This is a genomic window from Arthrobacter wenxiniae (genome assembly GCF_013376105.1).
GTDB lineage: Bacteria > Actinomycetota > Actinomycetes > Actinomycetales > Micrococcaceae > Specibacter > Specibacter wenxiniae.
This window is the reverse complement of sequence record NZ_JAAMFM010000011.1, coordinates 1-57671: the sequence shown is the minus strand read 5'-3', so window position 1 is coordinate 57671 and position 57671 is coordinate 1. Positions and strand designations below refer to the sequence as shown.

The window sequence follows — 57671 nt, the reverse complement described above, 5'->3', positions numbered from 1 at the left end:
TGTGGGAGGGCACCTTCCGGATCGTCACCTACATCCGGGCCGAGCTGGAACCGGACATCGGCAACGATGCCCTGCTGGGGAATGTCGCCTGGGCCTGGCTGGTTGAGGCCCTGGACGACCACGGGGCCGCATACCGTGCCGCCGGCGGCACGGCCACCCGGATCCTGTCCGAAAGCTACGGCACCCTGGCCGCACGCCCGGACGCCATCGACATTGAACTGCGGGCGTCCTGGACGCCCTGCGGCCCCGCCGTCCGGGCCCACCTGGAAGCCTGGTCCACCATGGTGTGCACGTTTGCCGGCCTGCCTCCCGTGCCCGACGGCGTGACCCTGCTGCGCCAGCGGCGCCGGCGCTGACGGCCGGCAGCCGCCCGCCGGCCCGCCAGTGCCGGAGCCGTTCGCTAGACTGGAGTCATCATGAGTGAACCTGCCACCTCAGCACACAGCCGCGTCCGGATCAAAAAGTCCACCGAGTTGAACAATCCCGGACACGCCCAACCGGCCGCCGCCTCCAGCGCACGGTCCTCTGCCGCCGGCACCTCCTCCACGGGCGGGCCGCCCGCCGCTGCCCAGCAGCAGTCCACCGACGTGGCCGAGGCGCCGCTGACCTCCGTGGTCATCGACGGCGTGCGGGTGGAGCTTGGGGACCTGCCGGACCTGGTGGAGCTGGACATGCCGCGCGAAGGCGTCCCCGAAGTCATTTCCACCCTGCCCGCGCTCAAGCGCTGCGCCGCCGCCCTTGCCGCGGGCCAGGGCCCGGCCGCGGTGGACACCGAGCGGGCCTCCGGCTTCCGCTATGGCCAGCGTGCCTTCCTGGTCCAGATCCGCCGCGACGGCGCAGGCACCTGGCTGATCGACCCCGAGGCCTTCGACGACCTGAAGATCATCGACGAGGCCCTGCGCGGCGTGGAATGGATCCTGCACGCGGCCAGCCAGGACCTGCCCTGCCTGGCGGACGCCGGCATGTGGCCGGACAAGCTCTTCGACACGGAGCTCGCCGCCCGCATCGCCGGCCTGCCGCGCGTGGGGCTCGGCGCCGTCGTCGAATCCCTGCTGGGCTACCACCTGGCCAAGGAGCACTCCGCCGCGGACTGGTCGCGCCGCCCCCTCCCCGAGCCCTGGCTGCGCTACGCCGCCCTCGATGTGGAGGTGCTGGCCGAGCTGGAGGAAGAGCTGGTGGCCAGGCTGGAGGCCGACGGCAAGCTCGACTACGCGGCCCAGGAATTCCAGCACCTCATCGACGCCGGCGTGCCGGCCCCGCGCGTGGACCCGTGGCGGCGCACCTCGGGCTCCCACGCCATCCGCAACCGGGTCCAGCTCGCGGCCGTCCGGGAACTGTGGAACACCCGGGACCGGCTGGCCGAGCACCGCGACATCGCCCCGAGCAGGCTGATCCCCGACTCCGCAATCATTGCCGCCGCCAAGGCGATGCCCACCACCGTCCCGGCGCTGCTGGAGCTTGCCGGCTTCCACGGCCGCGCCGCCAAGCGCGACGCGCCGAAGTGGCTGCATGCCCTGCACGCAGCCAAGGCCAGCACGGACCTGCCGCCGCTGCAGGTCCCCACCAATGCGCCGCCGCCCCCGCGCGTGTGGGCCGAACGCGACGCCGCCGCGGCTGAGCGCTTGGCCACTGCCCGGCCCCGACTGAACAGCCTCGCGGAGCAGCTGAACATTCCCGCCGAAAACCTGCTCACCCCGGACCACCTGCGCCGCATTTGCTGGCGGCCGCCGTCGCCCGCCACGGAAGCCTCAGTCGGAGCAGCCCTGGCCGGACTGGGTGCCCGCCCCTGGCAGGTGGAGAAGACCGCGCCGCTGTTGGCCGAGGCCCTGGCCCACCCCGAGTCCCTGGCGCCCGGGCAACACAAGAACATCGGTAACGGCGACAGCAAACCCGCTGCTGTCCAACTGTGACGCACTTGTTGCTGATTCCGGCCCCCTTTTCAACAACAACTGCGTCTCAGTTTCCGGTTTCCCCTGATGTCGTGACTGCAACTTGTTGAGCTCTTTAGTTACTGGCAAGTAACATGAGGTGTGACACAGCCGCCCGCTTCCTTGGCGTGGCGCGCGTCACATTCATGTCTTTCGCACTGAGGAGCTACAGGTGAGCCAAAATCGGCAGATCAGGGACGTTGTCTTCGTCGACGGCGTCCGCACCCCTTTTGGACGGGCAGGGGACAAGGGCATCTACGCCTCCACGCGCGCCGACGACCTGGTGGTCAAGTGCATCCGCGAACTCATGCGCCTCAACCCGCGGCTCCCCGCCGGACGCATCGACGAGGTGGCCATCGCCGCCACGACGCAGACCGGCGATCAGGGCCTGACCATCGGCCGCACCGCCGCGCTGCTGGCCGGCCTGCCGGCGTCGGTCCCCGGCTTCGCCATTGACCGCATGTGCGCCGGCGCCATGACCGCCGTGACCACCACGGCCTCCGGCATCGGCTTCGGCTCATACGACGTGGTCCTGGCCGGCGGCGTGGAGCACATGGGACACCACCCCATGGGGGCCGGGGCCGATCCCAACCCGCGCTTCATGAGCGAGCGGATCGTGGACCCCGCCGCCCTGAACATGGGCAACACGGCAGAGAACCTGCATGACCGCTTCCCCGCCATCACCAAGGACCGCACGGACGCGTACGCCGTGGCCAGCCAGGCCAAGTTCGCCGCAGCCAGCGCGAACGGCCGGATCCAGCCGGACCTGGTGCCCGTCGCCACGATGAAGCCCGGCCAGGGCTGGACCGTCAACACCGTGGACGAACCACCGCGGCCCGGGACCACCCTGAAGGACCTCGCAGGGCTGAGCACCCCGTTCCGCGCCCACGGCCGGGTCACGGCCGGCAACGCCGCAGGCCTCAACGACGGCGCCACGGTGGCCCTCCTTGCCTCCTCCGACGCCGCCGCGGAACTCGGCCTGCCGGTCAAGATGCGCCTGGTGCAGTTCGCATACGCCGGCGTCGATCCTGAGGTTATGGGGATCGGCCCGGTCCCCGCCACCGAAAAGGCGCTGAAGCTGGCCGGTCTCGGCATCGAGGACATCGGCCTGATTGAAATCAACGAGGCGTTCGCCGTCCAGGTCCTCTCCTTCCTGGACCACTTCGGAATTGCCGACGACGACGCCCGCGTCAACCGCTACGGCGGCGCCATCGCCGTGGGCCATCCCCTGGCCTCCTCGGGCGTGCGGCTCATGACCCAGCTGGCGCGTCAGTTCGAGGAAGACCCCTCCGTGCGCTTTGGGCTGACCACCATGTGCATCGGCCTGGGCATGGGCGCCACCGTCATCTGGGAAAACCCGCACTGGACCCCAACGGTTTCGCCCCCAGGCTCACCCACCGAAGACGAAGGGAGCGCCGCATGAGCGCCCGGGACTTTCAGCAGCTCACCGACCTGTTCCCCGACGAGGTGGTGACGCATTCCCATGTGCAGGACATCGCACTGCCCGGCGTGGACGGAGCCCCCGGCGCCGGCACCTTTGCCCTCATCACCCTCGACAACGGCCTGGACCACAGGCGCCCCAGCACGCTTGGCCCCAACACGCTCGTCGAACTGGGCACGGTACTTCAGGCCCAGCGGGAAAGGGCCGCCCGGGGTGAGATCGCCGGCGTCGGGGTGACCGGCAAGCCGTTCTTCCTGGCCGCCGGTGCCGACCTTTCGGCCGTCAAGGAGCTGAAGGACAAGGAAGCCGGGCGCGCGATGGCACGGCTGGGCCACGACGTCTACTCGACCCTCAACGACCTTGGCGTGCCGAGCTTTGTCTTCATCAACGGCATGGCCCTCGGCGGCGGGCTGGAGATCGCCCTGAACGCGAACTACCGCACGGTGTCCACCGGCGCCGGTGCCCTGGCCCTCCCGGAGGCGTTCCTGGGCCTGGTGCCCGGCTGGGGCGGCGTGTACCTGCTCCCGCGCCTGATCGGACCCGCCAACGCCGTGAAGGTCATGCTGGAAAACGCACTGTCCAACAACCGCACCCTCAGCGGCCCGGAAGCATTCAAGCTCGGCATGGCGGATGCACTCTTTGAACCGGCCGACTTCGTGGAGCAGTCCCTGAACTGGGCGGCCCGCGTGCTGGCCGGCGCCGAAAGCGTCAGCCGGCCCAACGCTGTCGACGAACCGCTCAGCGGGGAGAACAGCGCGGCGTGGGATGCCGCAGTCGACCATGCCAAGGCGTTCGTGGAGGCCAAGACCTCCAACGCCGCCCCGGCCCCCGCCAAGGTGATCGACCTGCTGGAGAAGGGCAGGAACTTCAGCAAGGCCGAATCCTTCGAGGCGGAGGAGGACGCCCTCGCGGAGCTGATGATGACGCCGCAGTTCCGGGACACCGTCTACGCGTTCCTGGACCTGGTGCAAAAGCGCGGCAAGCGCCCCGCCGGCGCCCCGGACGCCACGCTGGCGCGCCCGGTCACGAAGGTGGGCGTGGTGGGAGCCGGACTCATGGCCGGCCAGTTCGCACTGCTTTTTGCCCGCCAGCTCAAGGTGCCCGTGGTCCTGACGGACATCGACGCGGCCCGCGTGGACAAGGGCGTGGGCTACGTGCACGGGGAGGTGGACAAGCTGCTCGCCAAGGGCCGGATCAGCCCGGACGCCGCCAACCGCACCAAGTCCCTGGTCACCGGCTCCGTCACGAAGGACGCCTTCGCCGACGCCGACTTCGTGATCGAGGCCGTGTTTGAAGAGCTCGAGGTGAAAAAGCAGGTCTTCGCCGAGGTCGAGGCCGTCGTCTCCCCCGAGTGCATCCTCGCCACGAACACCTCCTCGCTGTCCGTGACGGCCATGGCGGAAGGCCTCGAGCACCCGGAACGGCTGGTGGGCTTCCACTTCTTCAACCCCGTGGCACTCATGCCGCTGCTGGAGATTGTGCGCGCGCCAAAGACCGGCGACGCCGTACTCGCCACGGCCTTCGCCACCGCCAGGGCGCTGCGCAAGACTGCCGTGCTGGTCAAGGACGCCCCCGCGTTTGTGGTCAACCGGGTGCTGCTGCGGCTCATGGGCGAGGTCTTCAGGGCATTCGACGAAGGCACGGACGCCCACACGGCCGACAACGCGCTGCGCCCCCTGGGCCTGCCCATGACCCCGTTCACGCTGCTCGCCATGGTGGGACTGCCGGTGGCCCAGCACGTCACGGAGTCGATGCACGCCGCGTTCGGCGACCGGATCGCCGTCTCGGCCAACCTGCAGGCGCTCATCGACGCCGGCAAAAAAGGCCTGTGGGAAAAGGCGGAGGACGGCTCACGGCACATCCCGGCCGACACCCTGGCGCTGCTTTCCTTCGGCACCACTCCGTCCACCGGGGAAGAGCTGCTGGCAAAGACGCAGGACGCGCTCGCGGAGGAGGTCGGCCTCATGCTGGCCGAGGGCGTGGTGGCCGGGCCCGAGGACATCGACCTGTGCATGATCCTCGGTGCCGGCTGGCCCATGCACCTGGGCGGCATCACCCCGTACCTGGACAGGGTCGGGGCCTCGGAGCGTGTTAACGGCAGGCGCTTCCACACCGCCTAGCGATCCCCTGCCCACGCACGACGCCGGCCGCTCACCATGGGTGCGCGGCCGGCGTCGCGCCTCTTGGCCAACGCCCAGTCTTGGCTGATAGGAATAATCCCATGACTGTCGAGCTTTCCCCGGTGCCGCCCCCTGTGACGTCCCCGGGTTCGTCCCCCAGCCGGCGCAACGTCCTCCGGGCCACCACCGCCGTCTGCGGCGGCGCTTGTGCCCTGGCGCTGGCCGGGTGCGTGCCGGCAGCTTCACCGGCTTCCCAAAAGGTGTCCGCGCCGCAACCCATCCCCACGACGGGGAAGCCGGTGCGGGTGGGAAAAATCTCCGAGCTGGCCGTCGGCGCCACCGCCGCGGGCACGGCCAACGGGGTCAACGTGGTGATCTACCGCCCCGACGCAGCCACCGTCCTGGCCTACAGCGACGTGTGCACGCACGCCGGCTGCGCGGTGGTGCCTGACGGTTCCGACTTTAAGTGCCCGTGCCACAGTTCGGTGTTCAAGGGAAGCGACGGCACCGTGGTGTCCGGCCCCGCCAGGGAGGCGCTGCCCCGGTTTGCCGCGGCCATCGACGGCGACTGGATCACCGTGAGCGTCTGACCGGCCGCCATGGGTGTCCTGACGCATGCGCCGCGAGCGGGGTAGCCTAAGGGATGCCTCGTGAAGAGCTCATCCGGGAATTACTGGCCGCGCGCGTGGAACACGCGCGCGGCCAGGTCATGAGGCTGCGCGGCGAAATCCGTGAAGTGACGCTCGCTCACCGCGATACGCCGGCGGATGACGAACACGATCCCGAAGGTTCCACCGTGACGTTGGAGCGGGAGCGGGCCGTCGCCCTGTTGGCGGGCGTTGAAGCCCAACTGGCTGAGTTGCGGGACGCGCAGGAGCGCCTGGCGCACGGAACCTTCGGCACGTGTGAACGTTGCGGGCAACCCGTTCCGGCCGAACGGCTCGAGGTCCGGCCGGAGGCCAGGCACTGCGTGACATGTGCCGGGATTCGGGCGCGCGGGCACTGAAGGCGGCATCCGCCTCGCACTGCGGAGGGAGCCGAACACCCTCACCACCCCGCATGCCGCCGACGCGTCGGGGTTTCACGACTACGCTGTTTTTAGTCTCTGAAGAACGAAAGAGCGGTGGTGTTGACGGTGGGAACCTTGGCAGTGGTTGTTGGTTTGATGCTGGCTACGGTCCTCATGGTTGGCCTCGGGGACCGCATCCGTCTGCCGTATCCAGTGCTGATGATCATTCTTTCTGCCGGTGCGGCATTCATCCCCGGGTTCCCGCAGGTCAAGATCGAGCCCGAACTGATTCTGCCGCTCTTTTTGCCGCCGCTGCTGTTCGCCACCGCGTTGAAGTCATCGTGGTCCGTGTTCCGGGTTCGCTGGCGCAGCATAGTGTTGTTGGCGGTTGCGCTGGTGGTGGTGACGACGGCAACGGTGGCGGGTGCCGCCTGGTTGTTGGTCCCCGGAATTGGCATACCGGCGGCCATTGCGCTCGGCGCCATGGTGGCCCCGCCTGACCCGGTGGCCGTGGAGTCCATTGCCGGGAAGGTCCGGATGCCCCGGCGGCTGAGCGGCGTGCTGCAGAGCGAGGGGTTGTTCAACGACGCCACCGCCATCGTCATTTTCCAGACCGCCGTCGCCGCGGCCGTGGCCGGACAGGACGTTGGGCCCGGCATCATCGTTTCATTTCTGCTCGGGGCCGTTGGCGCGGCCGCCATCGGCCTGGCCGCCGGCTGGGTCACCAAGAAGCTGACGGACTTTGTCACCAATCCCGTGGGGCACAGCGCGGTCACCCTGGTGGTCCCGTTCGCGGTGTACATAGCGGCGGATTCCGTCCACGCCTCGGGCGTCGTCGCCGTCGTCGTCACGGCCTTGGAGATCAGGCGCGGCGGCCGCGCCAATGCTGCGCAGGAGAGGGTCACCGTCAACGCCTTCTGGGACGTGGTGGAGTTGATGGTGACGGGCATCGCCTTTGGCCTGGTGGGCTTGGAAGTGCGCCAGGCAATCGAAGGCCAGGAGACGAACATTGGAGCGCTGATCTGGCCGGCGGCACTGATCTGCGTGCTCTGCTTTGCCGTCCGCGCCGCGTGGCTGGCCCTGCTGGTGCTGCCGAGCCGGCGTCGCGGAGCAGACGCGCCGCCGTCGAACGCGAAGGACGTTGCGGCGCTCACCTGGTGCGGCATGCGCGGCTTGGCAACGTTGGCGCTCGCCCTGGCCTTGCCGTCCACGTTGGCCGACGGCTCGCCGTTCCCCGGCCGCGCGCAGATAGTCCTGCTGGCCGTGGCCGTCTTGTTGAGCACGCTTGTCCTGCCGGGGTTGACCTTGCCATGGCTGATGAAACGGCTTGGCCTGTCGGAATCGCCTGAAACGCAAAAGCAGATGGAACAGGACCTCGCTTCCCGGGCGGAGGAAGCGGCCATGGCCGCCGTGCAGGCTTCCGACCTCCTCGACGGCGTGGATGAGAAGAGGATCGAATGGGTCAAGAGGCAGCTGCTGCAGCTCCACACCGAGCTGGCCGGCACGCCCACCGTCGCGGTCAAGGAGGAACGCTCCGAGTTCCGGGGCTGGGCCATCACCGTCCAGTCCCTGGCCCTCGACGCGGCCAGACAGGAAATGGTGACCGCACGCGGCGAAACGGGCTCGGACACGGTGGCTGCCGACCAGGTGCTGCGCCGCCTGGATTTGCGCACCATGCTGGTGCCGGACTGACAAATACGCCCCTGCCCATTCCCGCCGTCAACGCGTAGGCTGGCAGCAAAGCCCCCGTGCGGGCAGACGCAGAAACCTTGATCATGGGAATCGGGTGCGAATTGTGCATTTGTCAGTCGTGGGAACCACCGACCTTGTCCGCGGGACCGTTCTGGTCCCCAACTCGAAATACCACGCCCACCGCGCGCTGATCCTGGCCTCCCTGGCGCCCGGCACCAGCCGGATCCACGGCCTCAGCGACGCCCGCCATGTCCAGTACACCGTCGCCGCCCTGCGCTCCCTCGGCACACGGATTGATGTGGACGGGGACACGTTCATTGTCCACGGCGGGCCCTACCGGGCCCGCAACGGGGCCGTGTCCGCGGGCAGCTCCGGCACCACCCTGTACTTCCTGGTGGGGCTGGCCGCCCTGGCCGACAGGGATGTGACCGTCAAGGGGCAAAAGTACTTCGCGCACCGGCCCATCGGCCCCCTCCTGGCCGGGCTGCGGCAAATGGGCATTGAGGCGCATTCGCCCAACGACTGCCCGCCCCTGCAGGTGAAGGCGCGGCGGCCCACCGGCGGGCTGGTGCACATTGCCGGCACCCTCTCCCAATGGGTGTCCGGGCTGGTCATGGCCGCGCCCTTCGCGCTGGACGAGACCTCGGTGGTGGTGGACGGGCCGCTGAATGAGCGCACCTACGTGGAGCTGACAGTGCGCATGATGCGCCAGTTCGGCCTGCGGGTGGACGTCTCCGACGACTGGCAGCGGTTCACCATCCCGCCCAACCAGCAGGCCCGCCCCGTCGACCTCGTGCTGCCCCCGGACATTGGCTCGGCCGCGTTCGGCCTCGCCGTGGCTGGGCTCCACCCCGCCGACGTCCTGCTCAAGGGCCTGCGCCAGACCCGTTCCAACGGGACCGACCACCCCGAATCCGAGCTCCTTGACATAGTTGCCGCCATGGGCCTGCCCATGGCGTACGACGCCGAGACGGACTGCGTGCGCGTGCGCCACAACGGCATGCGGCTTGCCCCCGTGGAGGTGGACTGCCGCACCGTGCCGGACATGCTGCCGGTGCTGTCCGTGATGGCGGCCCTTGCCGACGGCGAAAGCGTGTTCCACCATGTGGAGCACGTGCGCCTGAAGGAGTCCGACCGTGTGGTGGCCATGCTGCAGTTGAACTCCATGGGCGCGGACCTGGACTTTGACGGCACGGACCTGCGGGTCCGCGGTGTGCCGCGCCTGGCCAGCGCGCACCTCTCGTCCTTCAACGACCACCGGGTGCTGATGTCACTCGCCGTCGCCGCCTCCGCCGCGGAGGGCCGTTCCCTGCTCACCTACCCGAATGCGTACCGCATCTCCTACCCGATGTTCCTGGACGCCATGCAGACACTGGGGCTGGACATGGAGGTGGAGGCCGGTCCGGCGCGCGAAAGCCGCACGGCGGCGCTGGCCGAGCAGGCCGCCGTCAGCGACGCCCTGGCCCGGGCAGAGTCCGCCGGGGAGCTCACCGCCTCCGACTGGATCCGCAAGTGGGCGGCGGAAAAGCCGCACGCCCTGGCCGTGGTCGACGCCCGCTGGGACACGGCCCCGCACCTGAGCTGGCAGGCGCTGGACGACGACGTGGACCGCGCCGCGGCGGTGTTCCTCTCCCTCGGCGTGGAGCCCGGGGAGCGGATCGCCGTGCAGCTGCCCAACTGGCGCCAGTTCGTGGTGATTGCCGCCGCGGCCATGCGGATCGGGGCCGTCATCTGCCCCATCATGCCGATCTTCCGGCAACGGGAAATGGCGTATGCGCTCCGGCTGTCCCGGGCGCGGATCCTGATCGTGGCCGACAACTTCCGCGGCCGGCAGCATTCGCATGAAACGGCCGCCCTGCTGGACGCGGCGGCCGCCGGCCGCGACCCGGCGCTGGAGGGCATCAAGGTGGAGCACGTTTTCGTGGTGCACGGCACGCCCGGCACGGCACGGCTGATGCCCCCCGGCACCGGCTCGCCGGGCCCGGTGCGCTGGCAGGTCTGGCACCAGGCGCGGGCCGCCGCCCGCGTGGACCGCGCCGCCATCGACGCCCGCGCGCCCCGCCCCGACGACGAGGCCCAGCTGCTGCTGACATCGGGCACGTCCGGGCCGCCCAAGGGCGTGCTCCACACCCACCGCCGCCTGTCACGGGCCGCCGCGCTACAGGCCGCCCAGCTGGGCCTGGACGGCTCCGACACCGTCTTCATCCCCTCGCCGCTGGCACACCAGACCGGCTTCCTCTACGGCATGTGGCTGGCGTTCGTGCTGGGCGCCCCGCAGATTGTCCAAAGCGTGTGGGACCCGGACCGCGCCCTGGCCGTCCTGCGGAACTGGGAGGGCAGCTTTGTCCAGGCGGCCACCCCGTTCCTGACCGACCTGGTGCACGCCGTGGAACGCGGCGGAACCGCGCCCACACGGCTGCACACCTTCGTGGTGACCGGAGCCGCCGTCCCCCGCGCCCTGGCAGAGCGCGCCACCCGCGTGCTCGGCTCGGCCGTCTGCGGCGCGTTTGGCACCACCGAAACGGGGCTCGCCACCCTGTCGGCACCCTACGACCCCCCGGCGAAGGCCTGGGGCACCGACGGCCGGGCGCTGCCGGGCGTCCGGCTGCGCATCATCGACGACGACGGCCGCCCCCTTCCCCCGGGGGCCGACGGCAACCTCGAAATCTCCAGCGACACCGTCTTCGACGGGTACCTGGACCGGCCCGGGCTCGCCGCCGAAACGTTCACCGCCGACCACTGGTACCGCACGGGCGACGTTGCCACCCTGGACGACGACGGCTACCTGCGCATCACGGGCCGCGTGAAGGACATCATCAACAGGGGCGGGGAGAAGCTGCCCGTCTACGAGATCGAACAGCTCCTGCACACCCACCCCGCCATCGCGGAGGTGGCCATCGTGGCCATGCCCGATCCGCGCCTGGGCGAGCGTGCCTGCCTCTTCGCCACGCTGGTCCCCGGCGCCAGCCTGGACTTCGCCGGGGTGCAGGGCTTCCTTGACGGGCACGGCGTCAGCAAGCACTACTGGCCCGAACGGCTCGAGATTGTCGGTGAAATCCCGCGCAACGCCGTGGGCAAGGTCCAGAAGTTCATGCTGCGCGAACGCGCCGCCCAACTGGCGCCCCATCCAGGGGCGGGACCGGCACCCGGGCAGGGGCCGGCGTCGTCCGACCCCTGGAACCCGGAAGAAGGGGACGGCAGCCATGGCGGGTGACCGGCTGGCCGGACTGGACGGGCGCGGCACGGCCGTGGACCGTGAAGAATATGCGCGGCTGCTGGCCGAGGTGACGGCCTGGGTCGAGGGGCCGGGCGAAAAATGGGCCGGCGTGATCGAGTCCACCGGCACTGTGCCGCAGACCCTCCGCACTGAGCTGCGGGAGCGCGGCTTCCTGGGCCTGGCCGCGCCACGCGCGCTGGGCGGGGCGGGACTCTCCTTCACGCAGTGGATGGGGCTCATGGAGGTGTTCTCCAGGTCGCACGCCTCCATCCGGATGATTGTCCACGTGGTCAACGGGACGTGGCGCTCCATGAACCCGCACGCCACGGAGGACCAGCGGCGGCGCTTTGTGGTGCCGTCGGTGGCCGGTGACATCACCGTGGCCTTCACGCTCACCGAACCCGACAACGGCACGGGGGCGGACATCACCTCCACGGTGCGCCGGGACGGGGACAGGTACCTTCTCAACGGCACCAAGCACCTGATCACCTTCGGCGTGGACTGCGACTACTGGCTGCTGTTTGCCCGGCTGGAAGGCAGCCGCGGCAAGGACGGGACCGTGGGGCTGCTGGTGGCAAGGGACTCCCCCGGCGCCACCGTGGAGGACACCTCGAACACCATGGGCGTGCGCGGCACCGACCACGCCCGGCTGACGTTCCGCGACACGCCCGTGCCCGTGGCCAACCGGCTGGGCCAGGAGGGCGACGGGCTCGCCATTGCCCTGGGCGGCTTCCTGACGCCGAGCCGGATCTCGGTGGGCATGAGCTGCGTCGGGCTCGCCGAGCGGGCGCAGGAACTGGCCGTGGCCTATGCCCGCCGGCGCGTCACGTTCGGCAAGCCCATTGCCGCGCGGCAGGCGATTGCCTTCATGCTCGCCGAAAACGCGGCCGACATCCAGGCCGCCAGGGCCCTGGTCATGCACGCCGCCGCGCAGTGGGAAGCGGGCGCCGGCGACGCCGCGGCCCTGTCCTCCATGGCGAAGCTGACAGCCGTGGACATGCTCACCCGCGTCACCGACAAGGCCCTGCAGGTGCACGGCGGGCTTGGCTACTGGAAGTCCGAGCCCATCGAGAGGGTGTACCGGGACGCCCGGGCCCAGCGCTTTGAGGAAGGCACCAACGAAATCCAGAAAGCAGTCATTGCAAAGGATCTCCTGGACCGGGCGGCAGCAAGGGAAGAGGCGGACGCGTGAGCGGAAAGTACAGCGGAAAAGTAGCACTGATCACCGGCTCGTCGCGCGGGATCGGCAGGCACCTGGCGCTGGCGCTCGCCGCGGAGGGGGCCGCCGTCGTCGTCAATTACCGGCGGAACGCGGAACTGGCGGACAACGTGGCTGCCGAGGCCCGCCGGCTGGGCGGGCAGGCCATTTCGGTCAAGGCCGACGTCGAGGACCCGGACGGCATCATGGGGCTGTTCGACGCCGCGGCAGCCGAGTACGGCCGCCTGGACTACTTCGTCAACAATGCCGCCGCCGCCGCGTTCAAGAAGATCGTGGACCTGAAGGTCCATCACCTGGACCGCTCCCACGCCGTGAACCTGCGCCCCTTTGTCCTGGGCGCCCAGGAGGCCGTGAAGCTCATGGACAACGGCGGGCGGATCGTGGCCGTGACCAGCTACGGCAGCATGCGCGGCTTCGCCAGCTATGCCGCGCTGGGCCCGTACAAGGCGGCCGTGGAATCGTTCATCCGCTACATGGCCGTGGAGTTTGCCGGCTACGGGATCAATGTCAACGGGGTCAACGGCGGGCTTATCCAGTCCGACTCCCTGGACTATTTTTACGGGATGCCCGGGATGGCCCCGATGGAGCGGGTGCTGGAAACCATCCCGCTGGGGCGTCCCGGCACCGTGGCCGACATGGCCAACGCCATTGAATTCCTGCTCTCCGACAAGTCCGCCTACATGACCGGACAGACCCTGGTGGTGGACGGCGGGATGACCGTGGCGGCCGCCCCCTACTACCACCAGGTCACGGAGCCGCTGACGCTGCCGGACCGGCCCACGCGCGGGTAGGCGCGTACGCTGGAAGCCATGACCGCTGCGCTTCAGGACTCCGTGTCCATCCGCCCACTGGCGCTTTCCGACGCCGCCGCCCTGGCCCGCTGCCACGCCCGCAACCGGGCCTACCTGCAGCCGTGGGAACCCGTCCGGCCGGAAAGCTTCTACACGGCGGCGGGCCAGCGGGAGCGCCTGGCCGTGTCGCTGGCCGAACAGGCCGCCGGGCGCAGCTTTTTCTGGGCCGTGGTCGACGCCGGCCGGCTGGCCGGCTGCATCTCCCTCACCGACGTGGTCCGGGGCGCGTTCCAGAACGGGCACGTCGGCTACTGGGTGGCCGAGGACCGGCAGGGGCGCGGCCTGGCAACCACCGCCGTGGGCTTCGTTGGCGCTTTCGCCACGGAGCTGGGCCTGCACCGGCTGCAGGCGGGGACCCTGGTGCACAACACGGCGTCCCGGAAGGTGCTGGCACGCAACGGCTTTGCGGAGATCGGGACCGCCCCGAACTACATCCGGATCAATGGGTCCTGGCAGGACCACGTGCTGTACCAGAAAGTCCTGCACGGCTGATGCAGGGGTCTCGACAGGCTCGACCAGCGGCCCCGGCCGGGGTCTCGACAAGCCTCACGCCGGACCATAGGATATGTAATCTGTTCGCGCCGCCCCCGCGCCCGGCTTTCCACCCTTAAGGTCCTCCATGTCACGGGACACTTCCAGCACTGTCAACCAATCCGCGGTTGATCCCACGGCCAGGCTGTCGCGCCGGTCCGTCACGATCATCGCCACGCTGCTGGCCGCCACGTTCGTCGTCATCCTGAACGAGACCATCATGAACGTGGCATTGCCGCGCCTCATGACGGACCTGGGCGTCAGCTCCAGCACCGTGCAATGGCTGGCCACCGGCTTCATGCTGACCATGGCCGTGGTCATTCCCACCACCGGCTTCATCCTGCAACGGCTCACCACCCGGCAGGCCTTCATGGCGGCTACCGGATTCTTCACGGCCGGCACGGCGATGGCCGCGTGCGCCCCGGGCTTCCCCATCCTCCTGTGGGCCCGCGTCGTCCAGGCCTGCGGCACGGCGATCATGCTCCCGCTGCTGATGACCACCATCCTGACTCTGGTGCCAGTGGCCCGGCGCGGCATGGTCATGGGCAACGTCACCATCGCAATCTCGGTCGCCCCGGCCCTTGGCCCCACGGTCTCCGGCTTCATTCTTCAGCACTTTTCCTGGCGCTTCCTGTTCATTTTTGTCCTGCCGGTGGCCTTGACGGTCATGGCCGTGGGCGCCCGGTGCCTGAGCAATGTGGGGGAAACGGAACGGCAGCGCCTCGACACCGGGTCGGTCGCCCTGACAATCCCCGCCTTCGGCGCCCTGGTGTACGGCCTGAGCCAGATCGGCGCACAGACCCCGGGCAGCGGGCCCAATGTTCCCGCCATCGCGGCGCTGGCCGTCGGCACGGCCGCCATGGCACTCTTCGTGGCCCGGCAGCTGCGGCTCCAGCGCCGCGGCGCCCCCCTGCTCGACCTGCGGGCCTTCCGGTACCGCATGTTCACCGTTTCCACGCTGCTGATGGTGGTGGCCATGATGGCACTGTTCGGCGGCATCCTGCTCCTGCCCATCTACCTGCAGTCGGTCCGCCACGTCGCCGCCCTGGCGACGGGCCTGATCCTGCTGCCAGGCGGGCTCATCATGGGACTCTCGGGGCCCTTGATCGGGCGGCTGTTCGACAAGATCGGGCCCCTGCCGCTGACGGTCTCCGGCTCCGTGCTCATGGTGCTGTGCCTGTGGCAATACTCCCAATTGGACGCCCACACGGCCGTTTGGTGGATCACCGCGGTCCAGACGGCACTCAACCTGGGCCTGGCGCTCCTGTTCACGCCAGCGTTCACCACAGGCCTGAACCCGCTGCCGCCGGCGCTGTATTCACACGGCTCGGCCATCATGAGCACGCTGCAGCAGGTGGCCGGGGCAGCCGGAACGGCCCTGCTGGTCTCCATCTACGCGCTGGTGTCCGCCCGGGGCGACCCCGTTGCAGGGATGCGCGCGGCGTTCCTGGCGGCGACGCTCATGGCGCTTGGCGCCGTCGTCCTTGCCGCCCTCATGCGCCGCACGGCGCCCGGGAACGTCTAGAACAGGGCCACCTTCGGCGCCCGGGGGAAAATGCCATCCAGGGCGGCGAGGTCCTCCGCGGCGGGCTTCCAGGAGGCCGCGGCGGCGTTTTGCCGGATCTGGTCCGGCGTCGTGGCCCCGGCAATCACGCTGGCCACCGACGGCTGGGCCGCGAGCCACGAAAACGCCACCTGCAACTCCGTGAGCCCGCGGGCGGCGGCGAAGTCGCCGAAGGCCTTCAGCTGGCCGTAGTCGGCACTGGCCATCAGCTGCTGGCGCGTGTGTGTCAGCCGGCTGCCCTCGGGCGCCTTGCCGGAGCTGTACTTGCCCGTCAACAGCCCGTTGGCGAGCGGGAAGTACGGCAGCACGCCCAGCCCGTAGGCCTCCGCGGCCGGCACCACTTCCAGCTCGGCGCGCCGGTCCAGCAGGTTGTAGTGGTTTTGACTGGAAATGAAGCGGCTTCCGCCCAGCCCGCGGGCCGTGAACTCGGCCTCGGCCACCTGCCAGCCCGCCATGTTGGAGTGGCCGATGTACCGGACCTTGCCGTCACGAATGAGGCGGTCCATGGCGCTGATGGTCTCGGCGATCGGTGTGAAGGGGTCCGGCGTGTGGAACTGGTACAGGTCGATGAAGTCGGTGCCCAGCCTCCGCAGCGAGGCTTCCACGGACTGGATGATGTACTTGCGCGAACCGCGCCTGCCCCAGTCCACGCCGTTGACGCCCGCGGCGTCCAACCCAAACTTTGTGGCCACAACGACGTTGGCCCGTTCGGCGCCCAGCGCCTTCCCGAGGATGGTTTCACTCAGCCCGGGCGTCTTGCCGTAGGTGTCCGCCACGTCAAACAGGGTGATGCCGGCGTCCAGCGCGGCATGGACGACGGCGTTGCTCCCCTCCTGTGTCTGCGTCACCGTGTCGCTGCGGCCTAGGTTGTTGCACCCCAGCCCCACGGTGGAAACGGTCAGTCCGGAGGCGCCCACTTGGCGGTAATCAGTCATGGTTCCACCCTAGCCAACAACCACGGCACCCCGCCCCACCCGGCCCGCGGCAGTTGTCAGAGGTGGAAGGCGGTGGAACCGTTCGGGGAGTGCTTCGTCCTGAGGGCCCCGAGGTCGTTGGCGGGTGCCGTGGCGATCGTCAACTTCGTGAAGTCGAGCTTCTCCTCGCGGATGCACACCTTGACGTTGGCCACGGCCCGGGCCGCGTCCGGCGCCAGGATGTGGATGTTCAGCCTGCCGGTTCCGTGCGGGCCGTCCGTGAACTCGGTCTTCTCCACGATGCCGCTGCCGCGCCAGGCCAGGTGCGCGGTCAGCGCCTCGCGGGCCTTCTCCTCCAGGTAACGGTCCCGGTCGGTGACCCGGGCGCTCTTGAGGGCGAACTGGGCCACCACGGCAAACTGTTCGTCGCGGGCCAGTTCGGCGTAGCCGTCGGCCAGGGCCTGCTCCCTAAAGGCGGCCAGGAGCCGGTATGCCTCCCCCACGGAGCCGACGGCCGACTCCTCCGAGGTGCTCTGGCGCCCCACAGGGCCGTGGTTGACCACAAACCACGTCTCGTCGCCCCCGGCCTCCCCCGCGTCTACCCACGCCTCCCGAAAAACCAGCGTGCCGTCGCCGTCCGTCCGGTAAAGGCGCACAATGTTGGGATCGGATGTGGCCTCCGCAAAGTCCTCGGTGTCGCTCATGGCAGTGTCCTTCCCAGGGTGAACCAGGCCGCGTCGCGGCCGTCGAAGGGCGCCTGTCGGGACGCGACGGCGTCCATCAGGGCGGCTGCGGCCGATTCCATGCGGGTGCACAGCTCGGCCGGGTAGTTCATTTGCACGCGGTGTTCGCCAAATTCGTCCGCGTCGTCCAGATAGAGGCCGCGTTCGCGGGTGCGGACCACGTCCAGGTCCATGTCCACCATGTGGAATTCGACCACGGCGGGCCGGATCCGGTGCCAGGACAGCTCGCAGGCCAGGTCGATGTAGAGTTCGACGCCGTCCGGATGCGTTCCGTCGTAAAACGTCGCCACCCAGTCCCCGGAGTGCGGGACAAGGAGGACGGCGTCCGATGCCGTGTAGAGCGCGGCGCCGGGGCGGGAGATGAACTCACCCGTGCCCTGGAAGATCCAGTGCCCGTGGACGTCGCTGCCCAGGCAGCGTCCCGGCACCACCCAGTGTGCCGTGCCGTTGTACTTGCGGTTGCGGGCAACCACCAGCTCGCCCGGTGCGGGCTCCCCGTCACGGCGGGCGTCCGGTCGGGCCGCGTGGTGCGGCGCGGCCGCGTGGTGCGTCGCCGTCACAGGATGGGCAGCTGTCCGGTGCGCGGGGCCGGCTGGCCGGGCAGCGGCCGGGCGAACGGCACCTTCGTGCCGAGGACCTGTTCCACCACGTCCTGCGCCACCCGTTGGGCGGTGAGGCCGGTGCGTTCAAGGACTTCCGCGCGCGTGCCGTGGTCCAGGAACTCGACCGGCAGTCCCACCTCATTCAGGGCGGTATCCACCCCCGCGCCGCGCAGTTCCTGGCGGATGCGCGAGCCCACGCCGCCGGCGCGCACGCCGTCCTCAATGACAATGACGATCCGGTGGCGCGAGGCCAGTGTCAGGATGGACCTCGGGACGGGCAGCACCCAGCGCGGGTCAACCACGGTGTAGGTGATGCCCTGTGCGCTGATGCGGGCGGCCACGTCGAGGGCCAATTCGCTCATGGCGCCGACGCTGACAATGAGCACGTCGGTGTCGTCGGCACCCCCGATCCCGGGCATGGCGTGGTCCGTGCGGGCCAGGACGTCGACGCCGTCGGCCAGGCGCTCAACGGCCTTGACCTCCGGCCCCACCTTGCCCTTGGAATAGCGCACCACCGTGGGTGCGTCCGGGATCGCGACGGCTTCGCGCAGCTCCTCCCGCAGGCGCTCGGCGTCGCGCGGGGCGGCCAGGTGCAGCCCTGGCACTATTTGCAGGATCGACAGGTCCCACATGCCGTGGTGGCTGGCGCCGTCGGGCCCGGTCACGCCGGCGCGGTCCAGGACCACCGTGACGCCGGCCTTGTGGAGCGCCACGTCCATGAGCAGCTGGTCGAAGCCGCGGTTGAGGAAGGTGGCGTACATGGCCACCACGGGGTGCAGCCCGCCAAAGGCCATGCCCGCGGCCATGGTGAGGGCGTGCTGTTCGGCGATGCCGACGTCGATCACGCGCCCCGGGTGCCGCTCCGCCATCTTCTGCAGGCCTACGGGGATCAGCATGGCGCCGGTGATGCCGACGATGTCGGGACGTTCGTCGGCGATGCGGGCGATTTCCTCGCCAAAGACGCCCGTCCACGACGTCCCGCCGGACGCCTCCACCGACACGCCGGTTTCCGGGTCGATGACGCCGACGGCATGGAATTGGTCAGCCTCGTGGGCGCGGGCGGGCGCGTAGCCGCGGCCCTTTTCGGTGAAGGCGTGGACGATGACCGGCCCGCCATAGTTCTTGGCGGCAGAGAGCGCGGCCTCCATGGCCTTTTCATCGTGGCCGTCCACGGGGCCCACGTATTTCAGCCCGAGGTCGTCAAAGAGGCCCTGCGGCGCCCACCAGTCCTTGAGGCCCTTTTTGGCGGCGTGCAGCCCCTTGTATACGAACTGGCCGGCGGCGTTGCCGGCCTGAAGCCGCTGCTTGCCCCAGTCCATGGCGGCCTCATACTTGCGGTGCGTGCGCACGTGGTCGATGGCCGGGCGCAGGGAGGCCAGGTGGTCGGCCAGGCCGCCGACGGTCGGCGCGTAGGAGCGGCCGTTGTCGTTGACCACGATCACCACGCGGCGGTCCTTGTCCGCGGCAATGTTGTTCAGGGCCTCCCAGGTCATGCCGCCGGTCAGCGCGCCGTCGCCGATGACCGCGACGACGTACCGCTCCCCTTCGCCGTTGAGCTTGCGGGCGCGGGAGATGCCGTCCGCCCAGGACAGTGACGAGGAGGCGTGGGAGGACTCGACGATGTCGTGCTCCGATTCGGCCCGGGACGGATAGCCGGACAGGCCGCCCTGCCGGCGGAGCGTGGAAAAATCGTGCCGGCCGGTGACCAGTTTGTGGACGTAGGACTGGTGGCCGGTGTCAAAGACGATGGAATCCCGGGGGGAGTCAAAGATGCGGTGGATGGCCAGGGTCAGCTCCACCACCCCCAGGTTGGGGCCCAGGTGCCCGCCGGTCTGGGAAACGTTGCTGATCAGGAAGTCCCTGATTTCCTGCGCCAGCGCGACCATTTGTTGGTCGCTGAGCTTGCTCAGATCCCGCGGATGCGCGATGGTTTCCAAAAGTCCCATTGGTACCTCCCTGGCTCAACTCTCAACGTCTAACAATATCGCGTCAAGGCACGGGCGCCCGACACGAAGCCCCGCAACGCCGCAGGGGCGGGCACCCGGAACGTCCGGGTGCCCGCCCCTGCGGGCCTGCATCTGCGGGATCTGCGCTAGTTTGCGGAGATCTGGCGCAGCACGTACTGCAGGATGCCGCCGTTGCGGTAGTAGTCCGCCTCGCCTGGCGTGTCGATGCGCAGCACGGCGTCGAAGCTGACAGCGTTGCCGTCCTCGGCGGTCGCGGTGACCTTCAGCGTCTTCGGCGTGGTGCCGTTGTTCAGCTCGGTCACGCCCTCGACGGAGAACGTCTCGGTGCCGGAGAGCCCCAGCGACTGAGCGTTTTGGCCGGCCGGGTACTGCAGCGGCAGGACGCCCATCCCGATCAGGTTGGAGCGGTGGATGCGCTCGTAGCTTTCGGCCACCACTGCCTTGACGCCCAGGAGCGCGGTGCCCTTGGCCGCCCAGTCGCGGGACGAACCGGAGCCGTACTCCTTGCCGGCCAGGACGACCAGCGGGGTGCCGGCAGCCTGGTAGTTGACGGAGGCATCGTAGACGTAGGCCTGCGGTCCGCCTTCCACAGTGAAGTCGCGGGTGAAGCCGCCCTCCACGTTGTCGAGGAGCTGGTTGCGGATGCGGATGTTCGCGAACGTGCCGCGGATCATGACCTCGTGGTTGCCGCGGCGTGAGCCGTAGGAGTTGAAGTCCTTGCGCTCCACACCGTTGGCCAGCAGGTACTGCCCGGCCGGGGTGTCGGACTTGAACGAGCCCGCGGGGCTGATGTGGTCCGTTGTGACGGAGTCGCCGAGCTTGAGCAGCACGCGGGCGCCGGCGATGTCCTGCACCGGCTCCGCCTCGGCCTTCATGCCCTCGAAGTACGGGGGCTTGCGCACGTAGGTGGACTTGGGGTCCCATTCGAAGGTGTTGCCCTCGGGGGTTTCCAGCGACTTCCAGCGGTCGTCGCCGTCGAAGATGGTGGCATAGGAGCTGGTGAACATCTCGCGGTCGATCGAGGCGTCCATGACTTCCTGGACTTCCACCGGGTTCGGCCAGATGTCCTTCAGGAAGACGTCGTTGCCGTCGGCATCCTGGCCCAGGGCGTCAACGGCAAAGTCGAAGTCCATGCTGCCGGCCAGGGCGTAGGCGATGACCAGCGGCGGGGAGGCCAGGTAGTTCATCTTGACGTCAGGGTTGATGCGGCCCTCAAAGTTGCGGTTGCCGGAGAGGACGGCCGTCACGGAGAGGTCATTTTCGGCGATGGCCGCGGAGATCTCGGTGTCCAGCGGGCCGGAGTTGCCGATGCACGTGGTGCAGCCGTAGCCCACCGTGTAGAAGCCCAGCTTCTCCAGGTACGGGACCAGGCCGGATTTCTCGTAGTAGTCGGTGACCACCTTGGAGCCGGGGGCAACGGAAGTTTTGACCCAGGGCTTGGAAACCAGGCCCTTGTTGACGGCGTTGCGGGCCAGCACGGCGGCCGCCAGCATCACTGACGGGTTGGACGTGTTGGTGCAGGAGGTGATCGAGGCGATCGAGACGGCACCGTGGTCGAGTTCAAACTCGACGCCGGATTCGTTCTTCACGTGGATCGGCGCGGACGGGCGGCCGCTGGCGCCCGCGGCGGCTGACGCCAGCACGCGCTCGGTGTCGTGCTGGTGGCTGCCCGGGTGCGTGAAGGAGGGTGCGTCGGAGGCCGGGAAGGACTCCTCCAGCGACTCGTCGACAGTGTTTCCTTCGGCGTCGACGTCCGCTGCGATGTAGTTCTGCAGGTCCGAGCGGAACTGGGACTTGGAGTTGGTCAGTTCGATCCGGTCCTGCGGGCGCTTCGGTCCGGAGATGGACGGCACCACGGTGGAGAGGTCGAGCTCGAGGTACTCGGAGAACTGGATCTCAACGGAGGGGTCGTGCCACAGGCCCTGTTCCTTGGCGTAGGCCTCCACGAGGGCGACCTGCTCATCGCTGCGGCCGGTCAGGCGCAGGTAGTCGAGCGTGACGTCGTCGATCGGGAACATGGCGGCCGTGGAGCCGAACTCCGGGCTCATGTTGCCGATGGTGGCGCGGTTGGCCAGCGGCACGGCCGCAACGCCCTCGCCGTAGAACTCCACGAACTTGCCGACGACGCCGTGCTTGCGCAGCTGCTCGGTGATGGTGAGCACCACGTCGGTGGCGGTGGCGCCGGCCGGGATGGACCCGGTCAGCTTAAAGCCCACGACGCGCGGGATGAGCATGGAGACGGGCTGGCCCAGCATGGCGGCCTCAGCCTCGATGCCGCCCACGCCCCAGCCGAGCACGCCCAGGCCGTTGACCATGGTGGTGTGCGAGTCGGTGCCGACCAGGGTGTCCGGGTAGGCGCGCAGCACGCCGTCCACCTCGCGGGTCATGACGGTGCGGGCCAGGTATTCGATGTTGACCTGGTGGACAATGCCCATGCCCGGGGGGACGACCTTGAAGTCCTCAAAGGCGCTCTGGCCCCAGCGCAGGAACTGGTAACGCTCGCCGTTGCGCTGGTATTCGATTTCCATGTTGCGCTCGATCGCGCCGGAGTTGCCGAAGACGTCGATCTGCACCGAGTGGTCGATGACCATCTCTGCAGGGGCCAGGGGGTTGACGCGGGTGGGGTCGCCGCCCAATTCCTTGACGGCTTCACGCATGGTCGCCAGGTCAACAATGCAGGGGACGCCAGTGAAGTCCTGCATGATGACGCGGGCGGGAGTGAACTGGATTTCGGTGTCGGGCTCCGCGCTTGGATCCCATCCGGCCAGGGCGCGCACGTGGCCGGCGGTGATATTTGCACCATCTTCGGTGCGCAGGAGGTTCTCCAGCAATACCTTGAGGCTGAACGGAAGGCTCTTCGCGCCTTCAACCGAGTTCAGCCGGAAAATCTCGTATTCGGTGCCGGCCACATTAAGTACGCCTTTGGAACCGAAACTGTCCACATTAGTCATGGATGGACTCCTCTCGCCACTACTTTTATCTTGGTCACGCAGGGGACCACATGCCAGTTAGGCTCCCCTTACTCGCGTTCGGAGACCGCGCCGCGCTTCTTCAGGAAGCGGTACAGCAGTTCGACGGCAAGGCACCCGCCTGCAGTTACGCCAATCGTAACCGCCAGCAGGGGCCCGGACGGGATCTCGAGTGCGAAAAAGTTCCGCGCGAACGGCAGTGCCATGATCAGCACCAGCCCGGCCACGAGCGCCGCCACGAGCAGCGAACGCCAAAAGTCGAACGGCCGGGCCAGGGCGCCGAGCACCCACAACGCGACCAGGAGCACGGTCATGGTCGTGGCTGTCTGCGCCGAGGCGGCCGCCTGCGCCGGCGCCAGGGCAGGGTCCGGGAACGCGCGGGCAAAGGCGTAGACGGCCATGATGCACGCGGCCACGATGGTCCCGGCCGGGACGGAGAACATCAGCGCGCGCCGCAGGAACCCGGGCTGGTACCTGCGCGCGTTGGGCAGCAGCGCCAGGAAGAAGGCCGGAATGCCGATCGTCATGGAGCTGACGATGGAGAGCTGGCGCGGCAGGAACGGGTAGCGCCAGAGCAGGATGCCGATGGTGATGGAGACGAGGATGGCGTAGGCGGTCTTGCTTAGGAACAGGTTGGCCACCCGCTCCACGTTGGCAATCACGCGCCGTCCCTCGGCCACCACGTTGGGAAGGTGGGAGAATTTGCCGTCCAGGAGCACCAGGCGGGAGACAGCCTTGGTGGCCGCGGCGCCGCTGCCCATGGCGATGCCAATGTCGGCGTGCTTGAGGGCCAGGGCGTCGTTGACGCCGTCCCCCGTCATGGCCACCACGTGACCGCCAGCCTGCAGGGCCAGGACAATGGCCTTCTTTTGCTCGGGCGAGACCCGACCCAGCACGCTTTCACGTTCCAGCACCGCCGCCATCGCGTCCGGATCCGCGGGAAGCTCGCGGGCGTCGTAGCCGTCGCCGTCAAACACCAGTCCCACGCTGCGGGCCACGGCGGCCACGGTGCGGGGGTTGTCGCCGGAGATGATTTTCAGGCCAACGCCCTGCTCGCGGAAATAGGCCAGTGTGGCGGCGGCGTCGGGACGGACTCGTTCCCGGAAGACCAGCAGCGCCACGGGCGCCAGCCCCGCCAGCGCAAAGTCCCCGCCCGCCGGTTCCCCGGCGTTCACGTCCGACGCCGGACGGTGCGCCAGCACAACGGCGCGCAGGCCCCGTCCGGCCGCCTCGTGGGACGCAGCCAGCGCCTCTTCCGCCGCCGGCAGGCCGCCGCTTTCGGCCAGCACCACGTCGGGGGCGCCGAAGACCCAGGTGCCGCAGGCTTCCGGGGTGCCGGCCCCAAAGGTGACGGCACTGAATTTTCGGGCGCTGCTGAAGGGGACCACCGCGCCGGGCTCCGCCCCGGGCGGGACGGCGAACTCCCCGGCCAGGGCGGCCGCGGTCGCGTTGGCGTTGGGGTGTGCGGCGCACCAGGCCAGGACGGACTCCCAGCCGGGGACGGGCGCGAGGACCGTGGTGCCGGCAAGTTCCATGCGGCCCTCCGTCAGCGTGCCGGTCTTGTCCAGGCACACCATGTCCACGCGGGCCAGGCCCTCCACCGCCGGGAGTTCCTGGACCAGTACCTGGCGCCGGGCCAGCTTCACGGCGGCCATGCCAAAGGAGATGCTGGTCAGCAGCACCAGACCTTCGGGGATCATGGCCACAATGCTGGCCACGGCGCTGATGACTGCGGTGCGCCAGCGGCCGGAGGCGAGGGATTGGGCCCATCCCCCGTTGGCGTTCATCTGCCCGTTGACCACCAACAGGATGATGGGGACCAGCGCCCAGGCGATGTACAGGATGATCCGGTTGATGGAGTTGCGGATCTCGGAGTTGACCAGGGAAAAGCGGCGGGCCTCGGCCGTCAGGGCGCTGGCATAGGATTCCGCTCCCACCCCGTGCACGCGGGCGGCGCCGTGGCCGGCCACCACGGCCGAGCCGGACAGTGCCGTGTCGCCTGCGCCCTTGATGACGGGGTCGGACTCCCCTGTGAGCAGGGACTCGTCCACTTCCAGGGACTCGGCGGAGAAGACCACGGCATCGGCGGGGATTTGGTCCCCGGTGCGCAGCAGCAGCACGTCGTCGAACAGGACCTCCGCCACCGCCACCGCCCGCTCAGCGCCGCCGCGGCGGACCAGGGCCCTCGGCGCGTGCAGCACGGCCAGCCGGTCCAGGGTCCGCTTGGCCCGGTACTCCTGCACCACGCCGATCGCCGCGTTGGCCAGGACGATGAAGCCGAACAGCGCGTCCCGGGGATCGCCCACCAGGAGCACCAGGGCCAGGGCGCTGCCCAGCACGGCGTTGAACAGGGTGAACACATTGGCGCGGACGATGGCCCACATGCTGCGGCTGCTCCCCTGCGCGACGGCGTTGCCGAGTTCGGCGTCCTGCCGCTCCCGCACCTGGGCCGCGTCCAGTCCGTTGCGTTCAAGCTCCGCCGCGTCCACCGGTGCCAGCGCGGCCCGGGCCAAGGCCATGGCTGTCCTGCGGTGCTCCTCGCGCCGTTCCGCCACGAGCGTGCCCTTGGGCCTGCTGCGCGCCAGGTCCCGCGCCAGGTCCCGCGCCGCTGCGGGCCGCGTGGCCTCCGCGGGTCCGGCGGCAGGGCGCTTAGCGCGCAAGTACGCCCCTGCCAGGTGGATTCACGGGCACCAGCAGGGCCACGGTCTCCACGTGGTGCGTGTGCGGGTAGAGGTCAAAGGCACGCAGCCTCTCCAGCTGCCAGCCGGAGCCGGCGAAGTACTTCACATCCCGGGCAAACGCCGCCGGGTCGCAGGAAACATACGCGATGGCCTGCGGGGCGGCAGCCGCCAGGGCACGCACCACTGATTTGCCGGCGCCGGCGCGTGGCGGGTCAAGCACGACGGCGTCAAAACGGCGCCGCTGCCCCCCTCCCCTGGCGCCGGCCTGGTCCCTGGCCGCGCGGGGCGCTTCGTCCCGTGCGTCCCGTGCGTCCCGGGCCCGCGCGCCCAGCACCCGCTCGACCCGGCCCTGGACGATCTCCACCTGGGCCGAGGCGTGGAGGTTCTTGCGGGCGTCGCGGCTGGTGCCGGCGGAACCCTCCACGGACAGCACCGAACCGCCCGGGCCCACGGCGTCGGCCAGCGGGGCCGTGAACAGCCCGGCCCCGGCGTAGAGGTCCGCCACGGCGGCGCCGTCGTTGAGGTGCCCGCCGGCGTTGAGAAACTCCAGGGCCGCATCGGTGAGGACCTGCGGGGCCCTGCGGTGGATCTGCCAGAAGCCGTCCCCGGTGACCCGGAAGTCATGGTCCGCGGTGGCCTCGCGCACCCAGCTGCGGCCGTGGAGGACGGTGACGGCGCCGGTTTCCGGATCCCAGCGGGCCACGGACGGCGGGACGGGGCGCCCCTGCAGGGCGCGGGAAATGCGCTTGAGGGCCAGCCCGGCGGCCTTCTCCCCCAGCCCGGGCGCGGGCGCCAGCAGCACCAGGGCCTCCGAGCCGTTGGCGGGGGCGGCCACCTCCACCCTTTCAATCCCGCTGAGGTCCAGTTCCCAAAGGCGCAGGGCGTCAACGGCCGGTACGGCCAGGGGCATCCCCTGCACGGGGAGCACCTCGTGGGAGCGGTGGGCATGCATGCCCAGCTTCCCTGCCGGGGTGACGGCAAAGCCCACCCGGGTCCGCCATCCCAGCCCGGCCTGCTGCTCGGGCGTGCCGTCCGCGTCGACGTCTTCCACGCCCGCACCGACAAGCCCGTCAACGGCCGCCGCGGGCAGCCCGCCGAGCCGCTCCAGCTGCTCCCTGACCACGTCGGTTTTCAGCGCCAGCTGCCGTGCGCGGGAAATATGGCCAAATTCGGCGCCCCCGATGGGTGCCGCGCCCCGGGAGGCGGCCTCCAGTGCGTCGGCCTCGGGCCAAAAGTGGGCCACCCTGTCGGGTGACGCCTCCACCACCTGGGTGACGTCCGCGCGCCAAAACGAGGCTCCGTCGTCGTGCTCGGTGAGGGCGATCTCCACCACCTCGCCCGGGATGGCGTGGCGGACAAAGATGACGCGCCCCTCGTGCCGGGCAACGCAGTGGCCGCCGTGCGCCGCAGGCCCCACGGTGACGGTGAGCCTGCCGGTCCCGCCCGAAAGTGTGCCGGTGGAGGTGCTGATGCGGGGCTCGCTCATGTGTGCGGGGTTCCTATTCCTGGTACTTCTTGGCTTCGGTGGAGGACTTCAGCTGCCATGGCACGCTCGCCACCACCACGCCCGGTTCAAAGTGGAGCCGCGTCTTGATGCGCAGGGCGGTCTGGTTGTGCACCAGCTGCTCCCACCACTTGCCCACCACGTATTCGGGGATGTACACCACGATCAAGTCGCGCGGGGAGTCCCGGCGCATGGCCTTGATGTGGCTGATCAGCGGCGTCAGCGTCTCCCGGTAGGGGCTTGCCAACACCGTCAACGGTACCGGGATGTCGAGCCTGTCCCAATCGGCGATGGTCTGTTCGGTCTCGGCCGCGTCCAGGTCAACCGTGATGGCTTCCAGCGTGGACGGGCGCGACGCGCGGGCGAATGCCACGGCGCGCATGACCGGCTTGCGCACGTGGGAGACCAGGATCACGGCGTGGATGCGTGCCGGCAGGGCCCGGGTGGAGGAGTCCGTCTCCACGGCGAGTTCCTTGGCGACGTTGTCGTAGTGGGAGCGGATGCTCCACATGATGGCAAACAGCACGGCCATGGCCAGCAGCGCAATCCAGGCGCCCTGTTCAAACTTGGTCACGAGCACAATGAGCAGCACCGTCAGGGTCATGCAGAAGCCCAGGGAGTTGATGGCACGGGAGCGCATCATGCGGAAGCGGATGTGCCTGTCCTTGACCACGCGCAGTTCCCGGGTCCAGTGCCGGACCATGCCCAGCTGGCTGGCGGTAAAGGAGATGAACACGCCCACGATGTAGAGCTGGATCAGCTTGGTGACGTCGGCGTCGAAGGAGATGATCAGCACCAGCGCACCGATGGCCAGCAGGATCACGCCGTTGCTGAAGGCGAGCCGGTCGCCTCGGGTGCGCAGCTGGCGGGGCAGGTAGCCGTCGCGGGCCAGGATGGAGGCGAGCACGGGGAAGCCGTTGAAGGCAGTGTTGGAGGCAAACACCAGGATCACGCCGGTGGCCGCCACAATGATGAAGAACGGGATGGACCCGGCGCCGAAGATGGTGCCCGCAATCTGGCTGATGGACGGGTTCTGCACGTACCCGGCGGGCAGCGGGTGACCGTTCTGCAAAAACTCGGTCGCCGGGTCGGCCACGATGTGCACTCCGGTGGCGTTGGCCAGAAACAGGATGCCCGCCATCATGCCCGCCGCGACAACGCCCAGCAGCAGCAGCGTGGTGGCGGCGTTCTTGCTCTTGGGCTTGCGGAAGTTGGGCACGCCGTTGCTGATGGCCTCCACGCCCGTCAGGGCTGCGGCGCCGGAGGAGAACGCACGCAGCAGCAGGAACCCGCCGGCAAGGCCCGTCAGGCCCTGGCTGAACGCCGCGTCCGGGACGATCTCAAAGCCGGCCGACGGGGCCCTGCCCAGTGTGCCGGCGGCCGCCTGGAAGAGGCCCACCGCCGTCATGGCGAAGATGCAGAACATGAAGATGTACGTGGGGACGGCAAAGACGCTGCCGGCCTCGCGGATGCCCCGCAGGTTCACCAGGGCCAGGACAATGACGCCGACGACGGCGATCACCGCCTGGGTGCCGTGCCAGCCGGGCACCGCAGTGGCCAGGTAGTTCGCGGCGGAGGACATGGACACGGCCACCGTGAGCACGTAGTCGACCATGAGCGCCGAGGCCACCGTCAGGCCGGCGGTCCTGCCCAGGTTGACGGTGGCGACCTCGTAGTCGCCGCCGCCTGACGGATACGCATGCACATTTTGCCGGTAGGACGCCACGACGGTGAGCAGCACAATGATGACAGCAAGGCCCACCCAGGGGGCGAATGAAACGGAGGCCACGCCCGCGAGGGCCAGCGTCAGCAGGACTTCATCCGGCGCATACGCCACGGAGGAGAGCGCATCGGAGGCGAAAACCGGCAGCGCAATGCGTTTGGGCAGCAGCGTGTGGGCAAGCTTGTCGTTGCGGAAGGGCCGCCCGACAAGGACCCGCTTGAACGCGTTGAAGAAATTCAGCACGCGGGTAACGCTAGTCCCTCGCGGGGCTAAAGTCATGACAGGGCACACTCATGGCAGACTTCGAGGCGGGAGGAGCCTGCCGGCCCCGACTTGACCGGCGGGCAACAAACGGGTCAGATTGATAGCCGCACTGTGTTGCAGTGCCCATCATCACCACGAGGAGCATGGATGGCACATTTTGTGATCATGGGCTGCGGGCGCGTCGGCGCCACCCTGGCGCACACGCTCGAGGACTCCGGCCACTCCGTGGCCATCATCGATCAGGATGAAAGGGCATTCCGCCGGCTGCGCACCGGATTCGGCGGGCGCAGGGTCACCGGCGTCGGCTTTGACCAGGACACCCTGAGGCAGGCGGACATCGAGAACGCCTACGCCTTTGCCGCCGTCTCCAGCGGCGACAACTCCAACATCCTTGCCACGCGCGTGGCCCGCGAAACGTTCCACGTCGAGCACGTGGTGGCCCGCATCTACGATCCCGGCCGGGCCGAAATCTACCAGCGCCTGGGCATCCCCACGGTGGCGGCCGTGCGCTGGAGCGCCGACCAGGTGCTGCGGCGGATCCTGCCCGAAACCGCCATCAAGGGCGACTTCCGTGAACCCTCCGGGCGGCTTATCCTTACCGAACTGGCCCTGAACCCGGGATGGATCGGACACCACATCGTGGACGTCGAAAAGGCCGCGCCGCTGCGTGTGGCGTACCTGACCCGCTTCGGGGAGGGAATGCTGCCCGGCGCGGACACCAGCTACCAGCAGGGCGACACCGTCCATGCCATGGTGCAGGGCACGGACACGGCCGAGGTTGCGCGCATTTTGGCCGCCGCCCCAGTAAAGGAGATCTAAGGTGCTGGTTGTCATTGTCGGGGCTGGCAGCGTCGGCTGCTCGATTGCCCGCGAACTGCTTGCCCACGGGCACGAGCTGCTGCTCATCGACCCCAAGCCGGAGGTGATCGGCAAGAGCGGCCTGCGCGGCGCCCGCTGGCTCGTGGGCGACGCCTGCGAAATCAGCACCCTGCGCGAGGCAAAACTGGAGCAGGCCGACGTGGTGGTCTCCGCCACGGGCGACGACAAGGTCAATTTGGTGGTGTCCCTGCTGGCCAAGACCGAATTTGGCGTGGGCCGCACGGTGGGCCGGGTAAACAACCCCAAGAACGACTGGATGTTCGACGACTCATGGGGTGTGGACGTTGCCGTCAACACGCCACGGCTCATGACGGCCCTGGTGGAGGAGGCCGTGGAGATTGGCGACCTGGTGCGCCTGCTGACCCTCCAGACGGGCGTGGCGTCGCTCGTGGAGTTCACGGTGCCGGCGGAATCGCACATGATTGGCCTGACCGTGGGGAAGGTGGAGTGGCCGCAGGACGCCACGCTTGTGGCGATCCTGCGCGACGAGGCGCCCATCACCCCCAGCAGCGACGACGTGCTGGAGGCTGGGGACGAACTGTTCTTCATTTCCACGATTGCCGCCGAGGACGGGCTGCGGATGTTGCTTTCCTCCGAAAGCTGACCGCACTCCGAAGGCCGACCGTCCCCCCCGGGGGGTCAGCCTGCCTTCACCGGCCGGCTCACCAGCCACGCGATCCAGAGGCCGAAGGCGTACAGCGGCACGCCCATGAGCAGGCGCATGGCGCCCAGCGCATCAATGGCCCCCGCGAAGTACAGGGGCAGTTGGACGGCGAGCCGCGCCGCCATCACGACCACAATGATCCACGTCGCCACGCTGTAGGCGCGGAGGCGTTCACGTTTCTTCCGCCACTGCACGCCTTCGTTCCGGGCGTAGCCAAACAAGAGGCCCAGCACGGGCCAGCGCACGGCAATGGAGAGCGCCATGGCCGCGATGTAGGCGGCGTTGGTGAAGAAGCCGATGGTGTAGAAATTTTCCGCCTTGCCCGTCTTCAGGGCCAGGAAGGCCGACAGGCCGACGCCGGCGATCCCGGCCAGCGCCTGGGTGAGCGGTGTCCCTTGGACCAGGCGCGCCACCAAGAAGACGGCCGCCACCGCGACGGACCCGCCCAGCGACCAGGGGAGGTTGCCCGTGAGGGTGAAGACCACCAGGAACACGAGCCCCGGAAATACGCTCTCCGCAATGCCTCGGATGCCGCCGGCCGCGGCCAGGAGGTCGATTTCGCCGTTGTCCTTGCGCGCCAGGGCGGACTTTGCGGCCATTTCCTGGGCCAGGCCGGCCAGCGCCCCTGAGGGCCCGCCGCCGTCCGCGCCGCCCGCCAGCCGGTCTTCCGCGTCAGCTGCGCCGTCGTCTTCAGCTGTGGTCCTGGCCAACTAGCCCTCCTGTGTTCCAATGATCTCGTAGCGGGGGTTGAACATGGTGGGCAGCCCGTCCCGCAGGGACACCATGCCTTCAACACGCAGCCGGGTGCCTACCTCAATGCCGGGCACGCGGCGCCGGCCCAGCCAGACCAGCCTCAGGCGGTGGCTGCCGCCGTCGTCCGGCGTCCGGTGGAATTCCCGGTCCGTGAGGATGGCGGTGAATTCCAGGGAGGACGACGCCGGCCGGATGGTCACGGCGTCGATCACCCCGCTGCAGACGGCGCGGCCGCGCCGGGGCAGTTCGTTGATGGGCACCGGCACTGGCCAGGCGCCCTGGTCGGTGGGCACGCAGCTAGCCGATCGCCGTGATTTCCGGGCCGCGGCGGAATGGTTCCCCACCCTGGGCGGGGACCGCGTGGTCACCTGCCACCGTGCCGTCGGGCCCGGTTGCGGCATCCCGGGGCAGGCGGAGCACCAGCAGGTCCCGCGGCGGCAGGGGGGTTTCCCCGCGGACCACCACGACGCCCCTGAACAGGTCTTCCAGCTCCTTGGCGGCTTCCGGGTTGACGGCCGCATCCCCGCCGAGCACACCGCGCAGGAACCAGCGGGGGCCGTCGACGCCGATGAAACGGGCCACGCGGTAGCCGCGGCTGCCATCTGCGGCCTGGGCGGGAACCTTGGCCAGCACTTCCTTGCCGAAGGTGCCGTCGAGAATTTCAATTTCGCCGCCCTGCGATCCAACTGACAGCCCGATTTGTTCGCGGATGTCACGCCAGAGCTCTTCCGAGCGGGGCGCGGCAAAGGCCTGCAGCTGCAGGCTGGAGCCATTCAGGTCCAAGGTGACGGCGATGACCCGGCTGGTGCTCTCCTCCACTTCAAGGCGCAGCGCCAGCCCCTCGCGCGGGGTGACCAGCAGCGCCCCCAGGTCCACATATCCGTCCGTGTCGGAGATCTCGTCGGCGTCGAGGGGTCCGTGGACGCCGCGCTCATAAACGGTGTCCGAGGGGTCCGGGGGCAGGGACAGCAGGCCGTTTTCGGCCGATTCCGTTCCGGCATCGCCCGGGGCGTGGCCCGCGGGCGCAGCGGCACCGGCCGTGTCATTCTTCTTTTTCTTGCCAAACCCAAAAGCCATGGGGTGGAAACTCCTTGTGAATGTTGGAACCGAACGTTTCCTAGCGTCCGGCGGCGTCGGCCCCGGCCTGCCCATGGCCGCCGGTTGAGCCAAAGCCGCCGGTGCCCCGCACCGAGTCCGGCAACTGGTCCACCAGCTCGAACGTGGCGTGTTCCACGCGCTGGAAGACCATTTGTGCAATTCTATCGCCCCTGGACAGGGTGATGGAGTGGTGCGGGTCGGTGTTGAGCAAGGTGACGGATATTTCCCCGCGGTACCCGGCGTCCACGGTGCCCGGGCTGTTGACGATGGTCAGCCCGTGCCTGGTGGCCAGGCCCGAGCGCGGGTGCACCAGGGCCACGAAACCAAAGGGCAGGGCGATGGAGACGCCGGTGGGCACAAGCGCACGCTCCCCCGGCGCCAGCACGACGTCGATCCTGGTGCGCAGGTCCGCGCCCGCGTCGCCGGGATGGGCGTAGGACGGGGCATCGATGCCGTCGTCAAGCATGTGCAACTGCACGCCCAGCGTCGCTGCGCCGTCGGAGGGGACAAAGTCGGTCTGGTTGGTCACAACTGCACACTCTATCCCGAACGGCGGCGCCGCTTCCCACCGCCGGGTGCCGGGAGAAGATGAATTACCGACCAAAAGGTGAAAAGCTATTCCCATGTCTTCCACGCCGGCCGCCAGCGCCACCCCCCTGTCCACAGCGACGTACACCGAGAAATTGTGGCCCAACCTGGGTGTTTGGATCATCGTGCTGGGTCTTTCCGCAGCGGGCATCCTCATCCTGATCCCCATCAGCCCGCTGGCAGGCTACCTCGCCTTCTTTGTCCTGCTGGTCCTGCAAACGGTGGCGCTCCTGCTGTGGACGCCCAAAATTGAGGTCACGGCCGACACCTTGCGCGTGGGCCGTGCCGTCATCGAACGCGAATACGTCGGCGAGGTCACCTACTACCTGGCCGACGAAGCCACGGCACAGCGCGGCACCCGGCTCAATGGGCTGGCCTACCTGTGCATCCGCGGCTGGATCAAGCCGGTGGTCAAGGTTGAAATCACGGACCCGCACGACACCACGCCGTACTGGCTCACCTCCACGCGCAATCCCGAGCGCCTCGCCGCGGCCCTCGGCAGGGGCCGCCAGTAGCGGCCCCTGCTAGCCCTCGCAGTCCCGGCAATACTTCAAGCCGTCCTTTTCACGGGCCAGCTGCGAGCGGTGCCTGACCAGGAAGCAGGATGAACAGGTGAATTCATCCGCCTGGGCAGGGAGGACCTCAACGGCCAGCTCCTCGCCGGACAGGTCGCCGCCGGGCAGCTCATAGCTGTCCGCCAGATCGGCCTCGTCCAGGTCGATGACCGCCCCGGACGGCCCGGACGGCCGGACCGCGAGGGATTCCAGCACGTTGCCGTCCCGGTCGTCGTCGTTCTTGCGCGGCGCGTCATAATCCGTTGCCATTGCTTCCTTCACCAATTTCTGTTTCCCATGCCTTCGCACGGGCGTTGGCAGGCCCTGTGCGGGGTTCCTGTACGCAAATGCTGCCAATCACCCTAGAGTGGGAACGTGCGGACAGGCCCGAAAAATGCCCGCGTTCGCGGTGGGCGTAGCAGCCCCGTGCGGCGGGGCGGCGGCCGGGAGGTGATTTTGTGAACCATTCACGCCACGCCTGCGCGGGTAGTAGGAAAACCGGGCGTTCGGTGGCAAAGTTTCGAAGTGAAACCAGTCAACTTTGGAGGGCAGCATGGCGGATCTACGTTTAGTGGGTGTGCATGACGATGGCAAGCACCTGCTACTCAGTGGACCCGGCGGCGAAATATACCTGCTGCCCATTGATGAAGCACTGCGCATGGCCACCACCCGCGCGCCGCGGAAGGCCTCCCCCGGAAGCTCCGGCCCGGCCAGGATGTCGCCCCGTGAAATCCAGGCGCAGATCCGCGCGGGCGCCACGGCGGCCGACGTCGCCGAGCATTCGGGCATGTCCCTGGAACAGGTCCGCCGTTACGAAGGGCCGGTGCTGGCCGAACGCGAGCACGTGGCCCAAATGGCCCGCAAGGTTGAGGTGTCCAGCCCGGCCCCCGGCAATGACGGCTACCGCTCGGCGTTTGGCGACAATCCCGCCACCCTGGACGAAATGGTCATGCACCGGCTCTCCGCCTTCGGGATCGACCCCCGCACCGTGCGCTGGGATGCCTGGCGGGTCCACGACGGCGCCTGGACAGTGACGGCGGACTTTGAGCCCGGCGGCGAATGGGCGGCAAGCAGCATCGGCGAGCCGGCCCCCGCCCGCTGGACGTTCCACCCCGGACGGAAGGCCCTGGCCAATGCCAATCGTTGGGCCCAGCAGCTCAGTGAAATGGAGCCGGTGGACGGCCCCGTGCCCGAGCGCCGGCTCAGTGCCGTGGCCGACCGCCCCTTCGACTTTGAGGCCGACGCGCCCGACAAAGACTCCCCCGAGGTGCCCGAGGCACCCGCCGAGGAGACCGGCGAGGACACGGGTTCCGGCCTGCTGGACATGCTGCGTTCGCGCCGCGGCCAGCGCCTGGGCCTCGACGAGGACGGCGACGACGAGCTCGCGTCCATGCTGGGCACCCACGTGCCGGCCGCACACCCGCGCGACGCGCAGGACCCCCTCGACGTCCCGGAGGGCGGCGGGGACGAAGTCCCCGCGGGGGCGGCCGCCGGGGACGGCCACGCGGAGGACGCCGGCAAGGACGGTGACGGCGGGGCTGCCGGCAAGGACGGTGACGGCGGGGCTGCCGGGGACGCGCATTCCGCCACGGCGCACGGCAAGAAACGCCTGCGTGCCATCCCGTTCCTCTCGCTGGCACCCAGACTGCACGGTGACGAGGACGACCATCAGGCAGTGGGGGTGGGAGAGGTCAGCACCGACACCCGCGAAATCACCCTTTCCGGCGCGCCACAGCTGCGCCGCAGCGCCGCGGACCGCGGCTCCGCCGACAGCAGCGCGGACGTTCGGGGCCTGCAGCCTGCCGCCCCGCATCCGCCGGAAACACAGGCCCCCGAGGTCGTGGAGGACGCAGACGGACCGTCGGACAGCGAAGTGGCCGCCAGGCTGGAACGCAAGGCTGCGGGCAAGCCAAAGCGTTCCAGCGTCCCCAGCTGGGACGAGATCGTGTTCGGCACCAAGGGCGACTGAGCCGCCCGGCCCGGCCACCGGCGTCGTGCTTCACGGCTGTCGGTGGGGAACCAGCAGCCCGCACGGCCGCTACCGGCGCCGTCTGCCCTTCGCGGCCGGGACCGTGACGGGGATGCGCAGCAGCGGCACCTCGCGTTCGGCCTTCGTGATGGAGCCGTGCTGGCCCACCATCTCAATGGCCGGCGGGCGCACGCGCCGCAGGTCGTAAAACGCAATGGTTTCCCGCGCCGCCACCAGGACATCGCCGATCCGTCCGGCGGCCTCGGGGCGCACCTCCCCAAACCAGCCCGCCTCCACCGCCTGTTCACGCGTGAGCACCCATGCCTTGCTTCCAAACCGCTCCAGCCACGCGGCGACGAGGTTGTCGCGGGTGCCGGGGCCGGCGTCGGGCTCCAGGTAGAGGTGGACCATGCGCGGCTCGCCGGCGGTGTGGCGCACCCCGGCCACGAGCTCGGGAAACCGGGAGTAGTCGATGCGGGCGGAACGGGGCACGTCCACCATGCCGTGGTCGGCCGTGAGCAGGATCAGGGTGTCGGCGGGGACGGCGGCGGCCAGGCGCTTCATGCCGGCGTCGAGCTCCTCGAGCTGGTGCTCCCACTGGACCGAGTCCGTCCCGTGCGCGTGCCCGGCCTTGTCCAGTTCGCTCCAGTACAGGTAGAGGAGCATCCCCGGGTGGGCGGCCAGGGTCTCGGCAGCCAGCTGGACGCGCGCCAGCGGGGTGGTCGCGCCGAGGAACGTTCCGCCGCGCAGCGCCGCCTTCGTCATGGGCGAGTGTTCAAACTTCGGCAGGCTGACGGTGGCCGTGGGCAGGTGCCCCTCCAGCCGCTCAAACACGGTGGGGAGCGGCTGCCACCGCAGCGGGTCCACGCCGGCGTCCCAGTTGCCCAGCAGGTTCACCACCTTGTCCTGATCCGGGTCCAGGACGTCGTAGCCGAGCATGCCGTGCCGGCCGGGCCCGACGCCGGTCCCCAGGCTGGCAAGGGAGGTCGCCGTGGTGCTGGGAAACGCCGCGTGGAGTGTGCGGGGGTGCTCTCCCGCGCCGTCCGCGGCCATGACGCCGCGCAGGAACGGGGCGTGGCCGGCCTTGTGTTTCAGCAGCGACTTGCCCAGGCCGTCCACCAGCACCACCACGATCCGCCGGGCGGCCGGCAGCTTGAGCGCGTTGGTGAACCGGGCGTCGCCCGCGGCCGCCGCGGCGCTGGTGAGGACGTCCGCGATCGTGTTGCTTCCATAGGCCGGCGCTGCGGGGAGGGCCGGCTGGCGCGACGGTGGCGTGGCGGTTCGGTGTGCCTGCTCCACGCCGGTCAGCGCCGGTAGTGGCTGCGGCCCATGCGCTGGCCCAGCACCGGGAACTTGGGCCCCTGCGCCGGCCCCTGCGCCGGCGCGTGCGCGGGCGTGGCGGCGCGGGTGCTGACCGCCCGCAGGGCCCGCGCGAAGGCCTTGGCGTCGGCCACGGCCTGCAGGCCCTCGGCCTCGGCGCTGATGCGCAGGGCGATGTCCTCCTGGGCGATGGTGCCCGTGTAGCCGTGGTCGGCGTCGCACTCGGGATCCCCGCACGACGCCGGCCCCATGTCCACCCGCTGTCCGCCGGACCAGGCGATGGCCACCGTCAGTTCACGGGCGGGGTCGGAGGGCTTGTAGTCCTGCGGCTGGGCGTAGATGTAGCTCAGCACCACGGAGCCGATCTGCCCCACGGGCACGGATTCGGTGGACACCTGCGCCACGACCTGTTCACCGGCGTCGTCCAGCTGCTGGTCGTCCACATGGGTGATGACCAGCATTTCCTGCGTCAGCACCAGCACCGTGATGTGGCGGTGCACCTCGGTGCGGTCAAAGTGCGTTTCCAGGTGGACCAGGTGCGCCAGGCTCTCCTGCCCGTCCAGGGCGTCGTTGACGACGTCCTGGACCAGCCGGGGATAAAAGCCGGAGCGCTGGAGTGCGGATTCAAGGTCGCGGCCGGTGGTGTTGGCCGGGGCGCCGGCTCCGAAGGTGTTCATGGCCTCCATTTTCGCACTGTGGCCCGGTGGAAAGCGAACCGGCAGGCATGCCGCCTAGGAGATCATGGCCCGCCGGGCGCTGTCGGTGCGCTGGGCGGGGTTGCCGATCCGAAGCTCAACGGCGAGCACCGTCACCTTGGTGGGCCCCACCAGCACCGGGTTGAATTCCACCCACGCAATCTCCGGGTGTTCGTCCTTCATCAGCCCCACCCGGGCCACGAGGTCCTCCAGCGCGGCCACGTTGCCGGCCGGCAGCCCGGCATAGCCAAACAGCCTGGTTGCTGCGCGCGGGGACCGGACCAGGTCCGCCGCGTCCCCGGCGGACAGCGGCGGCACCCGGTGGGCCCAGTCGTCCAGCAGGTTCACGGCGTCGCCGGAAAGGCCGAAGGACACCACGGGGCCCAGCAGCGGATCCTCGATGGCCCGCAGGGTGCAGGACTGCCCCACTTCGGCCATGCTCTGGACCTCCAGGCCGGCCGCCCCGTAGGGTTCCAGGAGCTTGCGCATTTGGGCGATGTTCCGGCGCAGCGACGCGGCGTTTTCAATGTTGATCCGCACCCCGCCCAGGTCCAGCCGGTGCCGCAGGGCCGTGTCGAGGGTCTTGATGGCAACGGGCCAGCCGAGCCGTTCGGCGGCCGCCACTGCGTCGTCTTCGGTGCTGAACGGGACGGATTCCAGCACGCGGATGCCATAGTGTCCCAGCAGCCGGCCCGTGCGGGCGGAATCCAGGGTCAGCAGGCCGTCGCCGTCGACGCCCCCCAGCCATTCCTCGAGCAGCGCTGCCGCCGCTTCCGTGTCCACCCCGGGCAGCGGGTCGAAGACAGGCGTTTCCAGGGTCAGCCACTTCGCGTAGCGCGTGACGGCCGCGAGGGCGGCTATGGCCGTGCCGGGGCTCGCAAAGCACGGGAGCCCCCCGGCCAGCTGCCGGTCGACCCGGATGCGGGTGTCAACGATGCCGCAGAACGCCGCCACTACCGGCTTGCCCGACTCCTGGGAGCAGGCCTGGAGGGTCGCGGCAATGTTCTCAACGGTGAGCCCGGGAACGGGCAGCAGCGTGACAATGGCCGAGTCCGTGCGCGGCTGGGCCAGCGCCTCCAGGACGGCCCGCCGCAGCAGGGGCAGGGCCCGGGACTGGCCAGTGTCCAGCTCCAGTCCGGCCGCGACGTGCGTGACCGTCAGGCCGCGCTGTTCCGCGGCGTCCCCGACCACGGCACCCAGGGCCAGCGAGTTGCCGAGGATGGCCAGCCCGGGCCCCTTGGGCAGGGCCTGGCCGGTGACTATCTGGGCGACGTCGGCCAGTTCCTCGATGGTGTTGACGCGGATGACGCCGGACTGGCGGAGCATGGCGTCCAGGGCGCCGGACGGCGCCTGCGTGGTGCGGACGGCATGGCCCGGGGGCAGGCGCAGCCCAATGGTGTCCGACTTCGCCACGATCACCGGCTTGGTGCGGGCCAGGCGGCGTGAGATGCGGGCGAACTTGCGCGGGTTGCCGATGGATTCCAGGTACAGCCCGCAGGAGGTGGTGTTGGGGTCGTCCTCCCAGAACTGCATGAGGTCGTTGCCGGAGACGTCGGCCCGGTTTCCGGCGGACAGCACGGTGGAGAGTCCCACCTCGCGGCGGCTCAGCGACGCGTAGAGGGAGGCGCCCAGGGCCGCGGACTGGCTAAAGACGCCCAGCCCCCCGCGCAGGGGCAGTTTCGGCGCCAGGGAGGCGTTCAGCGAGACGGCCGGGTCCGTGTTGGCCAGCCCGAGGGAGGCCGGGCCAACCAGCCGCATGCCGTTCGCCCTGGCCTGGCGCACCAGGGCCCGCTGGCGGGCGAGGCCGGCCTCGCCGTCGTCGGCAAATCCCGAGGTGGCGATGACCACACCCTTCACCCCTGCCGCCCCGCACTGGTCCACGACGGCCGCAACCTGGTCATACGGCACCGCGACCACGGCCAGGTCCACGGGGCCGGGCACCTCGGCAACGGTGGCGTAGGGCATCATGCCGGCAACCTCCAGGGCCTCCTTGTTGACGGCGTAAACCGGGCCGGCAAAGCCGCCCTCCACGACATTTTCCAGCAGCTGCCTGCCCAGGCTCCCCTGCCCCCGGCCGGCCCCGATGACGGCCACGGAGGCAGGCGTCACCAGGGCGGCGACGCTGCGGGCCTCTGCCCGGTGTTCCCGGGACGCCATGACTGCGCGGGATTTCTCCGTGGGGTCGATATCGAAGGCGAGGGAGACCACGCCGTCGTCAAATTGGCGGTGGACCTCGTAGCCGGCGTCGGAAAAGACCTGGAGCATCTTGCGGTTTTCGGGCAGGACCTCGGCGGTGAACTTGTCGATGCCGTTTTCGCGGGCCGCGGCCGCAAGGTGCTCCAGCAGGATGGAGCCCAGGCCGCGGCCCTGCTCCGAATCCGAGACGTTGAACGCCACCTCGGCCTCGGCGGGGTTGTCGAGGCGGTCGTAGCGGCCGATCCCGATGATGCGGTCGCGGTGTGTGATGACAAAGGCCACCCGGTCGCGGTAGTCCAGCTCGGTGAAGCGGCGCAGCTCCTTGGACGTCAGCTTGGACTTGTAGGTGAAGAAGCGCAGGTAGATGGAGGTCTGCGACTGTGCCATGTGGAAGGCCTGCACGGCGTCGGCGTCGGCCGGGGTCATGGGCCGCAAATGGCCGGTTGCCCCGTCGCGCAGCACGACATCGGCCTCCCAATGTGCCGGATAAACGGGTGCGTGCCCTGGCTTCACCATAGAATCACTGTACCGACATGTTTCCCTTTGCAGGGCCCTGCCGGACTGCAACACCCGCCACACTGATAGGAACCCCCGCCGCCATGGCCAAGCGCCAACCACCTGTAGACGATGACTTCACGGAAAACATTGTTGAAATTGATGTTTCCAGCGAAATGGAAGGCTCCTTCCTGGAGTACGCCTATTCGGTGATCTATTCGCGCGCCCTGCCGGACGCCCGCGACGGGCTCAAGCCGGTGCAGCGGCGCATTCTCTACATGATGAGCGAGATGGGCCTGCGCCCGGAAAAGGGCCATGTCAAGAGCGCCCGCGTGGTGGGCGAGGTCATGGGCAAGCTCCACCCGCACGGCGACACGGCCATCTACGACACCATGGTGCGCATGGCCCAGGACTTCTCCCTTCGCCTGCCGCTCATTGATGGGCACGGCAACTTTGGCTCGCTCGACGACGGCCCGGCGGCCCCCCGCTACACGGAGGCCCGGATGGCCGCCGCGGCCCTGGAGCTGACGGGCAACCTGGGCGAAGACGTGGTGGACTTTGTGCCCAGCTACGACAACGAGATGACCCAGCCCTCCGTGCTGCCTGCCGCGTTCCCCAATCTTTTGGTCAACGGCGCCAGCGGGATCGCGGTGGGCATGGCGACGAACATGGCCCCGCACAACCTTGGCGAAGTCATTGCCGCCACCCAGCACCTGATCGCCAACCCGGACGCCACACTCGAGGACATCATGGCGTACGTGCCCGGCCCCGACCTGCCGTCGGGCGGGCGCATTGTGGGGCTGGACGGCATCCGCGATGCCTATGCCACGGGTCGCGGCTCCTTCAAGACGCGGGCCAAGATCGCCGTCGAACAGCTCTCGGCGCGGCGCACCGGCCTGGTGGTCACGGAGCTGCCGTACCTGGTGGGCCCGGAAAAGCTCTTTGAAAAGATCAAGGAGGCCGTGAACGCCAAGAAGCTCGCCGGCATTGCCGACCTTGTCGACCTTTCAGACCGCAAGCACGGCATGCGCCTGGTCATCGAGATCAAGAACGGCTTCAACCCGGCCGCCGTCATGGCCCAGCTCTACCGGTACACGCCCATGGAGGATTCCTTCGGTATCAACAATGTCTGCCTGGTGGACGGTCAGCCGCAAACCCTGGGCCTGGTGGAGCTGCTGCAGGTGTTCCTCTCCCACCGCATCGACGTGGTGCGACGACGCACCGCGTTCCGTCTGGGCAAGAAGAACGACCGCCTGCACCTGGTGGAGGGCATGCTGCTGGCCATCGTGGACATCGATGAGGTCATCCAGGTCATCCGCAGCTCGGACGAGGTGGCCGCCGCCCGCGAACGTCTCATGTCCATCTACGACCTCTCCGAAATCCAGGCCAACTACATCCTTGACCTGCAGCTGCGCCGCCTCACCAAGTTTTCCGTGGTGGAACTGGAAGCCGAGCGCGACGACCTCCGCCGCGAAATTGAGTCGCTCGAGGCGGTCCTGGCCTCCAGGGAGCTGTTGCACCAGCTGGTCTCGGACGAACTGGGCGAGGTGGCCGCCAAGTACTCCACATCACGCCGCACCGTGCTTCTCGAGTCGGAGGCGATGGCGCCGTCGGTCGCCAAGGCGCTGGCCGCGGCCGGACCCGCGGGCAAGGGAAAGGTGGCACCCTTGGCCCTCGAAATTGCCGACGACCCCTGCTGGGTGCTGCTCAGCGCGTCGGGCCAGATCGCGCGGACCTCCCACGCCGAACCCCTCGCCGACACCGGGGCGCGGGGCCGGCACGACGTCTATTCGTCCGTGCTGAAGACGACGGCCCGCGCCGAAATTGGCGCACTGACGTCGCTGGGCCGGATGCTGCGCCTGCAGGTCGTGGACATGCCGGTGCTGCCCCCCACCAACGCCCTGCCCAACCTGGCCGGCGGCGTAGCGGCCAAGGAGTTCATCACCCTCAGCAAGGGGGAGAGCCTGGTGGGCTTTGTCCCGCTCAACGCCACGTTTGCCGTGGGCACCGCCCAGGGCGTGGTCAAGCGGGTTACGCCCGAATACCCGCTGAACCGGGACGAGTGGGAGTACATCTCCCTCAAGCCCAAGGACTCTGTGGTCGGCGCCGCGGTGGCCGCGGACGACGACGATCTCGTCTTCATCACGCAGGGCGCGCAGCTGCTTCGGTACAGCGCCGCCAACGTACGCCCGCAGGGCCGCACGGCCGGCGGCATGGCGGGCATCAAGCTGGGGGACGGCGACGCCGTGCTCAGCTTCACCGCGGCGTCCGGCACCGACCCCGACGCCGTGGTGGTCACGGTGGCGGGCGGCCAGGACGCGCTGCCGGGGACACCGTCGGGCAGCGCCAAGGTCACGGCCCTCTCCGAGTACCCGGTCAAGGGCCGTGCCACCGGCGGTGTCCGCGCCCACAGGTTCCTCAAGGGCGAGGACCGGCTGACGGTCGCCTGGGCGGGCCACGGCCCCGCGAAGGCGTCCACCTCCACCGGCGTGGTGCGCGCATTGCCCGTGGAGCACGGGCACCGGGACGGCTCAGGCGTGGCCCTGTCCGCGGCCATCGACCTGGTGGGCCCGAGTCTGAATCGAAGCGGCGGCGTTGCAGCCGACGCGGCATCCAACGGCGGTGGAGGGGACGGCGGGGGCGGTTCAGGGGGCGGGGCCACCGCGCCAGTTGCGACAGCAAACGCCGTATCCAGGCGCGCGCCGTCCGCTGATCCGTCCCCCATTCCGGAGGCCACCCAGGAGGCGTTCGAGCTGCCCACGGATTGAACCCCACGCCCTCCCACCAATCGCACGCCCGCACCGGGCCCCTCGGGCGCGTGGGCCCAACGCCCTCCCACCGCTCGCCAGCCCGCACCGGGCCCCTCGGGCGCGTGGACCCAAACGGCGTGGCCTTGCGCCCCGGCATAGACTGGCCCCATGGCGATAATTCCCGACGAAAAAGACTGGATCTGGGTGCTGTCCAAGCCGTGCCCCGAGTGCGGGTTCGATGCCTCAAGCGTTACACCGGCAACAGCCGCGACCACGATCCCCGCGCTGCTGCCGCGCTGGCAGCAAGCGCTCAAGCGCGCCGGGGTTGAGGACAGGCCTGATGACTCAACCTGGTCCGTCCTCGAGTACGCCGCGCACGTCCGCGACGTCTTTGACGTCTTCACCGGACGCCTTGAATTGATGTTGTCCCGGGAGAATCCAACGTTCCCCAACTGGGATCAGGACCAAGCCGCGCTGGAGGGCGGGTACCCGTCGCTGGATCCTCGGCAGGTTTCGGCGGACCTGGTTCAAAACGGCGAGGACGCGGCAGCGGCCTTCGCGGCGGTTACGCCCGAACAGTGGGGCAGGCGCGGGCTGCGCAGCAACGGCTCCGAGTTCACTGTCCTGACCCTTTCCGGCTACTTTATGCACGATGTGATCCACCACCTAAACGACGTCAGCGCCTGAGCCTGGACACGCGGGCCGCCACGAAATACCGCGCGACTGCCTGGCAGGGGGTTGTTTAGAAGGGGCAGGGTTCGTCTGTTTGGGTGGTGATGTAGGTGCGGCCGGTGGGTGTGGTGGTTTTGGTTTGGCGGGGGCCATGGGGTTCGATTGTCCAGCCGGTGTCCGGGTTGTCCTTGAGATGGTGGCAGTAGGGGTCGCGTGGGCGGAGGTTTTCGACGCTGGTTTCGCCTGGGGGCAGGGGGGTGCCGTCGGGTGCGTGGGTGGTTCGCCAGAAGGGGATGGTGTGGTCGAGGTCGCAGCTCGCGGCGGGGTGGTCGCAGCCGATGCCGGTGCAGACGGGGTCGCGGCGGCGCACTTCGGCGGCGATGTCCGCGGGCGGGCGGTAGCGTTGGCGGCCGACAGTGAGCCGGGCCCGGGTGGCGGGGTCGGTGAGGAGGCGTTCCCAGAAGGGGGAGCCGGCGGCGAGTTCGCGGGCCTGGCCCGGTGGGATGGGGCCGTAGCCTTCGAGATGGCCGGGTTCCTCGGAGCGGCCAAGGAGGGTCAGGGCGGGGACGGTGACGCAGATCGTTGCGGGGATTCGCCCTTCGTGCCAAGACTCCGGCACCGGGCCGCCACCGCAGCCTCCGCCGTTGCGGCCGCCACTTTCGCTGTCACGGTTTCCGCCCGCCCCGGTGTCGCTGCCGTTGTCACGGTTCCGGCCGCTTTCCCCGCCGTCGTGGTCATGGTTTCCGCTGCGGGCGTTTTCTTGGTTGCGGTTTCCGGCGGTGGTGGGGTTGGTGTGGTGGATGGCGTTGTGGATGAGGTCCAGGAAGGTGTCGGCGAGGTAGTTGTTCAGGGACCGGGAGGGCCGGCCGGTGGGGGTCGTGGCGGTGCTGGGCGTCCCGCCGGGGCCGGTGCCTTCGCGTTGGGCGTGGCGGGCCCAGGCCTCCAGGGAGTCGTAGAGGGATTTCGCCGGGGCGGCGTCCAGGACGGCGGTGAGTTGGGCCATGCCGTCGGGCAGGGCGGTGAACCAGACGCGGCGTTCGGCCCGGGCGCGTTCGTGGCGCTCTGCGAGGGGTTCGGGGTTGTGCAGTTGGGCAAGGCGGCGGATGCGGCGGGTGAGGGCTCGCGGGTTGGCGCGCGCGGCCCCGGGCAGAAACAGCGGTTCGATCAGGGACTGGACGGCGGCGGGGACGTTGTCCACGCCGGCGAGGATGGCCCGGATCCGGGCCGTGTCCAGCAGGCCCTGGCGGTAGAGGCTGGTGGTGGCGGGCAGGTTGCGGGCGAGGATTTCGGCGTTATCGAGCAGCTGCTGCGCGGTACCGATGCCCACTGCGTGCACGGCCATGATTTCCGCCGCCGCATACCGGGACCGGTGGGCGGCCGCGCCCGGGTTTGTCCCGCCGGCTGAGCACTCGGCCCCCTGTTCCCCGTCCAGTGTCTGGCCGGGGGGTGTGGGGATGGCGGGTGTTTCGCTGGCGAGTGGGGGCCGGCGGGTGGAGAACACGGCCAGGGCGCCGTCCTGCATGGCGCGGGCGAACGCGGCGAGCCGGTTCGCGGCGTGGATGAAGTCCAGCAGGTCGTTCTCCCCGAGCCGGTGCGGGTCCAGGTGTGCCAGGGCGTCGGCGACGGCGACCGGGGACCAGGCCACCCCGGCCGGGCTGTGGGGCCGTGGCGCCTCGGGCAGGTCCGGGACCGCGGCCCGCACGGCCCGCACCCGGCCCAGGTCCGCCGGGCCCGGCAGCAGCGACACGGCAGGGTCGCATTGGCCCGGATCCGCCCACGGCGCATCCGGCATTGGAAACGGAAACGACACGGGCCCGGTTGTGGCTGCGGTCTCGCGCGGGGCATCCCAGGGAAGGTCCTCCTCCGGCATGGATGCGATCAGCGCGGCGATGTCCGCGTCAGAGGGCCAGCCCTCCTCCGCGGCGGCGGCGAGTTGCCGGGCGCATTCGGCCCCGCCTGTGGCCGGGAACGGCTCGCCCGCGTACGGGTCTGAGACAATCAGCGCCGCCAGCGCCGTATCGGACACAACATCCCCGGCCGGCAGCCCACAGAAGGGCGGGCCGGGGGCGGGCGGGCCGCCGTGGACACCGTCCCGCCGGGCAGCGGGGCCGGCCCCCGGACCGGCCCTGCCGGGAACGGCGCTCCCAACCGGGACCGAGGAAGCAGTGCCGGGCGCCACGCCAGCCGAGGAAGCAGTGCCGGGCGCCACGCCAGCCGAGGAAGCAGTGCCGGGCGCCACGCCAGCCGAGGAAGCAGTGCCGGGCGCCACGCCAGCCGAGGAAGCAGTGCCGGGCGCCACGCCAGCCGAGGAAGCAGTGCCGGAAGCTGCCGGGGCCGACGGCACGGGGCGGGGCACCTCCGGCCGGTGGCTGGGGGTTTGATCCAAAAGAGACGGTCCGGCGGGGGTGGAATCCCCGGTGCTGCCGGGCCGGTCAATCATGCCCATGTATCAATAATAGTACAAATAACCTATCAGTGGTGGAAATTCTAGAATATATTCTCTATTTATTTACAGCCAAAAACGGGCGCCGCGTGCCGGGGTCTCGACAGGCTCGGCCGGCGGCGATTCGGGTTTGCCCCGCGGGTGTGGACGCCGGCCGGCTCACGCATCCAATGGTTTGTCCCACGCCAGCGTGCGGCGCAGCGGCCGGTACCCCATGCGCTCGTAGAGAACCAGCGCGCCTGTGGGGTTTTCCGTGTCGACGTCCAGGCAGGCGTGGTCCATGCCCGCCCTCGTGTACCGGGCCATCGCATCGGAGAGAAGTGCCGCGGCAATACCGCGGCCGCGCCAGGCCCGGCGAACGCCCAGCAGCTCTGTGTAGCCCTCCTCGCGTCCTTCCCTGGAAAAGCGTTCGGGATCGTACAGGGAAAGCTGGTACCCAGCCACGTCACCGGTTGCTGCGTCCAACGCCACTGCCGACCACGCCGGCCGGAGATCGTCGTTCGCAAGGAGCATCCCCCATTGCTGCACGCTGCGCGGTTCGGATCCCCAGTGGTCGGCAAAGGCCTCGTTGTGCGCCAGCCGCACGGCCTCGGCCAGCTGGGGCGTAAACGGCACAATGCGGATGCCTGCCGGCGCCGGCACGACGGGAGCACCGGCCAGCGGACGCAGCATCTCGGAGTAGTACCGGACTACGGCATAACCGGCTGCTCGTAGCAGCGCGGCATGCGCGGAGCCGCCCTCGTGCGTGTGGGTGCGCACCAGGGGCCCCGCCTGCCCGTCTTCGGCAAACCTGGCCCGGACCCGGGCTTCCAACCACCTCAGCAGGGACGAGCCGATGCCCCGGCGCTGCCACTGCGGGTCCACGCCACCAAACACCACCGCCTTGGCGCCCGCCGGGTTTTTCGACACCCGGGCGAATGCGCGTACAGCGCCGGTACCGTCAAATCCCGCCACGGTGTTCAGGGCTGCGGGATTGGCATCGTCCATGAAGTGCGCGGCCAATTCCGACCGGGAATCATGCCACGGCGCGTTCTCGGCGGAAGCGATCCGCTCAACCACCGCCAGCCATTCGTCGAGGTCCCCAATGCCAAGGGCACGGAAAGTCAGCCCGTCAGCGGCGGGCACCGGCACGTCGTCGGCGTTCCCCATCCCCCCAGCCTAAACGGCGGCGCCCTCGCGCACCACGGATTCCGCGCCCTCCCCCAGCGCGAGGCGGGTGTCCCCGCCCGCGGCAAGGGCGCCGTCGTGCGTGACCATGACGACAGCGGCGCCGGTGAGAGCCCTGCGCAGCTCCCGCACCAGCACCTCCGCCTCGTCGCCGCCCAGGTGAGCCGTCGGTTCGTCGAGAAGCACGACGCCGGCCCCCGCCACGAGCGTGCGGGCCACCGACACCCTGGTCCGCTGGCCGCCGGAGAGGTGATGGCCGCCCGGGCCCACGCGCGTTCCCAGGCCGTCCGGCAGGCCGCGGTACCAGGGCCCCAGCCCCACGGTATCCAGGGCGCGTTCCAGCTCAGCGTCGTCCGGGGCATCGGCGGAGGGGCGGGCCAGGGCCAGGTTGGAACGGAGCGTGGAGTTGAACAGATAGGACTCCTGCGGGCACCAGGCCACCTGCCGCAGCGCCCCGGTGCCGGCCGGCTTGTCGTTAAGCGTGTAGCTGCCGCGCTCGGGCGTGAGGAAGCCGAGCAGCACGGCGAGCAGCGTGGACTTGCCCGAGCCCGACGGCCCGCTGACGGTCCACCAGCGTCCGCGTTCGGTGCCGCCGCTGACACCCTCAAACACAGGCGCGGGTGCGTCCGGATACCGGGCCGTGACGTTCCTGAGTCGCAGCGAGGAGACAGGAAGGAAAGCCGGCGTTTCCCCGTCCTCGTTGCCGGTGGTGGTGCGGGCACGGGCGCCCTTGACGTTGCCGAGGGGGGCGTCAACGAGGGTGGAACGGCCGCCGTCAAGCAGCGGCATGGTCCTGGCCATCATGGATCCCAGCACGGGCAGCTGCTGCACCGCTTCCAGGTACTGCCCGAGCGGCTCCGCCAGGGCCAGCATGAGCAGCGCGGCAACGGCGGCGGCGCGGGGGTCGGCGCCGGAGCCAATCACGGCAGCTGACGCGGCCACTGCCGCGAGGGACGTCAGCAGCGCGACGCCCGCCTGCCCCAGCCCGCTGGTCCAGGCCAGGCGGCGCAGCGGTGCGGAAACCGTCAGGTCGCGGTTCGCGAAGTTGCGGGCCGCCGGCTCCCCCACGCCGTTGGCGTGCAGCTGGTCCGCGGCGGCCAGGAGGGTTGTCGTCCGGCTGGCCAGCCAGGAGCGGTGCACGGCGGCCGCGGCGGCTGCCCGCCGTTGGGCCGTGTAGACCGCTGCGGGCAGGACCAGCAGCGCCAGCACGCCCAGGACGGCGACGGGAAGTGCGGCCGCGGGCGCCAGCCAGATGACGGCGGCGAATATGGACAGGTAGGAAAGCACGGCCGAGGGAATCGGCACCACGGCGCGTGGAAGCGCGTCCCGGAGTTCGTCGACGTCCGCGATCAGCGTGCCGAGCGAGCCGCCCGAGCGCGTCAGCCGGCCCCAGTGCCGGACATTGGCGCCCAATGCGTCCCAGAGGTCGAGGCGCAGCCCGGCTGCCCAGCGGAACACGGAATCGTGGGTCAGGAGGCGTTCGCTGTACCGCAGCACTGAACGTCCCACCCCGAAGGCTCGGACCCCCACAATCAAGACCATGAGATACATGATGGGAGGCTGGGCGGCGGCCCACACGATGAGCCAGCCGGAGATGCCGGACAAGGCCGCCGCGCTCAGCGTGGCAAGCGCGGACACCAGCACGCCGGCGGCGAACCGGGGCGAACGCCACGGCAGACGCCGGAGCCACTGCCAGCGGAACGCCGCGGCGGCTTCCGGTACAGGTGCGGGGGCCGCGGCCGCGGCAGTGACAACGGGGTCACCCTGCCGTGCCCGCAGCGGGCCGCCCCCGTCGACGCTGCGCGCCTCGACGGGGGCGCCGTCGCCGCTCAACAGGGCTGCCAGCTTGGGGTCATGCGTGGCCACCACCAGGGCCACGGTCCCGCGCAGTGAGGCCAGTGCCTGCCGCACGGCCGCGGCGGACACGGAATCAAGGTGGGCGGTGGGTTCGTCGAGGAGGGCCAGTTCCACGGCGGGGTCGCCGGCGATCCGGGCCAGGGCGCGGGCCACGGCCGCCCTGCGCAACTCGCCGGGACTGCACTCCAGCGGCGAACGCCCGGCCAGATGGGCGGCGTTGACCCGGGCCAGTGCCGCATCCACGGCGGCGGCGGGAACGGGCAGGTCGTTGGGCCCGCCTGCGTAGAGGGCCACGTCCGCGGCCACGGTGTCCTCGGTGAAGACCGGATGCTGCGACACCCACACGGTGCTGCCCGGCGCTGGACGCTGAAGGCTGCCGGCCACGTCAGCGCCCGCCAGAGGCCCGGCCAGGGCGGCCAGTGCGGTGGTCTTGCCCGTGCCGCTGGGGCCCTGGAGCACCAGGACGCCGCCGTGCGGGACCCGCGCGGTGAACCCGGACAGCGCCGGTTCCGCGCGGCCGGGATAGGACACGGAAAGGCCGGCAGCACACACCACGAATTTTCCGGCGTCGTGCCGGGAACGGTGCGCGGCAGCGTTGCGCATGCTCCCTGCATTCCCTGCGCAGGCCGTCGGTGCCCCCTCGGGCACGTCGGCGTCCGAAGTGGCCGCCAGGCCGGTGGCACCCCCGGCTTTGAGGATTTCATTGACCCGGCGCAGGGCCTCCACGCCGTCCTCGCTGCCGTGGTGGGCGGCGCCGACGTCGCGCAGGGGGCGGAAGCACTCGGGTGCCAGCATGAGGGCGAGCAGGCCGGCCTCGAGGGTCATGTCCCCGGCCACGAGCCGCACGCCAATGAACACGGCCACGACGGCCACGGAGATGGTGCTGATCAATTCCAGGGCCATGGAGGAGAGGAATGCCGTGCGCAACGTCGCCATGGTGGACTTGCGGTACTCCTCCGAGACGTCGGCCAGTGCCTGGCGCTGCGCCCCGGCACGGCGCAGGCCCACGAGCACGGGCAGGCCGCGGGCCAGCTCCAGCAGGTGGTTGGAAAGCCTGTCAAGGCCTTGGGCGGCCCGCTCCACACGGTCCTGGGTGTGAAAGCCGATCAGGATCATGAACACGGGGACCAGTGGCAGCGTCAGGACCACAATGAGTGCGCTGACCCAGTCCGTCAGGAGGATTTGCAGCCCCACGGCGGCCGGCAGCACGGCGCAGGAAACGAGCGCGGGGAGGTAGGCGGTGAAGTAGGTGTCAAGACCGTCAAGGCCGCGGCTGGCGAGCATTGCCTCGGCTCCCGTGCCTGCGCCGGGCGCTCCGCCGCCCAGCCGGTGTGCCACGAGGCGGCCACGCAATTCCTCCTTGGTGCCAAGTGCGGCCCGCCGGGCCAGGACTTGCTGGCCCCACGCCGCGCCGGCGAGCAGTACCGCGCCCGCGATGCCCTGGACGGCCAGCCGCCCCACCCCGGGCTGCGCCCCGCCGGCCCATACTGCCAGCGCATGGGCCAGGGCGCCCATGAGCAGCACCAGGGCCACGGCCTTCAGTGCGGCCAGCCCTGCGAGCCCGGCGAGGGCGGTGCGGGTGTGCCTGCCCGGGGGAAGCGCGGGGCGGGCCATGCTAGCTGCCCCCCGCTGCGGCCGCCGCCGCGTCCCCACGTCCGACGGCGGGGGCGAAGTCGTGCGGTTCGGGCAGGTGTGCGGTGCTGATGCGCTTGCGGAAGATCCAGTAGGTCCAAGCCTGGTAGGCCAGCACAAGGGGCACGCCCACGGCGGCCACGATGGACATCAGGCCCAGCGTGTAGGGAGACGAGGACGCATTGGCGATCGTAAGGTTCCAGGCGGGGTTGAGCGTGGAAGGCAGCACCACGGGGAACACGCCGCTGAAGATTGTGGAGCTGCCCAGCAGCAGGAATGCGCCGAGGGCCAAGAAGCTCAGGCCCTCGCGGCCCCTGAGGTTGGCGGCCCAGGCCACAGCCGCGGCAGCCACGGCCACGGCCAGCAGCACCCAGCTGAACCACTTGCCGTTGGACACTGCCACGGCAATGGCCCACACGGCCAGCGGCAGCAACGCCACGGCCAGCCAGCGCCCGACCAGGCGGCGGGCGCGGAGGCGGACGTCGCCGTCGGTCTTCAGGGCCAGGAAGGCGGCGGCCTGCAGGAGGCAGAAGGCCACCACCGCCATCCCGCCCAGCACGGCATACCAGGTGAACCAGGCGAATGGCCCGCCAACGCGGTCGCCGTTGGCATCCAGGGGCAGGCCCGTGGTGGTCAGGGCCAGCATCGCGCCGATCCCGAACGCGGCCACCAGCGAGCCGATCCCGATGGCCCAGTCCCACACGCGGCGCCAGGTGTCGTGGTGCACCTTGCCACGGTATTCAAAGGCCACGGCCCGGAAGATGAGCGCCAGCAGCACGAACACCAGCGGGATGTACAGGCTGGAAAACAGCGAGGCGTACCAGAACGGAAACGCCGCAAACGTGGCGCCGCCGGCCGTGATCAGCCAGACCTCGTTGCCGTCCCAGACCGGGCCCACGGTGTTCAGCAGCAGGCGCCGCTCCTTTTCGTCACGGGCAAAGACCTTCATGAGCATTCCCACGCCAAGGTCGAATCCCTCCAGGAAGAGGTATCCGGTCCACAGCACGGCAATGAGAATAAACCACAGGGTGGGGAGGAAGTCCATCGTTCAGTCCTTAGGTCCAGGCGGGATAGGTTCGGCGGCGGGCATCAACGGCCGCAAGGCCGGCGGGCGTCAGTACGCAAAGGCGAGCACATCGTCGCCGTCCCCGTCCGGGGCGTCGCCGCGGTCGCCCTCCCCGCCGGGGGCGTGCCCCAGCTCGGGCATGGCGGAGGGCACACCGCCGCGGATGTACTTGGCGAGCAGCGCCACCTCGACCACCAGCAGGACGGCGTACACGCTGGCGAGAGCCGCCAGGGAGAAGATCATCTCCCCCGCGGAGACGCCCGGTGAGACGGCGGCGGCGGTGAACATGAACACCTGGTCGATGCCGGACATGGAGGGATTCGGTGCCACGACGAACGGCTGTCGGCCCATTTCGGTGAAAATCCAGCCGGCGGCGTTGGCACCGAAGGGGGCCAGGATGCCCAGCAGCGCCAGCCGCATGATCCACTTGGGACGCGGCACGGTGCCCTTGCGCGTGGCAAAGAGCGCCACGGCCGAGGCCAGTGCGGCCAGCCCGCCAAAGCCGATCATCATGCGGAAGCCCCAGTAGGTGACGGGCATGACGGGGACGTAGTTGATGGGCTGTCCGGCGCGGTCGCCGTAGATGGGGTTGTCCGGGACGTTGGTGCCGTACTTGGCCTGGTACTCCGGCACGAGGGTGTTGACGCCCTTGATGTCGGTGGTGAAGTCGTTGTGCGCCAGGAAGGAGAGGAGGCCGGGTATTTCCATGACGGCGACCACCTTGGAGCAGTCGCGGCTGCTGAGGTCCCCGATGGACAGGACGGAGAAGCTGGTGCCGTCGTGGCAGGCGGCCTCGGCGGCGGCCATCTTCATGGGCTGCTGCTCGAACATGAGCTTGCCCGACATGTCGCCGGACACGGCGGATCCGGCAAAGGCGATCATGGCCACCACGGCGCCAATCCGCAGCGACTTGATCCAGACGGAGTGGTCAAGCTTGCTGCGGCCGGGGATGGTGTCCGATTCGCCGACAACGACGCGGCCCGCGGCGTCCACGGTGTCAATGCCGTCGTGGCGGCGCCGCCACAGGTGGTACCAGGAAATGCCAAGCAGGAATGCGCCGGCCACCGCCAGGGCGCCGGTGATGGTGTGGAAGAAGGCCACGAGGGCGGTGTTGTTGGTGAAGACGGCCCAGGCGTCCACCATGTGCGGGTAGCCGTCCACCATCTTCACCCCGACAGGGTGCTGCATCCAGGAGTTGGCCACCAGGATGAAGTAGGCCGAGACGACGGAACCGCAGACGGCAATCCACAGGCAGGCCAGGTGCACTTTTGCCGGCAGCTTCTTCCAGCCAAAGATCCACAGGCCCAGGAACGTGGACTCAACAAAGAATGCCAGCAGCGATTCCATGGCCAGCGGAGCGCCAAACACGTCGCCAACGAAGCGGCTGTACTGGCTCCAGGCCATGCCGAACTGGAACTCCTGGACGATCCCGGTGGCCACGCCCATGATGAAGTTGATCAGGAACAGCTTGCCCCAAAACTTCGTGGCGCGAAGGTACTCCTCCCGCCCGGTACGGTGCCACACTGTTTGCAGCACAGCCACGAGCAGCCCGAGCCCAATGGTCAGGGGCACCATCAAAAAGTGGTAGACCGTGACGATCCCGAACTGCCACCGGGCAATGTCCAGAGCTTCCATTCACTTCCCTCAATCCAAGAGTTGCACCGCGCCAGCGGAACCAATTCTACGACTCGTAGAACTCTAAGTTCTACCCCGCGTAGAACATTGCTGTCAAAAGCTGTACATTGGTCTCGGAAGCACTTTGTTGGGCAATCGAATAGAAGGATCTTGCATGGCAACTCTTGGGGACCTGGAACGGGCTGTGATGGACCTTTTATGGGAACATCCCGAGGCCATCACGGCCAACACGCTGCGTGACCTGCTCTCGCAGCGGCCCTCCGCGACCGAGGCGGATTCGCGGCCGCTGGCCGTGACCACCGTCCTCACCGTGCTGTCACGGCTGGAGAAGAAGGGTCTGGTGGAGCGTGAACGCGCCACCCGCCCGCACCGCTACCGTGCCGTGACGAGCCGCGCCGACCACACGGCCGAGCTCATGCTCGAGGTGCTCGGCTCCGCACCCGACCGGGAGGCCGTCCTGGCGCGGTTCATCGGCACGGTCAGCGAAGGCGAGGCCGAAACCCTGCGCAAGCTGCTGGGCCGCGACTGAGCGCGCACCTGCCGTTGCGCAGGCGGTAGCCTTAAGACATGTTCTGGACCTCGTGGTTCCTCGCGGCCCTGGCAATCACCTTGGCTTGGCCCGCTCCCGTGCTCCTCTCGCGCGCCGGGTGGCCTGCGCGGGCCCCGTTCTCGGCCATGGTGCTCTGGCAGGCCATTGCCCTGGCCGGCGGACTGTCGATGATCGGGGCCATGCTCTGCTACGGCCTGGTGCCGCTGGGCGGCAGCCTCTCCTCCGGCCTGCACGGGCTGCTGCGCGTGGTCTCGGGGCAACAGTCGCTGGACACGCTGGGGCCGGTCCATGCCTTCGCCCTCAGTGCCGCGGCCCTGCTCTCCGCCCACCTGGTCTTCACCCTGTGGCTGACGTATTTCCGCATCAACCGCCAGCGCAGCCGCCACCGGGACCTGCTGAACCTGCTCAGCTCCCCCTCACGCGACCGCCCGGACACCCTGGTCATCAACCATGAGGCGCCAGTGGCCTACTGCCTGCCCGGCGGCTCCCGCTCGGTGACGGTGCTCTCCGACGGGCTCATGACGCTCCTCTCGCCCGAGGAACTGCACGCGGTCCTGCTCCACGAGCAGACGCACCTGGCCCAGCGCCACCACCTGCTGCTGTGGGCCTTCGCGGCCTGGCGATCCGCCCTGCCGTGGCTGCCGACATCGCGCCTGGCGCAGCGCGCCGTGTCATCCCTCATTGAGATAATGGCCGACGACGTGGCCTTGCGTTCCGTGGGAAAGTCCACCCTGGTGGCGGCCATCGCCCTGGTCGCCAGCGGCCCCGCACGGCTGCCGGCCGCGGAGCTGGTGGGCGGCGGGGCGGAGCAGATCGACACGCCCGCGACGACGTCGGCGCGACTGGGCAGGCTGCTCACCCCGGCCCCGGCACTGGGTGCGGGAACGCAGGCGGCGGTGGTCGCCGCGGCGCTTCTCCTGCTGGCAGTGCCCACGGCCCTGCTGCTGGTGCCGGGGATCCTCGCCTGACAGTCCCCCCATCCCTCGGTTGCAATCGGGGCACTTCTACCCAACCCTCCCGCAGTTTTGTGAGGGAGGGTTGGTGGATGTTCGCCCGTTTGCAACCGGGCGTTTAAGGAAACAGCCCCGATTGCGCGGGAGCGATGGGGAATACAGCCCCGATTGCAACCGAGGGTTGCTCGGGTGTCAGGCGTCGATGCGGTCTGCATCCAGATGTTCGCTGCCGGCCACAATGAATTCCTTGCGGGGGGCCACTTCGGCACCCATGAGCAGCTCAAAGGTGTGTTCGGCGCGGTCGGCGTCGGCGCTGGTCACCCGGCGCAGCATGCGGTGGCGCGGGTCCATGGTGGTCTCGGCCAGCTGTTCCGCGTCCATCTCGCCCAGGCCCTTGTAGCGCTGGATCGGCTTCTTGTAGGCCTTTCCCGACTTCTCCAACTTGGCCAGCAGCCCGTGCAGCTCCTTTTCGGAGTAGGTGTAGACCATCTCATTGGCCTTGGAGCCGGCGTGGACGATCTCCACCCGGTGCAGGGGCGGGACGGCCGCATAGACGTTGCCGGCGTCGACCATGGGGCGCATGTAGCGGAAGAACAGGGTCAGCAGCAGCGTGCGGATGTGGGCACCGTCGACGTCGGCGTCGGTCATGAGGATGACCTTGCCGTAGCGGGCGGCGCCCAGGTCAAAGCTGCGTCCGGAACCGGCGCCCACCACCTGGATCAGGGCGGCGCATTCGGCGTTGGCCAGCATGTCGCCCACGGAGGCCTTTTGGACGTTGAGGATCTTGCCGCGGATCGGCAGCAGCGCCTGGAAGTCCGAGGACCGGGCCAGCTTCGCCGTGCCCAGGGCGCTGTCGCCCTCCACAATGAACAGTTCGCTCTTGTTGACGTCATTGCTGCGGCAGTCGGCCAGCTTGGTGGGCAGCGACGAGGTCTCCAGCGCGTTCTTGCGGCGCTGGGTCTCCTTGTGCACGCGGGCCGAAATGCGCGACTTCATCTCCGAGACCACTTTTTCCAGCAGGGTGGCGGCCTGGATCTTCTCGCCGCGGGCCGTGGATTCCAGCTTGGCCTTCAGTTCCTTTTCCACCACCTTGGCCACAATGGCCTTGACGGCGGGGGTGCCCAGGATTTCCTTCGTCTGGCCCTCGAACTGCGGCTCGGCCAGGCGGACGGTGAGCACGGCGGTCATCCCCGCCATGACGTCGTCCTTTTCAATCTTGTCATTGCCGGCCTTGAGCTTGCGCGCGTTGGCCTCGACCACCTTGCGGAAAGTCTTCAGGAGCGCCTGTTCAAAGCCCTCCTGGTGGCGCCCGCCCTTGGGCGTGGCAATGATGTTCACAAAGCTGCGCATGGTGGTGTCGTAGCCCACGCCCCAGCGCAGGGCGATGTCCACCTCGCAGTCCCGTTCCACCGCCGTGCTTTCCAGGTGCCCGGACGCGTTGAGGACCGGCACGGTCTCGGTGAACGTGCCGTGGCCCTGCAGGCGCCAGATGTCGGTGACGGAGCCGCCCACCGAAAGGAAGTCGACAAACTCGGAGAGGCCGCCGTCGTGGTGGAACACCTCCTCGTGGGGTGCGAACTCACCTGGGGAGCCGGGCACGCGCCGTTCGTCGCGGACCGTGATTTTCAGCCCGGGCACCAGGAAGGAGGTCTGGCGGGCGCGGGAGACCAGTTCCTCGTAGGAGAACTTCGCGTCGGGGGTGAAGATCTGCCGGTCCGCCCAGTAGCGGATGCGGGTGCCCGTGACCCCGCGCTTCGTGGTGCCAACCACGTCCAGGCTGGATTTGTCGGTGAACGGCGTGAAGACGGCGTCGGGGCCCACGGACTTGCCGGAGTCGTTGAAGTGGCCGGGCTCGCCGCGCCGGAAGCTCATCTGGTGCGTCTTGCCGCCGCGGTCCACCTGGGCGTCCATGCGGGCGGACAGGGCGTTCACCACGCTGGCGCCCACGCCGTGGAGGCCGCCGGAAGCCGCGTAGGAGGTGCCGCCGAACTTGCCGCCGGCATGAAGCTTGGTCAGCACCACCTCCAGGCCGGTGAGGCCCGTCTTGGGTTCCACGTCCACGGGGATGCCGCGGCCGTCGTCGTGCACCTCAACGGAGTTGTCCTTGTGCAGGACCACCTTGATGTTCTGCCCGAAGCCGGCGAGGGCCTCGTCAACGGAGTTGTCAATGATCTCCCACAGGCAGTGCATGAGGCCGCGCGAGTCGGTGGAGCCGATGTACATGCCGGGGCGCTTCCGAACCGCCTCCAGCCCCTCCAGCACGGAGAGGTGGCGGGCGTTGTAATCGGAATTCATTCGTGCCACGGCTGGCTTGCTCCTTGTGACGGTGACGGTGCTCGGCTGACGATGCGGGGCCCTCAAAAGAAGGCGCGCCCACTCAAGGTTAACGCTTGGCGGTCGGCATTCCGGACAGGCATGCCGCGGGGGCGGGCGCTACGCGGTAAGCGAAAGTGCGCCGTGGCTGGCATGCGCGGTGCCCAATTGATGGTTGTATGAAGTACAGGAACTAGAGAAGGAGGCCATGATGACTACCACCGCCATTGCCAGCCGCGAGCTGGACACGATGGACCGTTGCGACCGTTGTGGCGCACAAGCCTATGTCCGTGTTGTCCTGGAATCCTCCGGGGGCGAGCTGCTTTTTTGCGGACACCACGCCCGCGCCGTCGAGACTTCCCTGAAGCCACTCTCCTCGGAGTGGCACGACGAGACCGCGCGCCTGAACGCCAAGGAACCAGTTTCCGTCGACTAGCTTGAACGTTCACCAAGAGGGCCCCGGATGTTCCGGGGCCCTCTTTT

The 57671-nt window shown here is 69.3% G+C and carries 44 protein-coding genes (1 of these 44 running past the window's edge); 22 read left to right on the top strand and 22 right to left on the bottom strand.

All coding sequences use genetic code 11. From position 1 onward, the window contains the following. From G6034_RS09295 to G6034_RS09240, 12 genes are all read left to right on the top strand, one after another. A protein-coding gene (locus tag G6034_RS09295) for a DUF3000 family protein (RefSeq protein WP_176634834.1) crosses the window boundary here: on the top strand, positions 1-356 show its 3' portion. 214 nt of this gene lie to the left of the window's left edge; only the last 356 of its 570 coding nucleotides appear in the window; the start codon falls outside the window, past its left edge; its stop codon occupies positions 354-356. A 60-nt stretch (positions 357-416) separates the two neighbouring features. Continuing rightward, on the top strand, positions 417-1910 hold the full coding sequence (locus G6034_RS09290) for an HRDC domain-containing protein (protein ID WP_218063756.1): 1494 nt from the start codon (positions 417-419) through the stop codon (positions 1908-1910). A gap of 190 nt (positions 1911-2100) precedes the next feature. After that, positions 2101-3351, top strand: a complete 1251-nt coding sequence (locus G6034_RS09285) for a thiolase family protein (protein ID WP_343038005.1) — start codon at positions 2101-2103, stop codon at positions 3349-3351. After that, positions 3348-5489, top strand: coding sequence for a 3-hydroxyacyl-CoA dehydrogenase NAD-binding domain-containing protein (locus tag G6034_RS09280; protein ID WP_176634833.1), 2142 nt, complete (start codon positions 3348-3350; stop codon positions 5487-5489). Before G6034_RS09285 ends, G6034_RS09280 begins: the two co-directional genes overlap by 4 nt. Before the next feature lie 101 nt (positions 5490-5590). Beyond that, a complete protein-coding gene (locus G6034_RS09275) occupies positions 5591-6079 on the top strand; it encodes a Rieske (2Fe-2S) protein (RefSeq protein WP_176634832.1) in 489 nt (162 codons plus the stop codon). A gap of 53 nt (positions 6080-6132) precedes the next feature. Next, positions 6133-6495, top strand: coding sequence for a TraR/DksA family transcriptional regulator (locus G6034_RS09270; RefSeq protein ID WP_176634831.1), 363 nt, complete (start codon positions 6133-6135; stop codon positions 6493-6495). Positions 6496-6624: 129 nt separating this feature from the next. Next, positions 6625-8190: a Na+/H+ antiporter gene (locus tag G6034_RS09265; protein ID WP_176634830.1), complete on the top strand. Its 1566-nt coding sequence runs from the start codon at positions 6625-6627 to the stop codon at positions 8188-8190. Positions 8191-8308: 118 nt separating this feature from the next. Continuing rightward, positions 8309-11404 carry a 3-phosphoshikimate 1-carboxyvinyltransferase gene (aroA, locus tag G6034_RS09260; protein WP_218063754.1) on the top strand — a complete coding sequence of 1032 codons (3096 nt, stop codon included), beginning with the start codon at positions 8309-8311 and terminating at the stop codon, positions 11402-11404. Next, entirely contained in the window at positions 11394-12599 is a 1206-nt protein-coding gene (locus G6034_RS09255) for an acyl-CoA dehydrogenase family protein (RefSeq protein WP_176634828.1), read from the top strand. The genes aroA and G6034_RS09255 overlap by 11 nt, the downstream gene beginning before the upstream one ends. Beyond that, entirely contained in the window at positions 12596-13417 is an 822-nt protein-coding gene (locus tag G6034_RS09250) for an SDR family oxidoreductase (RefSeq protein ID WP_176634827.1), read from the top strand. Before G6034_RS09255 ends, G6034_RS09250 begins: the two co-directional genes overlap by 4 nt. Positions 13418-13435: 18 nt before the next feature. After that, positions 13436-13969, top strand: coding sequence for a GNAT family N-acetyltransferase (locus tag G6034_RS09245; protein WP_176634826.1), 534 nt, complete (start codon positions 13436-13438; stop codon positions 13967-13969). A 127-nt stretch (positions 13970-14096) separates the two neighbouring features. Further along, positions 14097-15533, top strand: a complete 1437-nt coding sequence (locus tag G6034_RS09240; protein WP_176634825.1) for a DHA2 family efflux MFS transporter permease subunit — start codon at positions 14097-14099, stop codon at positions 15531-15533. Here G6034_RS09240 and G6034_RS09235 read toward each other — a convergent pair. From G6034_RS09235 to G6034_RS09200, 8 genes are all read right to left on the bottom strand, one after another. Then, a complete protein-coding gene (locus G6034_RS09235) occupies positions 15530-16507 on the bottom strand; it encodes an aldo/keto reductase (RefSeq protein WP_176634824.1) in 978 nt (325 codons plus the stop codon). The two genes, G6034_RS09240 and G6034_RS09235, sit on opposite strands and share 4 nt — an antisense overlap. Before the next feature lie 56 nt (positions 16508-16563). Further along, positions 16564-17190 carry a hypothetical protein gene (locus tag G6034_RS09230; RefSeq protein ID WP_176634823.1) on the bottom strand — a complete coding sequence of 209 codons (627 nt, stop codon included), beginning with the start codon at positions 17188-17190 and terminating at the stop codon, positions 16564-16566. Next, complete coding sequence (locus G6034_RS09225) at positions 17187-17789, bottom strand: DUF402 domain-containing protein (protein WP_176634822.1); 603 nt, start codon at positions 17787-17789, stop codon at positions 17187-17189. The genes G6034_RS09230 and G6034_RS09225 overlap by 4 nt, the downstream gene beginning before the upstream one ends. After that, positions 17786-19777 (bottom strand): 1-deoxy-D-xylulose-5-phosphate synthase, encoded by a 1992-nt coding sequence (dxs, locus tag G6034_RS09220; RefSeq protein WP_176634821.1) that lies wholly within the window; start codon positions 19775-19777, stop codon positions 17786-17788. The genes G6034_RS09225 and dxs overlap by 4 nt, the downstream gene beginning before the upstream one ends. Positions 19778-19923: 146 nt before the next feature. Further along, positions 19924-22749, bottom strand: a complete 2826-nt coding sequence (locus G6034_RS09215; RefSeq protein ID WP_176634820.1) for an aconitate hydratase — start codon at positions 22747-22749, stop codon at positions 19924-19926. 68 nt (positions 22750-22817) lie between these two features. After that, the gene (locus G6034_RS09210; RefSeq protein ID WP_176634882.1) at positions 22818-25286 is read right to left on the bottom strand and encodes an HAD-IC family P-type ATPase; all 2469 of its coding nucleotides are present in this window, start codon (positions 25284-25286) and stop codon (positions 22818-22820) included. A 130-nt stretch (positions 25287-25416) separates the two neighbouring features. Then, positions 25417-26934: a class I SAM-dependent RNA methyltransferase gene (locus tag G6034_RS09205; RefSeq protein WP_176634819.1), complete on the bottom strand. Its 1518-nt coding sequence runs from the start codon at positions 26932-26934 to the stop codon at positions 25417-25419. Positions 26935-26947: 13 nt separating this feature from the next. After that, positions 26948-28954, bottom strand: coding sequence for an APC family permease (locus G6034_RS09200; RefSeq protein WP_176634818.1), 2007 nt, complete (start codon positions 28952-28954; stop codon positions 26948-26950). Positions 28955-29086: 132 nt separating this feature from the next. On the opposite strand from G6034_RS09200, the gene G6034_RS09195 reads away from it, so the two are divergent. Both G6034_RS09195 and G6034_RS09190 read left to right on the top strand, forming a co-directional pair. Beyond that, positions 29087-29758 (top strand): potassium channel family protein, encoded by a 672-nt coding sequence (locus G6034_RS09195; protein WP_176634817.1) that lies wholly within the window; start codon positions 29087-29089, stop codon positions 29756-29758. Between the two features lies 1 nt (position 29759). Then, the gene (locus G6034_RS09190) at positions 29760-30422 is read left to right on the top strand and encodes an FAD-dependent oxidoreductase (RefSeq protein ID WP_176634816.1); all 663 of its coding nucleotides are present in this window, start codon (positions 29760-29762) and stop codon (positions 30420-30422) included. A gap of 35 nt (positions 30423-30457) precedes the next feature. Here G6034_RS09190 and G6034_RS09185 read toward each other — a convergent pair whose 3' ends face one another. From G6034_RS09185 to dut, 4 genes are read right to left on the bottom strand one after another with little or no spacing between them, the layout of a single operon-like run. Beyond that, positions 30458-31192, bottom strand: coding sequence for a DUF3159 domain-containing protein (locus G6034_RS09185; protein ID WP_425485491.1), 735 nt, complete (start codon positions 31190-31192; stop codon positions 30458-30460). Next, on the bottom strand, positions 31193-31528 hold the full coding sequence (locus G6034_RS09180; RefSeq protein WP_343038003.1) for a single stranded DNA-binding domain-containing protein: 336 nt from the start codon (positions 31526-31528) through the stop codon (positions 31193-31195). 4 nt (positions 31529-31532) lie between these two features. Next, on the bottom strand, positions 31533-32312 hold the full coding sequence (locus G6034_RS09175; RefSeq protein WP_176634815.1) for a DUF3710 domain-containing protein: 780 nt from the start codon (positions 32310-32312) through the stop codon (positions 31533-31535). Between the two features lie 40 nt (positions 32313-32352). After that, positions 32353-32862: a dUTP diphosphatase gene (gene dut, locus G6034_RS09170; RefSeq protein WP_343038002.1), complete on the bottom strand. Its 510-nt coding sequence runs from the start codon at positions 32860-32862 to the stop codon at positions 32353-32355. A gap of 88 nt (positions 32863-32950) precedes the next feature. On the opposite strand from dut, the gene G6034_RS09165 reads away from it, so the two are divergent. After that, positions 32951-33436, top strand: a complete 486-nt coding sequence (locus G6034_RS09165; RefSeq protein ID WP_425485494.1) for a DUF3093 domain-containing protein — start codon at positions 32951-32953, stop codon at positions 33434-33436. Between the two features lie 9 nt (positions 33437-33445). Here the strand turns inward: G6034_RS09165 and G6034_RS09160 are convergent, their stop codons facing one another. Continuing rightward, positions 33446-33745 carry a DUF4193 domain-containing protein gene (locus G6034_RS09160; protein WP_176634812.1) on the bottom strand — a complete coding sequence of 100 codons (300 nt, stop codon included), beginning with the start codon at positions 33743-33745 and terminating at the stop codon, positions 33446-33448. A gap of 283 nt (positions 33746-34028) precedes the next feature. Between G6034_RS09160 and sepH the strand changes: the two genes are divergently transcribed. Next, positions 34029-35444: a septation protein SepH gene (sepH, locus tag G6034_RS09155; RefSeq protein ID WP_176634811.1), complete on the top strand. Its 1416-nt coding sequence runs from the start codon at positions 34029-34031 to the stop codon at positions 35442-35444. A gap of 69 nt (positions 35445-35513) precedes the next feature. Here the strand turns inward: sepH and G6034_RS09150 are convergent, their stop codons facing one another. Genes G6034_RS09150 through G6034_RS09140 form a run of 3 tightly spaced genes read right to left on the bottom strand, consistent with a single transcriptional unit; the run spans position 35514 to position 40171 of the window. After that, positions 35514-36743 (bottom strand): alkaline phosphatase family protein, encoded by a 1230-nt coding sequence (locus G6034_RS09150; RefSeq protein ID WP_176634810.1) that lies wholly within the window; start codon positions 36741-36743, stop codon positions 35514-35516. Positions 36744-36748: 5 nt separating this feature from the next. Next, entirely contained in the window at positions 36749-37450 is a 702-nt protein-coding gene (locus G6034_RS09145) for a DUF5998 family protein (RefSeq protein ID WP_176634809.1), read from the bottom strand. 45 nt (positions 37451-37495) lie between these two features. Next, positions 37496-40171 carry a bifunctional acetate--CoA ligase family protein/GNAT family N-acetyltransferase gene (locus G6034_RS09140; RefSeq protein ID WP_176634808.1) on the bottom strand — a complete coding sequence of 892 codons (2676 nt, stop codon included), beginning with the start codon at positions 40169-40171 and terminating at the stop codon, positions 37496-37498. Between the two features lie 83 nt (positions 40172-40254). Here G6034_RS09140 and G6034_RS09135 point away from each other — a divergent pair, with 83 nt between their 5' ends. Both G6034_RS09135 and G6034_RS09130 read left to right on the top strand, forming a co-directional pair. After that, a complete protein-coding gene (locus G6034_RS09135; protein ID WP_176634807.1) occupies positions 40255-42918 on the top strand; it encodes a DNA gyrase/topoisomerase IV subunit A in 2664 nt (887 codons plus the stop codon). A gap of 150 nt (positions 42919-43068) precedes the next feature. After that, positions 43069-43587, top strand: a complete 519-nt coding sequence (locus G6034_RS09130) for a DinB family protein (RefSeq protein ID WP_176634806.1) — start codon at positions 43069-43071, stop codon at positions 43585-43587. Between the two features lie 55 nt (positions 43588-43642). Here the strand turns inward: G6034_RS09130 and G6034_RS20115 are convergent, their stop codons facing one another. After that, a complete protein-coding gene (locus tag G6034_RS20115; RefSeq protein ID WP_176634805.1) occupies positions 43643-45598 on the bottom strand; it encodes a DUF222 domain-containing protein in 1956 nt (651 codons plus the stop codon). Positions 45599-45737: 139 nt separating this feature from the next. Here G6034_RS20115 and G6034_RS09120 point away from each other — a divergent pair, with 139 nt between their 5' ends. Continuing rightward, positions 45738-45953, top strand: coding sequence for a hypothetical protein (locus G6034_RS09120; RefSeq protein WP_176634804.1), 216 nt, complete (start codon positions 45738-45740; stop codon positions 45951-45953). A gap of 221 nt (positions 45954-46174) precedes the next feature. Here the strand turns inward: G6034_RS09120 and G6034_RS09115 are convergent, their stop codons facing one another. The 4 genes from G6034_RS09115 to G6034_RS09100 form a co-directional block, all read right to left on the bottom strand. Next, the gene (locus G6034_RS09115) at positions 46175-47164 is read right to left on the bottom strand and encodes a GNAT family N-acetyltransferase (RefSeq protein ID WP_176634803.1); all 990 of its coding nucleotides are present in this window, start codon (positions 47162-47164) and stop codon (positions 46175-46177) included. Positions 47165-47173: 9 nt separating this feature from the next. Continuing rightward, complete coding sequence (gene cydC / locus G6034_RS09110) at positions 47174-50653, bottom strand: thiol reductant ABC exporter subunit CydC (RefSeq protein WP_176634802.1); 3480 nt, start codon at positions 50651-50653, stop codon at positions 47174-47176. 1 nt (position 50654) lies between these two features. Continuing rightward, complete coding sequence (cydB, locus tag G6034_RS09105) at positions 50655-51716, bottom strand: cytochrome d ubiquinol oxidase subunit II (protein WP_176634801.1); 1062 nt, start codon at positions 51714-51716, stop codon at positions 50655-50657. 69 nt (positions 51717-51785) lie between these two features. Next, entirely contained in the window at positions 51786-53372 is a 1587-nt protein-coding gene (locus G6034_RS09100) for a cytochrome ubiquinol oxidase subunit I (RefSeq protein WP_176634800.1), read from the bottom strand. Positions 53373-53526: 154 nt separating this feature from the next. Between G6034_RS09100 and G6034_RS09095 the strand changes: the two genes are divergently transcribed. Both G6034_RS09095 and G6034_RS09090 read left to right on the top strand, forming a co-directional pair. After that, the gene (locus G6034_RS09095) at positions 53527-53901 is read left to right on the top strand and encodes a BlaI/MecI/CopY family transcriptional regulator (protein WP_176634799.1); all 375 of its coding nucleotides are present in this window, start codon (positions 53527-53529) and stop codon (positions 53899-53901) included. A 38-nt stretch (positions 53902-53939) separates the two neighbouring features. Then, positions 53940-54890 (top strand): M56 family metallopeptidase, encoded by a 951-nt coding sequence (locus G6034_RS09090; RefSeq protein WP_176634798.1) that lies wholly within the window; start codon positions 53940-53942, stop codon positions 54888-54890. A gap of 177 nt (positions 54891-55067) precedes the next feature. Here G6034_RS09090 and G6034_RS09085 read toward each other — a convergent pair whose 3' ends face one another. After that, positions 55068-57170, bottom strand: coding sequence for a DNA gyrase/topoisomerase IV subunit B (locus G6034_RS09085; protein WP_176634879.1), 2103 nt, complete (start codon positions 57168-57170; stop codon positions 55068-55070). Positions 57171-57399: 229 nt separating this feature from the next. Between G6034_RS09085 and G6034_RS09080 the strand changes: the two genes are divergently transcribed. Next, on the top strand, positions 57400-57624 hold the full coding sequence (locus G6034_RS09080) for a DUF7455 domain-containing protein (RefSeq protein ID WP_176634878.1): 225 nt from the start codon (positions 57400-57402) through the stop codon (positions 57622-57624). The last annotated feature ends 47 nt before the right edge of the window (positions 57625-57671 follow it).

Excerpts from the sequence above, each read along its gene's own strand:
- G6034_RS09115 (WP_176634803.1), bottom strand. The coding sequence starts at position 47,164 with ATGGGGAACGCCGACGACGTGCCGGTGCCCGCCGCTGACGGGCTGACT.
- G6034_RS09100 (WP_176634800.1), bottom strand. The coding sequence starts at position 53,372 with ATGGAAGCTCTGGACATTGCCCGGTGGCAGTTCGGGATCGTCACGGTC.
- G6034_RS09210 (WP_176634882.1), bottom strand. The coding sequence starts at position 25,286 with ATGGCCTTGGCCCGGGCCGCGCTGGCACCGGTGGACGCGGCGGAGCTT.
- G6034_RS09240 (WP_176634825.1), top strand. The coding sequence starts at position 14,097 with ATGTCACGGGACACTTCCAGCACTGTCAACCAATCCGCGGTTGATCCC.
- sepH (WP_176634811.1), top strand. The coding sequence starts at position 34,029 with ATGGCGGATCTACGTTTAGTGGGTGTGCATGACGATGGCAAGCACCTG.
- G6034_RS09175 (WP_176634815.1), bottom strand. The coding sequence starts at position 32,312 with ATGGCTTTTGGGTTTGGCAAGAAAAAGAAGAATGACACGGCCGGTGCC.
- G6034_RS09195 (WP_176634817.1), top strand. The coding sequence starts at position 29,087 with ATGGCACATTTTGTGATCATGGGCTGCGGGCGCGTCGGCGCCACCCTG.
- G6034_RS09140 (WP_176634808.1), bottom strand. The coding sequence starts at position 40,171 with ATGGTGAAGCCAGGGCACGCACCCGTTTATCCGGCACATTGGGAGGCC.
- G6034_RS09245 (WP_176634826.1), top strand. The coding sequence starts at position 13,436 with ATGACCGCTGCGCTTCAGGACTCCGTGTCCATCCGCCCACTGGCGCTT.
- G6034_RS09255 (WP_176634828.1), top strand. The coding sequence starts at position 11,394 with ATGGCGGGTGACCGGCTGGCCGGACTGGACGGGCGCGGCACGGCCGTG.
- G6034_RS09160 (WP_176634812.1), bottom strand. The coding sequence starts at position 33,745 with ATGGCAACGGATTATGACGCGCCGCGCAAGAACGACGACGACCGGGAC.
- G6034_RS09205 (WP_176634819.1), bottom strand. The coding sequence starts at position 26,934 with ATGAGCGAGCCCCGCATCAGCACCTCCACCGGCACACTTTCGGGCGGG.
- G6034_RS09200 (WP_176634818.1), bottom strand. The coding sequence starts at position 28,954 with ATGACTTTAGCCCCGCGAGGGACTAGCGTTACCCGCGTGCTGAATTTC.
- G6034_RS09275 (WP_176634832.1), top strand. The coding sequence starts at position 5,591 with ATGACTGTCGAGCTTTCCCCGGTGCCGCCCCCTGTGACGTCCCCGGGT.
- G6034_RS09290 (WP_218063756.1), top strand. The coding sequence starts at position 417 with ATGAGTGAACCTGCCACCTCAGCACACAGCCGCGTCCGGATCAAAAAG.
- G6034_RS09145 (WP_176634809.1), bottom strand. The coding sequence starts at position 37,450 with ATGGAGGCCATGAACACCTTCGGAGCCGGCGCCCCGGCCAACACCACC.
- G6034_RS09135 (WP_176634807.1), top strand. The coding sequence starts at position 40,255 with ATGGCCAAGCGCCAACCACCTGTAGACGATGACTTCACGGAAAACATT.
- G6034_RS09080 (WP_176634878.1), top strand. The coding sequence starts at position 57,400 with ATGACTACCACCGCCATTGCCAGCCGCGAGCTGGACACGATGGACCGT.
- G6034_RS09280 (WP_176634833.1), top strand. The coding sequence starts at position 3,348 with ATGAGCGCCCGGGACTTTCAGCAGCTCACCGACCTGTTCCCCGACGAG.
- G6034_RS09215 (WP_176634820.1), bottom strand. The coding sequence starts at position 22,749 with ATGACTAATGTGGACAGTTTCGGTTCCAAAGGCGTACTTAATGTGGCC.
- G6034_RS09090 (WP_176634798.1), top strand. The coding sequence starts at position 53,940 with ATGTTCTGGACCTCGTGGTTCCTCGCGGCCCTGGCAATCACCTTGGCT.
- dxs (WP_176634821.1), bottom strand. The coding sequence starts at position 19,777 with ATGGGACTTTTGGAAACCATCGCGCATCCGCGGGATCTGAGCAAGCTC.
- G6034_RS09130 (WP_176634806.1), top strand. The coding sequence starts at position 43,069 with ATGGCGATAATTCCCGACGAAAAAGACTGGATCTGGGTGCTGTCCAAG.
- G6034_RS09230 (WP_176634823.1), bottom strand. The coding sequence starts at position 17,190 with ATGAGCGACACCGAGGACTTTGCGGAGGCCACATCCGATCCCAACATT.
- G6034_RS09235 (WP_176634824.1), bottom strand. The coding sequence starts at position 16,507 with ATGACTGATTACCGCCAAGTGGGCGCCTCCGGACTGACCGTTTCCACC.
- cydB (WP_176634801.1), bottom strand. The coding sequence starts at position 51,716 with ATGGACTTCCTCCCCACCCTGTGGTTTATTCTCATTGCCGTGCTGTGG.
- G6034_RS09270 (WP_176634831.1), top strand. The coding sequence starts at position 6,133 with ATGCCTCGTGAAGAGCTCATCCGGGAATTACTGGCCGCGCGCGTGGAA.
- G6034_RS09095 (WP_176634799.1), top strand. The coding sequence starts at position 53,527 with ATGGCAACTCTTGGGGACCTGGAACGGGCTGTGATGGACCTTTTATGG.
- G6034_RS09085 (WP_176634879.1), bottom strand. The coding sequence starts at position 57,170 with ATGAATTCCGATTACAACGCCCGCCACCTCTCCGTGCTGGAGGGGCTG.
- cydC (WP_176634802.1), bottom strand. The coding sequence starts at position 50,653 with ATGGCCCGCCCCGCGCTTCCCCCGGGCAGGCACACCCGCACCGCCCTC.